This window comes from Halodurantibacterium daqingense (genome assembly GCF_042666235.1).
Classification (GTDB): domain Bacteria; phylum Pseudomonadota; class Alphaproteobacteria; order Rhodobacterales; family Rhodobacteraceae; genus Halodurantibacterium; species Halodurantibacterium daqingensis.
Window position 1 is genome coordinate 1 of the sequence record NZ_JBHTFQ010000013.1, and the last position, 55,642, is coordinate 55,642.

A 55,642-nucleotide genomic window follows, 5' to 3' on the forward strand; every position below is an offset into this window, starting at 1 on the left:
GCCATCGCACTCCTCCATCATGGAAAATGCGACCAAGGTGCCCGCCGGGTGCCGCCAGAGGAAGCCCAAACCCAATGGGGGAAAAACCCCGCTTACAATTCACGAGGGTTTCGGGGCGTCGCTGCTGGACGCTGGACTCCGGTGGCTTCCCAAAAATCCGGCCCTGTCGCTGGCGAAATGCCGAGCTTCGCCCGCCAGCATACGAATATCACCAGGAAGGAACCAAGAATTCGATGGCTTAGCCCATTGGACCCCGGATGAACCCTTCGCTGGACCCCGGAAGCCAGCGGCGCGGCGTCTACCTGCGCGCTCCTCTCCCGAGTATATCGCAATTGATAACGATCAGATGGCGATCCGTCTCGCCGTTCGGTGTCTCACAGGAAATTGTCTCAAGGATAACTATTCCGTTGACATCGCGACTTCTGCAAAACAGCCGCTGAAGACGGCACAGCTGCAACGTTGATGTCATGAAAGAACGATCAAGCTGTAGATGCTGCCCGCATCCTACGCCAAAGTTCCGCCTGACGATCCAGCGCAGATCGCTGCGCCACGCCCCATCCGAGATCGTCAAGCAACTGATCGACCAAATCTTCTGGTTCAGATGCAGGGATCCGTTTTTGATTGACCCAATCATTCATCGGATCAGGGGCTATCGCCTGCACAGCACGTTCCAATGCAAGCCGATCACTTTTCTGGATCAGTTCCGGGATTGGTAGCACCCGCACTGCACAAAAGCGTCGAGCAAGTATGGCTCGGAGTTGTTTTGCCGTCTTACCATCGTTCTCATTGGTGTAGTCGTGATTGCGAACATGCCAGAGCCGCCCTGCGTTATATCTGCAAACCCATTTGTGGCTGTTTGGATCGCCCACGCAATGATTGCTCCAAATGCGGTGCTGAAGATCACCTGATTCACCGATGTATCGCGGAACTCCTTCATGATCGTATAGCAAGTATAGACCCGGCTCCCGCGGCAAGTTGGGAGCGGGCTGCTGAAGCGGTGCATTGCAAAGCTGATCTAAGACGTCTTTTGGTATCATTTCTGCGGATGGCCAAATTAACTTCTATGATCCAGATTCAAAGCTAAACAATGAGTCTCGTGCTTAGCCATTCAACCGCATCTTGACTGATCTAGCGGAGGGCCATGAAAGGCGCAACGCTAACGGCGTCGGGCGTCACGCAGGTCGCTTCCTTTTCGCGCTCGGCTTACCACGAATTCGATCGACCGCTTCTGCGGCACCCGTCTCCCGTTTAGCTGCCACACGATCACCGCGACGCCATACTGCCAGCGTCGGTTCGCCGTTGCCCGGCTGATCCCGAGTTCCCAGCAGATCGGCTTCCAAGGCGTACCATTCGCTCGAAGCCAGACAAGCCTTGCGTCGTCCTTCTCGAGCCAGCGCAACCAGAGCATGGCCTCCTCGGCCTGCGTGATCTGACGCGGGCTGGGCCTCGGGCGCCGCATCTGCGGTTCCTGACCGACCTTGTCGGCGAAGCTGTGGAAGTATTCGGGCCAAGCGTTGAAGAAGCCCTGCGGCATCACACCCGGCATCTGCCGCATCACGCCCGCCGCAAGCTCCAGCCGATCCTGCACCTGCGCTGTGGTCCACTCACCCATGACGCGCCTCCCGTTCCCGCTTGCCGTAGAGCCGCTCGCCGAGCTGGCGCACCAGCTCCCGCTCGGGCCAGGTCAGGCGGTCGTCGTCGATGGCGACGGCCAGCAGCCCCTGTTCCTTCCAGCCGTCGCGTTTGACCTCGTCGGGATTGCGGCGGTGACCGCCGTAGCCCTTGGGCGTGAACCGCATGCCGCTCATTGCACACCTCCCCGGGTCTCCAGCGCCCAGAGCAGGATCGCGATGGCGTCGGCCTCGTTTTCGTCGGCGGGCGAGAAGCCGCGCGCCCGGGCGGCCGCCATCATGGCGTCCTTGTTCGCGTTCCCCTTACCGGTGGCGTAGCGTTTGATGGTGCCGACCGGTACGCCCTGATAGGCGACGCCCGCAGTCTCGGCCCACGACGTCAGCGTGGCCAGCAGCCCGCCATAGACATGCGCTGCGTCGGTGCCGACGTGCCTGCGAACCTCCTCGAAGTGGATGGCGGTGATGGTGCCGGCGTCGTTTGCCAGCTGCTCGAGCCAGCCCCGGAACCGCAGGTAGCGCATGCCGCCGCCGTCATAGCGGCTGGGCCGGAAGGACACGGTGCCACTGGTGATCAAACCGTCCGCCGCCTGCAGGGCCCAGCCGGTCGTGGTGCCGAGATCGAGGGCGAGGACGACCGGCACGCCGGGGAACGGGGCGCTCGTGGGTGTCGGGTTCAGAGATACATGGGCCATGATCGGCTCCTTTCCGGGTTGCTGCTCGATAGGGTGACGGGCGGGACATGCAGCCTTTGAGATTGCCCAGGGGTAGGTGGTGACCCTCCCGCGCGTGGCGGGAGGTCACCTACCCCTTTAGGGGGGCGATTTCCGAATTCTGAAATCTGCTCCAAGGCATTGATCCAAAACAGAACTTCCAGAATCCGGAGCAGAATTCGGAAGGGCCCTTCCGGATTCTGGACAGCACCGCACAAGCCGCTGGAATGAAATCGGAAAAGCCAGAATCCAGATTTCGCGCGGGAAGCAGAATCTGCGGATTCTGGCCAGAATCCGGGGCTGCGGAGCCAGAATTCGCGGCGGGGAACGGCGTGAATTCTCATGCCTCGTCCTCCTCCTGATAGACCCAGACGGAGGGGTTCTCGACGGGCAGGACGGCCCCGGTCTGCGGGCATTTGTAGTGGCTGGGCAGCGCCGGGATCAGCTCCGGCGTGACCTCGCCCGTGTCGGGATCGACGGTCTCGCCGCCCGTGCCGAACAGCATTCCCTCGACGCAGAGATAGCCGTACTTGCTCCGCTCCGCGGCCAGGCCGATGCGCGTGGCGGCGGCGCCGCGGATGAACTTGACCTTGCCCTTGGTCGCGAGAACGCTGAGCCGGTCGTGAACGATGGTCCGCCCGCCGAGCCCCCCGGTATTCTCGAAGGCTTCGGAGAACTGCGCCAATGTGTAGAGCTTGCCGCGTCGCGCCTCCTCGTAGAGCAGGCCGAGAATGACGTCGTGCTTGCGCATGCGCTCGGCGTCATGCTTGGCGCCCACCTCGGCGCGCACGAGGCGCTCGTTCATCGGGTTGATCTCGACCCATTGGCCGCGCACCTTTTCGATCAGCTTCGAGGGCAGCGCGGGGCCGTTGCGCAGCTCGATCTCCAGCTTGCGCTCTGACGCGTCCTCGTCGGGGCGGTGCAGGATGAGGCCGGAGGTGTAGAAGCCCCGCAGCGCGCTGGCGCCCGAAAGCGCGAGGAACGGATCTTCCTTCACCTGGTGCTTGCTGAGCTTCTTGGTGTGGTGGATCAGGACGATCCCGCAATCGGGGTTCACGTGGTCGCGCAGCACTTCGACCCGGTCCTTGAGGAAGAACATCATCGCGGCGTTGTCGTTCTCGCCACCGCCGTCAGGTCCGCCGTCGAACAGGTTGCGGATCGGGTCGATGCACAGGATGTCGACGGGCTCGGCCGGGAACGCCTGCTGGATCGCCTGCGCGACCAGCGCGCTGCCACCCGCATCGAGCAGCAGTTTCAGCTTCGGCGTGACGACAAGGTTTTCGCGGGCGGCGGCCATCACCTCGGGCGGCAGGCCGATCTGCTGCATCCGTTCGCGCAGATAATGGTACTGGATCTCTGCCTGCAGATAGAACACGCGCAGCGGCCGTGGCGGCGTGAAGCCAAGGAACGGCACACCGGCAGCCATGTGCACCAGCCAGCTGATGACGAGATCGCTCTTGCCAACCTTGGGCGCGCCGCCGAGCACCAGCATGCCGCCCGGGGTCAGGACGCGCGGGCCGATGATGTCGTCGGGCATCGGCGTGCCATCGTCCAGCAGCGCGCCCAAGGTGAAGGTGGCGATCTCTCTTGCCGCAGGAGCGCCGTCGTTCCGAATGAGCGGCGGGCCGTTCCTCGCGATGTGCAGCGACCAGAGCCGCTCGTATTCGACCCAGAGACGGTCTTCCGGCCAGTTCGGCCGGATCATCGCCGCGTTGTATTCGCCGATCGCGCGCCAGGCTTCCTCCCGGCTCATCCGCCCCTCATGCGCCATGCGGACATAGTGGCCGATGGCCATGCTGACGCCTTCGAACCGCGTCCAGGCATCTTGGCCGCCCTCGCGAACCGGCGTGATCAGGGCTGCGTCCACGCCGGGTTTCTCGCGCGGCTCGGCCGTCGCCATGCCGACGCCGGGCATGGGCGGCATCTCGCCCGCGCGCTCGAGCATGTCTGCCAGATCGAACTCGAGATCGCTGGCTTCACGGATCAGGACGAGCCGTTCCTGTCCGCCCTTGTGATAGACCGTGCCGGGCACGCGGATCGGCTGATGCGCCGAGCGGAAATGCATGTCGCCGCCGACCTTGAGCGCGATATCGCCCCGCAACTGGCAAAGCCGCGCGAGATCGGCGCCTTCGGCGGGCTCGGTCAGCTTCCACCAGACATGGAGCTTGGTCGCGCCATCGGCTGTGCGCCCGCCGCTCTCGACGATCAGCGTCGGTCGCCCGATATGGTGGACGAGGTGATCGAGCTTGGCGGGGATGTCGCCCGCGTCCAGATCGACGACGACGCTCTGCATCTGCAGGACATCGGCGGCACGCGCCTGTCCGGTTTCCGCCACCGTGCCTGGAATGACATAGACCGCCGCGCCCTCGCGCGCGCCCCAGGCGGCGAAGGTGGCGAGCTTGTCGGGCGCCGCGCCGGTCGCGTCGATCCAGATGTTGTGGGGCCGGCCGTCCTTGCCCTGACCCTTGTCCACGAAGCTACGGACAGGGATCAGTCCCTCGGAATAGCCGAAGACCACGTCGACGAAGCGCGCGATCTGCGCGGGATCCGGTTCCACGGCGAAGGGATCGGGCAGCGGTGCCGCGTCGTTGAAATCGCGCCATGGATTGAAGTGGATGATCTTGTCGTCGCTCATGCCGCCAACCCCCAGCACCGCTCGGCATGAGCGCAGAACCGGCATTCGAAGAAGTCGCGGTTGGCGGCGATGCGGGGCAGCAGCTCGCCGACGTCGGTGGCTTGGAGTATCCGCACCGCGCGGTCGGACATGCGCTGCGCCAGATCGGCATCGAAGGCGACCTGCTCGTGATGCAGTTCGGCCGTGTCCTTGTTGATCGCGGTGAACAGCGCGGGGGTTGAGGAAATGCCCGGCACCGAGGGCTCCATGTAGGCCTGGTAGATCGCGATCTGGGCGGCGTAGACGGGCTTTGAGACGGCGACCCCGTCCTTGACGCAGGCCCGCCAGTTCTTCGCGTTCATCGTCTTGCATTCCCAGAGCGCCGGGGTGCGGAGACCGAGCGCGGCCGGGGCTGCGGCCACGATCCCGTCGACATGGCCACGGATGCGACCGCCCGCGACGGAGAAGCCGAACTGCTCTCCATCAGGCCGGTTTCCCTTGCGGGTGTAGAGGTCGAGCCCCGCCGCCCGCAGCCAGCGGATCGCGAGATCCTCAAGCTGATGACCGATCTCGAAGATCCTCAACGTCTGGCCACCGAAATCCGCGCCCTCATCCTTGGGCGCGCCTGCGAACTCGAACTGCAGCGCGCGTTCGCAGGCATGCCCCAGACGGGATGCGCCGAGATAGGTCCGGGGCGGCGTGGCCTCCCGCTCGGCGATCAGCGCGGCGTCGACCAGCGCGTTGATCCGCTCGGCCATGGAGGGGCGCGGGTTGAAATCCAGCATTAGAATGGGATCTCCGCCTCGGCGGCGATCTCTGCCATCTCGGCGCGGAACGCCTCGACGGTCAGGACGATCAGCCGGTGCATGTCGTTCTGGGTCAGCTGGCCCAGCGGGCGGTCCCAGCCGATGCGCTCCATTTCGGGCGCAAGCGCGCGCATCACGGCGGGCAGCGCCTGAGTTTCCTCTTCGGTGAAATCGACCATGCTCAATCCTTTCCGGGCTTTGAGGGTGAAGGCCGCCTGGCAGCCCATGGAGCAGAACCAGCGGCGGGTGCGGGTTGGGCGCGTTCGGTGCGGATCGAACCAGCCGAAGCCGCGTGCGCGGGATGTGCAGACGGCGCAGAGCACCTGCCGCGGATGCCAGAGGCGGTCACGGCCCGGTCGATCCGCAGCCGCTGCGGACGGGGGTGCGATTTGCGCGACATGGCTCACGCGGCCCTCCCGATGTCCGGGCTGGCGCGGCCCACAAGTTGGCGAATCTCGCGCTTGTTGAAGCCGAAGGTCATCAGAGCGGAGGCGCGGTACCGCGTCAGGCCGAAGTCATGGCGGCATTCGGGTGGCAGGTACTGCAGCTGCTTTTCGGTGGCGGCCTGTGTCAGCCATCTCTTCGACTTGAATGCGCTCTCATCGGTCTCGTGGGTGTTCAGCCAGTCATCCGCCTGCGCCAGGCAGACCGGGCGTTCGCCCACCCCCAGCAAACGCGGCGTCTGGCCATTGCCGCCGCCAACAGCGTGCCAGCGACCATCGAGGAAAAAGATGCCACCCCAGGCACTGAACCCGTTGGCCATCAGCGCCGCATCGTCGCCGAAGAGATCGACCCACGCGAAGCTGGACCGCTTCAGCAGGTCGATCTCGGTCATCATGAAGCCCGAGAGCGGCGCGGCGGCCCCGCCTTCGCCCGCATCCAGATCCTCGCGGGGGAACGCCTCACCGCAGAGCGGGCATTCCGTGGCGGCCAGCGGAATGTCGGCGCCGCAGCCGGGGCAGGATTTCGTCGGGGCTTCACCAGCCTCGGTCTTGCCGTCGAGATCGACGTCCTGCTCCAGCGTGCCGTGGATCAGGCTCGAGGTGCCGAAATCCAGCACGACGCAGTCGGTCTTCACGATGCCAGGATGTTCCTCGCGATCGACGGTGCGCAGGCCGCGCCCGACCATCTGGATCATGGTGGATTTGTAGGAGCTGGGGCGCAGCAGCACGACGCAGGAAGTGGGCGGATGGTCCCAGCCCTCGGTCAGCACCGCCACGTTGACGACGACACGGATATCGCCCGCCGCGTAGTCGGCGAGGATCGCCTTGCGCGTTTCTGCCGCCAGATCGCCGTGGATCAGCGCGGCGGAAACGCCCGCCGCCCTGAAGGCGTCGGTGACATGCTCGGCATGGGCGACGGTGGAGCAGAACACCACGGTCTGCCGATCACCCGCCTTCTCCTTCCAGTGGCGGATCACCTCGTCGGTGACGGGGGCGCGGTCCATGATGCCCGCCACCTCCGCCATGTCGAAATCCGACATGGTCTTGCGGACCGAGCGCAACTCGTCCTGCACGCCCACGTCGATGACGAAGGTGCGCGGCGGCACGAGATGGCCCGAGGAAATCAGTTCGCCTAGCCGGACCTGATCGGCGACATTGTCGAAGACCTCGCGTAGGCCCTTCCTGTCGCCACGGTTCGGCGTCGCCGTGACCCCGAAGATCCGGGCGTCGGGATTGGCCTCGCGGACGCGGTCGATGATGCGGCGGTAGCTGTCGGCGACGGCATGGTGCGCCTCGTCGACAACCAGCAGGTCGAGACGCGGCATGTCGGTGAGGTTCGAGGCGCGCGCCAGCGTCGGCACCATGGCGAAGGCGACCTGGCCACCCCAGGATTTCTCGGTGGCGTCGATGACCGAGGTGGCGATGCCCGGCACCACGCGCTGGAACTTGGCGCGGTTCTGCGCCGTCAACTCGTCGCGATGGGCGAGGACGCAGGCCTTCGCGCCGTCGCCGATCATCTCGCCGGTCACCGCCGAGAGCATGATGGTCTTGCCAGCACCGGTGGGCGCTACGCCCAGCGTGTTGCCGCGGGAAGCGAGCGCAGCCACGCTGCGCTCGACGAAGGTTTTCTGGCGGGGGCGCAGGCGCACGGCCGGTCTCCCCCTTTACTGCGCCCAGCTCGGCCGACCGGGGGCACCGGGGTGGGCTGCTGGCTGGTTCGACGAAGGCGCTGTGGGGTTGGACTGCTGCGGAGCATGCCCGGGGCCGCCATTTCCGCCGAACTGCAGCGCCGCCGTTCCCATGACCTGCGCGTAGTCGCGATGGTCCGGGGTGACCGCGCTGCGGATCTCGTTCTTGTCGTCTCCGCTGGCGTCGGTGCCGATGTCGATGCGGGCGATGAACTCGATACCGTCGAGATCGGCAAAGCCGCTGATGCGCCGCGCCGCCTGCGCCTCGGCCGACATGTCCTTGTCGGAAATCCCGCGGGCCGAATTCAGCATGCCGCGCACCAGGCTGCGGCCCATGTTCGCCCAGTCCGGTCCCTTGGGGCTGTAGAGCCCGATCAGCGTGAAGATCTTGCGCCGGGCGTACTGGCCCTCGGTCACCGTGAACTCGCCGTTGAGGTACACCGCACCGGTCGAGCCACGGGTGGCATAGCCGCCGGTCCAGCCTTGCGAGGCGTCGTCGAAACCGCCCGGTCGGATGGTCAGGCGCACCTTGGCCAGCGTGCCCTTCGGGATCAGATTGGTGTTGCTCTGCGCGTCGTTGAAATCGTTCCAGGAACCCATGGGGAACCTCCTTTTCTGATCAGGATTGCGGTTGGGATTGGGCGTCAGCCGCCGGATCGGCGGGTGGCGGGGTGTAGGTCAGGCGCTTGGGCGCTGGCGCGACGGGGGCGCGGATCTTCGTCATCAGGCGGCCGAGATGAGGCTCCTCGACCTGATCCAGCCGACCGGAGCGGTCCTTGGCCGGAAAGCCCCAGGGGTTGATCGTCTGGCAGACGAAGGCGCGATACGGACCACCATCGGCCTTCAGCTCCGCCATGGTGATCACCTCGTCGACGATCCCCGGCAGCTCCAACCCGGTCTTCGAGCCGTCGATCTGCGGCTGGAACACCTTGCGATTGAAGTCGTCGAGCTTCTCGTCGAGGATCCCGACGAACCAGACGTTCTTCGTTCGCGTGTGCTGGAGATGGGTGAGCCAGGCGATCATCTCGCGGCCGTGCAGCCCGTAGGCCCCGCGCACATCCGGCTTGCCGGTCTTCTCCGACAGCGCCTCGGGCTGTCCCTTGCACCAGCCGAAGCACAGCCGCCCCGCTACGGTGATCGAGTCCACGAAGATCGTGTCGTAGCGGTCGAGCGCGGCCGGATCGCCGAAGCGGTCGCAGACCGCCCTGTAGTGCGCCGGACTGTAGGGCTGCTCGTCGCGCAGCGCCGGGTTGGGCCCGCCGATGAACACCGCGAAATCCCGGCATTCCGTCCAGGTCCGCGGCCGGATGCAGTCGCCCGCCCAGCCCTCGATGGCGAGATCGCCCGCCTCGAGATCCATGAACAGCGTGCGTTCGGGATCGAGCGTCCAGAGGAGCGACGTTTTGCCAATTCCGCTGACCCCGAAGATACAGCCCTTGATACCTCGGGGCTCTGCAAGTCGTTGATCAGCCGATATGATTGGAAGTCCGGACATCCACATACCTCCATGTTTTTCTGTTGAGAGCCGAGCAAATCGTCGGACGGCTGACGCCGAGTTCATGCGCAATGCGGTAGGTGGAGGCGCCGTTCTCCCGGTGTCGGAAGGCGCGTCTGACCAAGTGTTCGTTCAGCTTGGCACTCGGATTGCCGGTGCCCAACAAGACTGGCGGCGTGGATCCCCGCTGCTTGCCGATCATGTCCGCCAGGTTGTCCTGCTGGGTGCCAACGAAGAGATGATCGGGATTGACGCAGGCCGGGTTGTCACAGCGGTGGCAGATCACCTGTTCAGGGTTCAGCTGCACTGCGTTGAAAATTTCGAACGACAGCCTGTGTGCCTTGATGTTCCCTTCGCCGCGCCGGCCCCGGCCGATCACGCCATAGCCGTGCTCATTTCTGGCGCCCGTCCATTCCCAGCAGCCACAATCACAGAAATGGACATGACGGATGAAACGCAGGCCGATTGGTGTCTTGCCTGCGTCATTCATTGATCGCCCCCTTGCGGGACGATCTCGATCTTCAGCGTGCCGGGCCGGACGGTGCGCGCGGGCTCGAAACCGGCGCGGATGGCATCGGGCCAGGCGGCGTATTTGCGCTCGGGCACCTTGAACGCGATGTCGACATACTGCGCAGGATCGTCCCCGGCGGCGCGGATGCGCTCGACCATGGCGGCGAGGCGATCCTGATCCCAGTCGACCCGTTTCGGTAGATCGGCGACCACGGTGAAATCGCCATCAATGAGTCGGATCGTGCCGGTATCCTTGCCCGCAGCCTGCCGTTCCTCGGCGGCGCGGGTGGCGTAGCGGACCGTCAGCGCGCCATCGAGGCGGGCCTTCGCGGCCTTGTCGCGCTTGATGCGTTCATCGACGTCGCGCTGCAGGATGGCCAGCAACTCGACGGGCAGCTGGGCGATATCCTGCAGGCCGAGGCTTGGCAGATCATCGACGGTGGGGGTGTTCGCGGGGAACGGCATGTAAGGGTCTCCATGATCGGCAAAAAGGGATTGGAAGGCGGTCATCACGCGGCAGCCCGCCCACTCGGACCGGTGGCGTGGTTGGGCTGCCCCTGCTCGGCGAGCAGAAGCGCAGACAGCGAAACTTCTGCGGTCTTCGGTTTAGGGCGGGCGACGGCGATGTAGGCGAACTGGTCGGGGCCCATGCGCTCCTGCACCAGGTGCACGAGGCCCCGTTCGGCGGCCCAGAGAGCGCGCGACCCGAGCCGGGCCAGTTCCGCACGCTGCTGATCCGGCAGCCGGGTGAACATCGGGAAGATGTCGAGAACCAGAAAGCCGCGATGGTATTCGAGCCGGTCGCCCGGCACGGCCTGCGCCACCCAGGCGCAGAACTCGATCTCGGTGAGCGGTCGGCGGGCGCGGACCGTGATGAAGGGGGTGGTGCCCATGAACATGATCTCCTCCTTTCGCCTCTACTCAGGCCGCCGCGAGATCGTCCCAGGCGGGACCGAGACCGTGGGCGGTGAGCACGTGGCGGAGATCGGCGAGACGGCGGTAGAGTGCGGACCGGCTGCCGAAACCCTCGGCCGCCAGCGCGGTGACCGGGCGATGCGCCAGCGCCGCGCAGAACCGGCGATCCTCGGCCGGCAGGCGCGCGAGCGCAGCCTGCAGGGCGTTGTGAAGCTCGATGACAGCGGCGGCGCAGCAGGTCTGGCCGTGCCAAGCAGCAAGCCCGTCGTCCTCGGTCAGCGTGTCGCCGACCGGGTCTCGTGTTCCGGCCAGCGGAACCTCGAGCGAGAGCAGCGACCCACCCTGCGCACGGCGCCGGCGGTGATGGCGCATCGCGATCCGCGAGGACTGGTTGCGCAGCACGATGTTGGCAAATGCGCCGATGCTGCCGCGCGAGGGATCGTAGGCGGGCAAGCGGCGCAGCAGATCGACCAGGAGATCCTGGCCCAGATCCTCGCGCTCGCAAAGCGGCAGGCTTAGCTTGCGCCGAAGCCGTTGCGCCGCCGCATCGGATTCGCGGATGATGGTTTCAATGTCGTCGGGTGAGAGTTCGATCTGCATCGCTGTGCGCCTTGGTCATCGTTTCTGATGAACCCAAGGTGCCGAATACGGTCGGTGTGCAGGTGGGAACGGGGTGGGAATAAGGTGGGGGGTTGGTGGGTCGCGCTACTTCCGGTAGCCGGGTGAGAATAGAAGGGCCGACGCGGACCGCTTTGCGGTGACCAAGAGCCAGAACGCGCATGGACAACGCGCTCATTACATTTTGCGTCGATGGTGGATCACCGCGGTGAATACTGTTCTTCGACCGCGTGAAGCTGATTGCGCGACTTGAGAGTGCAGGGATAAGTTCCATGAACATCTATAGCGACGGAGGCGTGCTCGACGATGGCCGACCTAATTTTTGACCGGAAGCACGCCATGGAAGCGATTCGCTTGGCAAAAACCAACGGGCAGGAATGGCTATATGAAAGCTATCCCAAGCCAAACGGGCAGAAGCGCCGGTCGAGCACGGGTTTTCTGATGCACGAAGGCGCGGCCTATCCGGTGAAACCGCTAGGGCGTCTAGCAAACGAGATTGCCGGCAACCCTATGACCGACAATCCCATCACGAATGTTTTCAGGAAATACTTCGAGAAATTGGGGTTTCAGTTGATCGACAGCCCGGAGGACGAGGCGGAAAGCGCGACTGAGCGCCAACGCCGCCTCGCCGAAGTTTGGGAGCGCCCGGGCCAAGCCCGGTTTCGCCGCGCCGTCTTTGAGATGTTCGGCGCGCGCTGTCTCGTGACCGGATGCGAGACACTGATGGCCTTGGAAGCCGCACACGTTCTGCCTGTGTTCAGCGGCGGCGGTGATGAAGGATGGAACGGTATCCCTCTTCGCGCCGACTTACACAGGCTCTTCGACGCTGGCGCCATCATGATCGAGCCTACCTCGTGGAAACTCTTGGTGGCTGATGCCGTGCGTGAGGAATACGGCCAGTATCACGGTCTGGACCTCAAGCCGGTCATCGCCGAGATCGACGGAGCAGCAGACCTGGCGGCGGCATTGCGGAAACGAATGGCCATGATTGGCTAAATGCGAGCGGGACCGATCCGGCTCCAGCTGACGAAAGCGGACGCAAGGAAGGAAGCGCGAGACACTGCTGGTTACCTCTTCAGCCGTCGACCAAGATCTCGGATGCGTTGACGCCCAGCCTGTAACCCCGGTTGCGCACGGTCGCGATCAAGGCCTTGCTCTCTGCATCGGTGAACCCGGCAGCCTTGAACGCGTCGCGCAACTCGCGGATCAAATCCTTGGCCTCGCGCGCTGTCGTGCCTTCGACATGGGATCCGGAGGCGACCTGATCGCGCGACAGCGCCTTCTCGAGCAGGCGTTCGAACACGGGGAAAATCTGACGCGAAAGAATGACGGAGCGACCGTTCCATTGAACCTCGGCCGTCGCCTTCCGAACACGAAGCGCGGGCGCCAGCGGGACCGGCGCCAGAGCCGCGATGTCGATCGCGGCGCCGAGGCCGTTTGTGGCAGGCGTCAGCACCTTGAGGATTTCGATGAGATGAAAGCCCGCATCCTGGTGTCGCCGGGCAATCTCCGCTGGCAACTGCGGCGCGAGGATCGTGACGTCCGAGCCCTGCGCCGCCTGGCGCAACGATGCGATGATGCCGTCGCCGGTCAAGGCTGCAGGCTCCAGCGCAAGAAACGCCGCCCGACCGGATGGCGTATCGCCCAGCCGCCAGACATTCTCCGCGGCGCGTTTCGGGGCTGCAGCGAACCCTGCCGCGGCGCCAATCACGGATGCCAGCGCCTCACCACCAATGCGGAACACGCGCAAATCGTCCTCAGTGAGATCGATGTCCTGTCGGCGGTCGAGCGGGCACTCGGCCCGAAATGCATCGCCGGCTTTCCGGATCGGCCGACCGGGGAGTCCGCACTCGCAGGCATCGCAGACGTCCCAATCGGCAAGCGGCGCTTGTTCGACGAGGACACGTTTCGCCAGCAGCCGGTCGAAGACCGGACCGAAGAACGGCGCGGCAGCCTCGCCGGGCAGGATTGCGTCGCCGCCAGCCTCACCCAGCCGCGTCAACAAGCTCAAAATCGTCTCGGTCATTCATCAGCCCGTTCCGTTCGATCAGCTTCATCACCCGCGCCTCGTGCTGGGTGCGGCGGAACTGCACGACGCCCGGGGGCCGCAGCTTGACCGTGACCTGCGGCTGGCGCTTGCCGTCGCCCTTGAACAGGATCCGGAACACGAGCTCGCCCAGCCGCCAGGCACCGCCGAACGAGACCGGTGTGCTGCCGAAATGCTGGAGCGCGTCACCGCCGAGATCCCGCGACCTCAGCGTGCGCACCACGCGGGGATACCCCTTCTTGCCGGGCGCCATCAGGTCGGCCGCCGCCTCGATGATCAGCACCTTGTCGATCAGCGGGTCGTAGGCGGCATCGAAGACGAAGCCCGGTCCGGCCAGTTCGACCGGGCGCAGGGTATAGAGGTCCTGCGCATCATCGCCGTCGAAGAAACCGGGCCTGTCCAGAATGATCGAGGCGAAGAGTTCCGCGATCTCGGGCTGATGCGCCCTCCGGATGCGGGCCAGCCGCAGCATGCCGGTGTTCTCGGAGTAGCGCAGCACGGCGTGGGAAATCTGGCGCACGCTGATGACCCGTTCGACCTGGCCCTCGACGACCGGCATGGTCGAGACCAAGGAGCCGTGGCTGACCACGAGGTTGATCTCGTCATCGTCGTCGTAGTCGCCTACCCGGCAGTAATCCCCGAGAAATGCGTCACGGAAGAGCGCGGCGACGGCCGCCCGAAACGCCTCGACCTTCTCCTCTGTCAGATCGATCGCAACGCCCCGTTCCCGTCCCGCGTATTCATGCAGACGATCAGCGGTGAGCATCGCCATGTGGTCAGCGGCCGCGTCGAACAGGTCCGGATGCTCCAGAAACACCCGGACGGCGATGTGCTTGGGATCATGCGCCTTGTTCGGCGTATCCTCGTCGCCGGTCTTCATGTCGGGGAACAGATCGATGCCCTGACGGACGGCCTGCGCCTGGATGATCTCGAGGCCGCGGGCATCGCCCAGTTCCGCGATGCGGTGCAGATCGCCGCGCAGCCCTTCGGGATAGCTTTCCTCGGCACCAGTCAGCAGCTTCTCCAGCGCCTCGCGGGCGGCATCCTCCTCCTGGTCCAGCAGATCGACGGAGAAGCCCTTGTATTTGCCCTCGTGCCGCGCCAGCAGCGGCTTCATCAGGGCGAGGTCGATGGTCTTGATGAAGCGGGGGTTCACGAACTTTTTCAAATTGCCGGCCACGACGAATCCCCTTTCCTGCAAAACCAGTGTTCTTGATACGTTCCTTCGCGTGATTCATCAACCTGCGCGGGATCGGCTGGGACGGTTTCCGATAGTGACGAGTAGAGGCCGGAGGAGACGACCGCTCCGAGGCCCGCATGAAACGCCCTAACCCGCTCCCCCCCGACCAGATGACGCCCGCCGAGCGCCGCGCCGAGTTGTGCGGCCTGCTGGCGCTCGGGCTGGTTCGGTTGAAGCTGCGCGAGCGTGGCGAAGCTTCTGACGACACTGGAGAAATTCGCCTACACTCTCCGGCTGACCGATGCCGTCATGCAACTCCAACTCACCGGAGAACCGCATGACGACCCACGATCCCATCCCCGCGCGCCTGGCCGCGCTGAAGTCCGCGACGACGCCCGAGCTGAAGGCGCAGTGGCGCGACCTGTTCGACAGCGAGCCGCCGCCGTTCAACCGCCGCTACCTCGAGAGCCGGCTGGCCTACCGCATCCAGGAACTGGCCTACGGTGGGCTGAAGCCCGAGACGATCCGGCGGCTGGAGCGGCTGGGCGAAGAGCTCGACGGCGGCGACCGGAAGAAAAGCCGGATGCGCGCCGACACAATGCCCATCGCCGGCACGCGGCTGATCCGCGAATGGCAGGGCGTCGAGTACATCGTCACCGTCACCGCCGACGGCTTCGAATGGCAGGGACGGCCCTACAAGTCGCTGTCTGCCATCGCGCGCGCCATCACCGGCACGCGCTGGAACGGCTGGGTGTTCTTCGGCCTGAAGAACCGGAGGGCGCGGACATGACAAAGGCCCCTGCGAAATCAGGAATGATCCGGAAGCAGCGCTGCGCGATCTACACGCGCAAGTCCTCCGAAGAAGGACTCGAGCAGGAATTCAACAGCCTCCACGCCCAGCGCGAGGCCTGCGAGGCGTTCATCGCCAGTCAGCGCTCCGAGGGCTGGGTGCTGGTGCGTGATCAGTATGACGATGGCGGCATCTCGGGCGGAACGCTGGAACGCCCCGGCCTGAAGCGGCTGCTGGCCGACATCGAGGATGGGCTGGTCGACGTTGTGGTCGTCTACAAGATTGATCGCCTGTCGCGCTCGCTCGCCGATTTCGCCAAGCTGGTCGAGGTGTTCGACCGCAACGGCGTGACCTTCGTCTCGGTGACGCAGAGCTTCAACACGACCACGTCCATGGGGCGGCTGACGCTGAACATCCTCCTGTCCTTCGCCCAGTTCGAACGCGAGGTCACGGCCGAGCGCATCCGCGACAAGGTCGCCGCGAGCCGCAAGAAGGGGATGTGGATGGGTGGCGTGCCGCCCTACGGCTATCGGGTCGAAAACAGGAAGCTCGTCGTCGACGAGGAACACGCCGAGCATGTGCGCTGGATGTTCGCCCGCTTCCTCGAGATCGGCTCGGGCACGGAACTGGCCCGCGAGGTGGCGAAGCGCGGCATCCGCACGCCCCGCGGCAACCTGATCGACAAGAAGTACCTCTACCGGATGCTGAACAACCGCGCCTATATCGGCGAAGCGGTGCACAAGAGCGAGAGCTACCCCGGCGAGCACGACGCCATCATCGATCGCGAGACGTGGGAGCGCGTCCATGCGATCTTGCAGGAGAGTCCCCGGAAGCGCGCCGCCCGCACCCGCGCCGAGACGCCCGCGCTGCTGAAGGGCCTGTTGTTCGGACCCGACGGCGCGGCGTTCTCGCCGACCCATACGCGTAAGGGCGGCCGGCTGTACCGCTACTACGTCAGCCAGACGGTGCTGAAGCACGGCGCCGGATCATGCCCGGTCGGCCGCGTGCCCGCGGGCGAGATCGAGGCCGCGGTCATCGACCAGCTTCGCGCCGTGTTCCGCCAGCCGGAGATCGTCGCAGGAACTTGGAAGGCGGCGCGCGCCCATGCCGACGACATCACCGAGGCCGACGCCCGTGCGGCCCTGCAACAACTCGACCCGCTATGGGACGAACTTTTCCCCGCCGAACATGCCCGCATCGTCGCGCTGCTGGTCGAGCGTGTGGACATCGGCACGAACGGGTTCAACGTGCGCCTCCGCGTCGACGGCCTCGGCGGCCTCGCACGCGAGATGCTGGCCGGCGGTATCGGAGAAGCTGCGTGACTCGCGCGACGCCGACTCCCGAGACCGTGACGCTCCATGTACCGTTCCGGGTCGTGAAGCGCGGCGGGCGGAAGGAGATGCAGATCCCCGAGGGCGCGACGCAACCGCGGCGGGCAGACAGCACCCTCGTCAAGGCGCTGGCCCGCGCGTTCCGGTGGAAACGGATGCTCGAGTCGGGCGAGTTCGTCACAATCGCCGAACTGGCGGGGCGCGAGGGGATCGCGCCCTCCTACATGACCCGCGTCCTGCGCCTGACACTGCTCGCCCCCGACATCGTCGACGCGATCTTGGACGGGAAGCAAGGGCCGGAGGTGACGCTCGCACAGGTGCTGGAGCCGTTCCCGCTCACATGGCAGCATCAGACACTGCATTTTTCTCTGTAGAGTAAAAACTGCAGATCGAAGGATTGACTCGAGAGCTGAGCTCGCCTAGATCTCTGTAAATCGTCTTACAGAGGATTCTTTCATGCGGCTCGCGGATCTCTCTGACATTCACTCCGGCTACACGGCGCGCGGCAGGCTCGATCCGCTGTCGGAGGGTGGCTTGCCGGCGCTTCAGCTGCGTGACGTCGGAACGAACGGCGAAGCGCCAGGGCCAGACTTCCAGAGGTACGACTTGGGCAAGCTGTCCGACCGATACTTCGTCCGCGGCGGCGAGGTCGTCTTTCGCTCGCGTGGCGAACCGAACGCTGCAGCGGCCATTCGCGATCCGCTGCCGGAGCCCGTCGTGGTCATTGTCCCGTTGGTGATCGTTCGCCCCGACAGGGACCGCGTTCTCCCCGAATACGTGGCATGGGCCATTAACCAGCCCGACGCGCAGCGCAGGCTCGGCGCGGAAGCGCAGGGCACGAGCCTCAGGATGATCCCGATGGCGGTCCTCGAGAACCTCGAGATCGCCGTGCCTGACCTGCCCACGCAGAAACGTATCGTCGAACTCGATGCCCTCGCCCGGCAGGAGGGGCAGCTGCTCCGTGAACTCGCCGCTCGCCGCGAAGAACTCGTAAGCGCCATTCTCGGCGAGGCCGCAAAGGCCGCCGACCAGAAGGAAATTGCCTGATGACCGATCTGATTACCCAACAGCAGATCAACCAGACCGCCTGGGCGGCCTGCGACACCTTCCGGGGCGCCGTCGATGCCGGCCAGTACAAGGACTACATCCTCGTGATGTTGTTCCTGAAGTACATTTCGGATCTCTGGAACGACCACCTCGAAACCTACCGCAAGCAGTACGGCGACGATGAGGCCCGCATTCGCCGGCGCCTCGAACGCGAGCGGTTTATCCTGCCGGACGGCGCCAGCTTCTACGACCTCTACGCCCAGCGGAACGAGGCGAACATCGGCGAGCTGATCAATATCGCGCTGGAGAAGATCGAGGACGCGAACCGGGCCAAGCTCGAGGGCGTGTTCCGCAACATCGACTTCAACTCCGAGGCCAACCTCGGCCGCCCGAAGGATCGCAACCGCCGTCTCAAGAACCTCCTCGAGGACTTCGCCAAGCCTGCGCTCGACCTGCGCCCGTCGCGGGTGACAGAGGACATCATTGGCGAGTGCTACATCTACCTGATCTCGCGCTTCGCCTCGGACGCCGGAAAGAAGGCGGGCGAGTTCTACACGCCCACCGCCGTCTCGCGCCTGCTCGCCAAACTGGCGGCGCCCCAGCCCGGCAACACGATCTGCGACCCCGCCTGCGGGTCCGGCTCGCTGCTGATCCAGGCATCGCAAGAGGTTGGCTCCGAGAATTTCGCGCTCTACGGGCAGGAGGTGAACGGGGCGACCTGGGCGCTGGCCCGCATGAACATGTTCCTGCACGCCAAGGACGCCGCCCGCATCGAGTGGTGCGACACGCTCAACAGCCCGGCGCTGGTCGAGGGCGACCACCTGATGCGCTTCGACGTGGTGCTCGCCAATCCGCCGTTCTCGCTCGACAAGTGGGGCGCGGAGGACGCCGACAGCGACCAGTACAAGCGCTTCTGGCGCGGCGTGCCGCCTAAATCGAAGGGCGACTACGCCTTCATCACCCACATGATCGAGATCGCCAAGCGGCAGTCGGGTCGCGTGGCGGTGATCGTGCCCCACGGCGTCCTGTTCCGGGGCGGGGCCGAGGGGCGCATCCGCCAGCAGTTGATCGAGGAGAACCTGCTCGACGCCGTGGTCGGCCTGCCTGCCAACCTGTTCACCACCACGGGGATCCCGGTCGCCATCCTGATCTTCGACCGCTCGCGCGAGGAAGGCGGCGCGAACGCGGACCGGCGCGACGTGCTGTTCATCGACGCCAGCAACGAGTTCACGCCGGGCAAGACCCAGAACGTGATGGACGAGGCGCATGTCGCCAAGGTGCTGGAGACCTACGCCACCCGCGCCGAGGTCGCGCGGTATTCGCACCGGGCGAGCCCCGAGGAGATCGCCGAGAACGGCTACAACCTCAACATCCCCCGCTACGTCGACACCTTCGAGCCGGAGGAAGAGATCGACGTGGCCGCCGTGCAGAAGGACATCCTGCGGATCGAGGCCGAGCTGGCCGATGTCCGGGCGAAGATAGCCGGGTATCTGAAGGAGCTCGGCGTTGATGCGTGAGCCTTACGCCAAGCTACCACTCTCAAAGGTTGCGAGGATCGAGCGGGGCAGGTTTTCCGCGCGCCCCCGAAACGACCCGAAGTATTACGGCGGCGAAATCCCTTTCTTGCAAACCGGCGATATCGCGAGAGCGGGTCGCATCATTCAGGGTTGGACACAGACGCTGAATGAACTCGGCCTTGGCGTGAGTAAGATGTTCCCGCGCGGCACGATCTTCATGTCGATTGCCGCGAACATTGGTGATGTGGCCATTTCAGGCTTCGATGCCGCCTGCCCAGACAGCGTGGTGGCTGTGAAGCCGCGCAACGGCGCTGATTCCGAGTGGCTTTTCCAGTCGCTGAAGTTTTCGAAGAACGACTTGGCGGCGCTCTCCACCCAAAACGCACAAGCGAACCTAAGCCTTGAAAAGATTGAGCCTTTCAGGATCCCCGTTCCCCCGCTTCCCGAACAGCGCAAGATCGCCGAGATCCTGCGGACCTGGGACGAGGCGCTCGAAAAGCTCACCGCCCTCCGCGCGCTGAACATCCGCCGCCGCGTCTGGTTCCGGACCCATCTGTTCACCGGCAAGATCAGGTTGCCCGGCTTCACGGGCGACTGGCGCGAAGTTCCGCTGAGCGAGGTTCTGGACGAGCACGGATCGAAATCGACCGGGGCGGAGGAGGTCTATTCGGTCTCGGTCCACAAAGGGCTGGTGAACCAGGTCGAGCATCTCGGCCGGTCGTTCTCGGCCGCGAACACCGACCACTACAACCGCGTCCTGCCGGGCGACATCGTCTACACCAAAAGCCCCACGGGCGATTTCCCGCTCGGCATCATCAAGCAGAGCAAGATCGACCGCGAAGTCATCGTCTCGCCGCTCTACGGGGTCTTCACCCCGCAGACCTACGCGCTTGGCGTGATCCTCGACGCGCTCTTCGAGTCGCCGCTGGCCGCCCGCAACTACCTCCATCCCCTCGTCCAGAAGGGCGCCAAGAACACGATCGCGGTCACCAACAGCCAGTTCCTCGAAGGCAAGCTCCGCCTCCCGATGGACCCTGCTGAACAGGCCGCCATCGCCGATATCGTGAACGCCTCTCACGCCGAGTGCGCAAGTATCGAAGCCGAGATCGAAGCCCTGACCCGCCAGAAACGCGGCCTCATGCAGAAGCTGCTGACGGGCGAGTGGCGCGTGAAGCTGGAGGCGCCGGTTGCCTGACTTCTCGGACTTCATCGTCTATGCCGACGAGAGCGGCGATCACGGGATGGTCAGCATCGACCCGCAATATCCCATGTTCGCGCTGACCTTCTGCGTCATGCGCAAGGACGAGTATGTCGGCGCCGTCGTGCCCGCCATGCAGCGGTTCAAGTTCGGCATATGGGGGCACGACTCGGTCGTCCTGCACGAACATGAAATCCGCAAGAGCCTCGGCCCCTTCGGCGTGTTGCGCACCGACCGTGCCTTGCGGACACGCTTCTTCGACGAACTGAACGCGCTGATGGACGCGGCCCCGATGAAGATCTTTGCCTCGGTCATCGACAAGGAGAAGCACCGCGCGAAATACGCGAACCCTTGGAACCCCTACGAGATCGCCCTGCATTTCTGCATGGAGCGGCTGCAGGCCATGATGAACCGCTTCGAGCAGCACGGGAAGACCGTTCACGTCGTGTTCGAGAGCCGGGGCGCGAAGGAAGATGCCGAGCTTGAGCTGGAGTTCCGCCGCATCGCCAGCAACCAGAGCCATTGGGGCTACCGCCGGCACGACTTCAGCCGCTTCGACTTCCAGCCGGTTTTCATCCCGAAGGCCGCGAATGCCTCGGGCTTGCAGCTGGCCGACCTGACGGCCCGGCCCATCGCGCTGTCGCGGCTGCGCCCGGGCCAGCCGAACCGCGCGTTCGAGATCATCGAGCCCAAGCTGGGAGGGCTCAAATGCTTCCCCTAAGCGCTTGTCAGACAGGAAAAAACAAAGGGGCCCCGGAAACTCCAGGACCCCTTTGTCGACCGGGAAATGCCCAATCCTTTGGTCCGTATATAGCCACAGAGCCCCTTGACCGCAAGTTAATCCGGGCCCGGGAGCGCGCCCCATGACCTTCAACGCCGCCGAGAAACACCAGTCCCAGGTGCCAGCACTGCAGCTGCTGGTGGCGCTGGGGTTTAAGCCGCTCTCGCAGGAGGAAGCGCTGCGCCTCCGCGGCGGGCGGCTGCGGAACGTGGTGCTGGACGACGTACTCGCTGAGCAGCTGATGCGCATCAACCGCTTCACGCACCGGGGCCGTGAGTACGCCTTCGACCTCGAGGACGCGCACGAGGCGATGCGACGGCTGAAGCCCACGCCGGATCGGCTGAAGGGTCTGCGCGGCACCAATCAAGACATCTACGACACGCTCGTCCTCGGCACGACCATCACGAAGTCCATCGACGGCGACTCGAAGAGCTACTCGTTCCGCTACATCGATTGGGAGCGGCCGGAGAACAACGTCTTCCATGTCACTGCCGAGTTCTCGGTCGAGAGGACAGCGTCGAGCCAGACCAAGCGTTGCGACATCGTCGCGTTCGTGAACGGCATCCCGATCCTCGTGATCGAGAACAAGCGGCCGACCGAAAGCCTGAAGAAGGCGGACAGCCAGCTGATCGGCTACCAGAACGAGGACAACATCCCGCAGCTCTTCCACTTCGCGCAGCTGCTGATCGGCATGAACCGGAACGAGGCGCGTTATGCGACCGTCGGCACGCCGCGAAAGTTCTGGCAAACTTGGCGGGACGAGGAAGACACCGACGAGGCCATCGCGCCCTTCTCAAACCGCGTGCTCACCGTGGCGGAGAAGGACGCCATCTTCTCCGGCGACTTCGCGGATGCACGTGCCTATTTCGACGCGATGGCCGCCGAGGGCGAACGCGCGGTCACGGCCCAGGACCGGACGGTTTATGCACTCTGCCGCCCCGAGCGGCTGCTCGATCTTATCCGCCGCTTCACCGTGTTCGATGGCGGCGTCCGCAAGGTTGCGCGCCATCAGCAGTTCTTCGGGATCCGCCGCGCCGTCGAGACGGTCAAGCAGCACGATGTCAGCGGCGCCCGAAAGGGCGGCGTGATCTGGCACACGCAGGGTTCAGGGAAGTCACTGACCATGGTGATGCTGGGGCGCTCGCTCGCTCTCGAGCGCAGCATCGAGAACCCGCGGATCATCATCGTCACGGACCGCGACGATCTCGACAAGCAGATCAAGGACACCTTCAAGTCCTGCGACCTCGAGCCGGTCCGCGCGACGAGCGGGGCCCACCTTCTGGAGCTCGTCCAGAACAAGGCTCCGCTGGTCACCACGATCATCAACAAGTTCGACACGGCGCTGAAGAACAGCAAGCTGGCGGACGACGATCCGAATATCTTCGTGCTGGTCGACGAGAGCCACAGGACGCAGACGGGTCGCTACGGCGGCCACAGCCAGTTCGCCGCCAAGATGCGCCGCCTCCTGCCCAAGGCCTGCTACCTCGGCTTCACCGGCACGCCCCTGCTCAAGAAGGAGAAGAACACACTGTCGACCTTCGGGCGGCTAATCCACCGCTACGCCATCGACGAGGCGGTCGCCGACGGCGCCGTCGTGCCGCTGCTCTACGAGGGACGGCTCGTTGAGCAGCAGGTCTCGGGCGCCGTTATCGACCGTTGGTTCGACAAGATCAGCGAGGGGCTGACCGAGAACCAGAAGCGTGATCTGAAGCGGAAATTCTCCCGGATGGACGCCTTGGCCAAGACCGATCAGGCAATTCGAGCCAAGGCTTTCGACATCTCCGAGCACTTCCGCCAGCACTGGCAGGGCACAGGCTTCAAGGCACAGCTCGTTGCCCCGTCGAAAGCGGCGGCCGTCCGCTTCAAGGAGGTCCTCGACGAGATCGGCCACGTCTCGAGCGCGATCGTCATTTCGCCGCCGGATGAGAACGAGGGCAACGAGGAGGTCGACCAGGAATCCAAGGACCTCGTGCGCCGCTTCTGGTCGCAGATGATGGCGCGGTACAAGACCGAGGAGGAGTACAACCGCCAGATCATCGATTCCTTCAAGGGCTCTGGCGATCCAGAGATCCTGATCGTCGTCTCCAAACTCCTCACCGGCTTCGACGCACCCCGGAATACGGTGCTCTACGTCTGCAAGTCCCTGAAGGAACATAACCTTCTCCAGGCGATTGCGCGCGTGAACCGTCTCTACGAGGACGGCGGCACGGAAAAGCAGTTCGGTTTCATCGTCGATTACGAGGGGCTGCTGGGCGAGTTGGACAGCGCCCTGACGACCTATAGCGCCTTCGAAGGTTACGAGGCCGCGGACCTCGCAGGGACGGTGCACGATGTCCGGGAGGAGATCCGCAAGCTGCCCCAGCTGCACGATCAGCTTTGGGACCTCTTCAAGCCGGTTCGGAACAAAAAGGACATGGAGCAGTTCGAGCAGCACCTCGCTGACGAGGCGCAGCGCCATGAGTTCTACGCGCGGCTTAAGGCGTTCAGCCGGTGCCTGCACATCTCGCTCTCGTCCGACAAGCTTTTCGATGTTTTCGACGAGGCAAAGGTCGATGCCCTCAAACGGGACTGGAAGCAGTTCTCCGAACTCAAGCGCTCGGTCCAGCTTCGCTACCAGGAGACGGTCGATGTCCGCGAGTTCGAACCGAAGATCCAGAAGTTGCTCGATGACCATGTCGTGGCGATGCCGGCGGAGACCATCATCGAGGTGGTCAACATCAACGACCCCGACGCGCTGAAGGCTGTCATCGAGGAGACGGGGGTCTCCGAGGCCTCGAGGGCGGATCGCATCGCCAGCGCGACCCGCCGGGCAATCACCGAGAAGATGGATGAGGACCCGACGTTCTACAAACAGTTCTCCGAGCTGCTCGAAGAGACCATTCGCGCCTATCGCGAGAAGCGGCTCTCCGAGCGCGAGTACCTGAACAGCGTCGTGGACCTCGCGAGCAAGGTGGCACGCAAGGATCGGGGCCGGGATGTTCCCGAAAGCATCCGGGGCGATGAGGATGCACAGGCGTTCTTCGGCGTCCTGGAAGGTCAGCTCAAGATCGAGGACGATGAGCCGGTGGCCGGCGACGAAGCAGCATCCATCGCCCTGGAGATCATCGACATCATCAAGTCCCACCTGATCGTCGACATTTGGTCGAACGAAGTGGCCCAGAACAAACTGCGCAATGCCATTGATGACTACTTCTTCGACGTTCTGCGTGACGAGAGGGGCGTCGACCTGCCCGTGGAGGTGCTCGACGATCTCGAACTCAAGATTATGGATCTTGCTCGGGCCCGGTTCGCGGCATGACGCGGGAACTGCACTGCCTGCAGTACGGCGAGCAGGAGATCCGGTACGAGATCGTCCGCCGTCCGAGGAAGACGCTAGAGATCGCCGTCGAGCCGGATGCTTCGGTGGTGATCGCGGCCCCGGAGGACGCGACGCTCGACGCAATAGAAGCCAAGCTGCGGAAGCGCGCGGCATGGGTGACGCGGCAGCAGCGGTACTTCGCCCAGTTCCTTCCAAGAACACCGGAGCGCAGGTTTGTCGCCGGTGAGACCCATCTCTACCTCGGGCGCCAGTATCGGCTGAAGGTCGTCCCGCATGTCCAGGAATGCGTGAAGCCGATCCGCGGCTTCATCGTTGTGCAGACACACCGGCCGACCAGGCCGGAGGTGACGCGCGAACTGGTCGAGGCATGGTACCGGGACCGGGCACACATCAAGTTTCCGGAGCGGATCGAGCTCTGTCTCGGCCACTTCCCGAATCCGGAGGCATTCAGGCCGAAAGGTCTCATCGTACGCCAGACCCGGCAGCGATGGGGGTCCATGTCGCCGGCCGGACGCCTGCTTCTGAACCGCCGCCTCGTGCAGGCGCCGGTCGACGCCATCGACTACGTGATCACCCACGAGCTCTGCCATGTGGCGGAGCCTCATCACGGTGCTGCCTTCTTCGAGCTGCTCGACAAGGTGATGCCCGATTGGGAGCGTCGGAAGCAGAGGTTGGAAAGGGCCATGGCGTGAGAACTTCCGAACCCGGTCGTGGCAGACGCAAACGCGACTCCAATCCAAGCAATTTCAACGGCTTTAATTTCGTCAATATCTACATGGGCTTATGAGAAATTCACCAAATCGGCGCAGTCATGAGGTCCAGAGAATATCGGCCCTGAGAGACCGCTTCCGGGCCTCTTGGCGCGGGGGCCAGTGCTCAGCCCCTCCCGCATAACCCTCGAAAACAACGAGAAATCCCGGCCGCAGCCGGATCGGGAGAACGCCTTCGTGGGGGCAAGTGGCGGAGGGGATGGGTCTGACGTCCAACCTTCTCCACCTTAAGGGATTGATTTCATTATACAAGATCCCAACAGCTCTCGCTTCAGATCACGAACACCGGCGCGAACCCACCCCCTAGCGTCCTGAAATTTGTGGTCTGGCCTTGATAAAGGCGCGCGGCCACCAGAAGCACCTGCCCATCATAGGTATACAGTCGCACGTCCATTTTGCGCCTCTGGGGTGTCTCGTCGATCTTGATCATGCGCTCGCTGGGGCGGACCAGCGTCTGGGCTACGTATCCGCCCTCCGCGATCTCCGCCCAAGCTCCTTTCGTCAGCTTGTCGCCACGATATACCGCCTTGCCACCATGTCCTCCTGTCGGCTTGAAGAACAGGTCCTTGCGGGATTTCCAAAGTGCATCAGCGTTGTCGGGATTGACCAAAACGGTGCGTGGAACGGCAGCAAGCCCGGCCCGAATCCCCGGGTCGACTCCCCATGCCTCAAGTGTCGCGGAATTCGAAAGAAGCGAAAGGTTGCGCTTGTCGGCAAGGAGCGCGTGGTTGTGCGGATTCGGCGTTACGACAACCGCGCCATCACGGTAGGATTCCTGCAATGCCTTGTGCTCGGGCTGATCAAAGGCGAAATCGGTGACCCGATTGTAAACGAGATCGATCGTCTTTCCGTCGACGCTGAGCCGACCATCGTCGTAGCTAAGGTGACCGGCGTCGGCGATGACCGCGTCTACCCCTCGTGCCGCCAAAACTTCCCGCGCGAGCACGAACTCGGGATAAAGGTACTGTTCCGGCGGATTGTCATCGATGATGGCGATGCGTTGTGGCGTGCCCGTTCCCCGCTGCCGAATCCATTCGTTCTGGAACATGCGGAACGCCGCGTCCTCGAACGATGGCAGCGTCGGGGGGATGTCCATTTCGGCACAACACGCGCGCTGCGCCCTTGCAAGAAAGGCATTGAGAAATGCCCCGCCGGCGTTGGTATTGATCTCGATCAGCCGGGGGCCGTCTTCGCCAAGATGAAAGTCGTAGCCCATCAATGCCCCGATCGGACCGTGATCCGCCCGCGCGATTTCCGGCGCCCAGGAAAGGACCGCGGCTTTGTATGCCGCGAGTTGGGCGGTGGTCTCCACAGCCGCTGCGATGGCGCGCATCTCATCCACGGTGGTGGCCGAAAGGAACACCGGCACGTGCGAGAACAGGTGGGTCTTGGGGCCGATGAACGTCTCGAAGAACGCCGGCTCACCTGCCTCCTGCTCCAGCGCCTCGCGCAGCGATGGAAGGTCCAGTGTAACGCAGAAGCAGTTCTTGTTGAGCCGCTCCGTGCGGTCTTGAACCCGCTTCGATGAACTGGAGCCGGGATTGTTCATTGAGGGAAAACCCGACGCTGCGCCATGATCGGGCGCGCTTCAAAGGCCAAGTAATCCATGAATAATCCCACGAACATCGCTCCCAAAGGTGTCGCCATCGGGTTGATCCAAATATGCCGCTTCTGTCCGGCAGCCACAACTGTCACCGGGTGGGCCTCGGAAAACTGAGCAGCCGGTCGCACGGGCAGCTCCGGCCTGCAGCGAAGCTCCATCCCGAAGGTGCCATCAGCGCTCAGCGTGCTTGCGACACATTCTCCTGGTAGGTCCGCTCGCGCTCCGGCCAGGTGCTCTTGATATAGGCGAGCGCAGCCTGGATCTCTGCGTCGCTGAGAAGATCGGCAAACCCCGGCATGTCGCTCTCATAGCCGCCCCCGACGATGGCGGCCGTGCCTTCCCTGACGATGCGGAACAGGATGTCATCGGGATGGTGCCACGTGTGGCCGCCGGCATCGTGCGGTGGCGCCGGGAGACGCCCGGACGGAAGGGGTGTCTTCCAGTCCGGCTGCCCCTCCAGGTCCGCACCGTGGCAGGAGGCGCATTGGTCCGCATAGACCTGCCGCCCCTGCTCGACTTCTGCAGATGCCGCGGCGGTGGAGGTTGTCCGGGCCTGATGCCATCCAGCGAGGATCGCCAGGATCAGGCCGCCGAGGAGCAATCCGAGCCACAAGATGTTACGGAGTTCTTTACTCATGAGTTGCATGATTGGTGGCGAGGAATTTCTATTGGCTATATGCCGAGGATGAAGTTCTGCCAGAGGCGCGACGCTTGGGGCAATGGACATTCCCGTGACCAGCGCCTATCTTTCCGGGATGTTCTCGCGCCTCGTCACCATGCTGGCCGTGCTCGTGATCGCCTTCATGACGACGGCGACGTCTGCGCATGCGGCGCGCCTGAGCGCAGGGCCGGATCACGCGGCGCATGTCAGCGAGATGACGCAGGTTGCGACCGGCAGCGACCGTTCCTGTGACGGCGAACAGCACTGCGGATCGATGGATGCTGGAAGCTGTGAGTTGCTTTGTTCAGGTCTTTCGGTCTTTCTGACATTTCCGAGGGAAGACTCGCCCAGCGTTTACGCGCCTGCCAGCCATGCCCTGCCAACTGCTGAAACCGTCGCCAGTCGGGCACCTGGACTGAACGAACGACCTCCCAAGCTCCGTCTCCTCTGATCGCGTCCGGGCCACGAGGCCCGCGGCGTCCTGTCGGTTTTGATGAACGGGACAGGCTGTCCCGAGGAGACGACCATGAATACCCTTTCACGACGCGGCTTCCTTGCCGCTGGCGCCGCCATGCTGGTCTATGCGCACCTACCGCGCATCGCGGCGGCGCAGGGCGCCGCCCCGCTGTCGCTGCGTGCCGCCACCCGGACGCTCGACATCGACGGTCGCGCCGCCACCGTCTGGGGTCTTGCCGGGCCGGCCGGACAGGGGCTGACACTCGATCCCGGCGCGCGGTTCCGGGTGGATCTGCGCAACGATCTCGATACTGACACGCTGATCCACTGGCACGGCCAGATCCCGCCCAACGCACAGGATGGCGTGCCCGACATGCCTTTGCCGATGCTCGCCCCCGGCGAGACTCGCGCCTATGACTTCGCGCCGCTGCCCGGCACCTACTGGATGCACGCGCATGTGCCGCTGCACGAGATGCGCCTTCTGGCCGCGCCGCTGATCGTGCGCAGCGCCGAGGATGTCGCCGCCGACCGGCAGGAGGTGGTGCTGTTCCTGCATGATTTCTCGTTCAAGGCACCCGAGGAGGTGATGGCCGAGATCCTTGGCGGCCACGGGACCGCCGGCGGTCATGGAGGCGGCCACGGCGCGGTCATGGGCGGCATGGCGGCCATGGACCACGGCGCGATGGGGAACATGCCGATGGGTGGCATGGATCACGGCGCCATGGGTGGCATGACGGGAATGGGCGCCATGGACGGCATGGCGATGGACCTCAACGACTACGACTGGGACGCCTATCTTGCCAACGACCGCACGCTTTCGGATCCCGAGGTGGTGCAGGTCGAGCGCGGCGGGCGCATCCGCCTGCGGGTGATCAACGCCGCCGCGGCAACGGTGTTCTGGATCGAGACTGGCGAAGCGCAGGCCCGGCTCGTCGCGGTCGATGGCCATGCCGTTCAGCCCGTCCCCGGCACGCGGTTCGGCTTGGCCATGGGCCAACGGCTCGACCTCGAGATCGACCTGCCGCAGGAGGGCGGCGCCTGGCCGATCCTCGCGCTGCGGGAAGGCGCGCGAGAGCGGACCGGGCTGATCCTTGCCACGCAGGGCGCCGAAATACGGCGCATCGACACCATGGCGGAGGCCGAAGCGCCTGCCTTCGACAGCGACCTTGCGCAGGAGACGCGTCTGATCGCCGCGGGCGCTTTGCCGGATCGGCCGGTGGACCGCAGCCACATGGTGATGCTGGGCGGCTCGATGCAGCCCTATGTGTGGACGATCAACGGCGCCGTCTGGGGCCAGCATCGCCCGGTGACCGCGCAGAGCGGTGAGCGGATCGTGCTGTCATTCCACAACATGTCGATGATGGGCCACCCGATGCATCTGCACGGACATGTGTTCCAGGTCGTCGGGTTGAACGGACGCGCGGTCCGGGGCGCGCTGCGCGACACGGTGTACGTGCCGCCGATGTCGATGGTCGATATCGCGCTCGACGCCGGCGAGGCCGCGCGCTGGATGCTGCATTGCCACCACATGCCGCATCTTGAGACCGGCATGATGACCGAATTCGCGGTCAGCGCATAGGCCAGGCAGAGGACGTCGGATGCCGGCGTTCTCCCTCAGCAAGAAGGAGGCGGACTCATGTCGATGTCTCACGGCGGCCATGCCGGTCACATGCCCGCGGGCGGCGATCGCAAGGCGCTTGTCATCTCGGGCTGGCTCACCGGCCTTTACTTTGTAGTCGAGCTGGGAATCGGCATCTGGACGGGCTCCGTCGCTGTCATCTCCGATGCCTTCCACACCTTCTCTGCCGTGGGCGGCGTGCTCATCGCACTGGTCGCGCTTCGCTTGACTGAACGGAAATCCAGCCCGGCACGTACCTTCGGTTATGTCCGGGCCGAGATCCTCGGCGCCCTTTTCAACGGCCTGTTTCTCGTCGCGATGGCTCTTTTCGTGCTGTGGATGGGCGCGATGCGTCTCATGGAGCCGATCGAACTGGCCACGACACCGATGCTGTTTGCCGCTGCCGGCGGGATCGCCACCGAGCTTGTCGCGCTCTGGCTGCTGTACGAACGCCAGAAGGGCAACCTGAACATGCGCGGCGCCTACTGGCACATCCTCCAGACCTTCGTCGGAAGCTTCCTCATCATCATCTCGGCGCTGGTGATCCGATTTACGGGCTTCCTCGCCATTGATCCCCTGCTTGGCATGGCCTTCGGGCTCGTCCTGCTCTGGGCTTCCTGGGGCATTCTGCGTGAGGCATTGCACATCCTGCTTCAGGGCACGCCGGAAGACCTGGATCTGGAGGCCGCAATCACGGCCATCCGGCAATTGGAGGGGGTGACGGATGTGCATCACGTCCATGCCTGGAGCCTGACATCCGGGCGCAATGTCTTCTCGAGCCACATCTGCGTTCGGAACTGGAAAGACGGCGAGCGGGTGCTGCGGCAGGCGAACCATCTCCTGCGCGAGCGATTCAACATCTACTTCTCGACGTTGCAGGTGGAGGAATACTGCCTCGATGGCGAGGAGACTGCAGCCGACATTGACATCATGCGGTCACATGCCGCGCCAGAACAGACCAACGTTCGAAATTTCCATGGGAATCACTAAACGGCGATACTTTTCCAGCTTCCAGTCACCTCTTGACCGTCTAGCGATTGGAAAGCGCAGAACGGCGAACGCAAGGCCGAGGACGAGACGCCGAGGAGGCGTAAAAATGACCAACAATACTGAACACGATCATCAGCACCACGATCATCAGCACCACGATCATGCGGCCCACGGCCATGAGCAGGGGCACGCGGCTGTCGCAGCGGACAGTGCCCACAAGGTCAAGGACCCGGTCTGCGGGATGACGGTCGCGGTCAAGACGGACGGGCGTCACGCCGCGTTCCAGGGCGAGACCTTTCATTTCTGCTCGGAGAAGTGCCAGACCAAGTTCAAGGCGGATCCGTGGTTCTATGCCTCGGGCCGGGCCGCCGGGCAGAAGAAGGCTGCTCCGGCCAACGTCCAGTACACCTGCCCGATGCATCCCGAAATCGTTCGCGATGCGCCGGGGTCCTGCCCGATCTGCGGCATGGCGCTGGAGCCGATGGTTCCCTCGGACGAGCCGAGCGAGGAGTTGACCGACTTCACCCGCCGGATGTGGATTTCCGCCGCGGCGGCGGTGCCGCTCATTATCCTGACGATGGGTGAACTGGTCGCGCTGCCGGTGCGCGACTGGATCGGGCATCAGACCGCCAGCTATCTCGAATTCGTACTGGCCACGCCGATCATCCTCTGGGCCGCCTTGCCATTCTTCCGGCGCGGCTGGGACTCCCTCGTGAACCGCAGCCCCAATATGTGGACGCTGATCAGCATCGGCGTGGCGGCGGCCTATCTTTACTCGATCGTCGCCACTTTCCTGCCAGGGATCTTTCCGGAACAGTACCGGATGGGCCATGGCGTCGGCACCTACTTCGAGGCGGCGGTCGTGATCGTGGCGCTGGTCTTCGTCGGCCAGGTTCTCGAATTGCGGGCGCGCGAACGCACCGGAGACGCGATCCGCGCGCTCCTCGACCTCGCTCCAAAGACGGCGCGGCGCATCCTGCCGGACGGCACCGAATACGACGCGCCGCTGGAGAACATCATGGAGGGCGACCGGCTGCGCGTGCGGCCCGGCGATGCGGTCCCGGTCGATGGCACGGTGATCGAAGGTCGATCGTCTCTGGACGAAAGCATGCTGACCGGCGAGTCCATGCCGGTCGAAAAGGGCCCGGGCGATGCGGTGACCGGGGCAACGATCAACAAGAACGGCTCCCTCGTGATCGAGGCGGGCAAGGTCGGGTCCGACACCGTGCTGGCGCAGATCGTCGCGATGGTGTCGAACGCGCGCCGGTCCCGCGCGCCGATCCAGGGGCTGGCTGACCGGGTGTCGGCGGTGTTCGTGCCGACCGTGGTCGCCATCGCCATCATAGCCTTCGTCGTCTGGATGATCTTCGGCCCGGAACCCGCGTTGGTCTTCGCCATGGCATCCGCCGTTTCGGTCCTCATCATCGCCTGCCCCTGCGCGCTGGGGCTGGCGACGCCGATCTCCATCACCACGGCCGCGGGGCGCGGTGCGCAGGCGGGTGTGCTGATCAAGGACGCCGAGGCGCTGGAGCGTATGGCGGGTGTCGATACGCTCATCGTCGACAAGACCGGCACGCTGACCATGGGCAAGCCGAAGCTGACGGACGTTGTGGCGCTTGGTGACATCACCGAGACCGACCTGCTGTCGCTGGCCGCAGCTCTGGAGCGCGGCTCGGAACACCCGCTGGCTGAGGCGATCGTCGAGGGAGCCGAGGCGAAGGGTGCGCCGCGTCAGGAGGCCACGGACTTCGACGCCGTCACCGGCAAGGGCGTGCAGGGGATAGTGGGCGAACGCGCGGTGGCGCTCGGCAACGCCGCGATGATGCGGGAGATGGGGCTCGACACCGCGCAGGCCGAGGCAAAGGCCGACACCCTGCGCGCCGAGGGCAAGACGGCGATGTTCGTCGCTCTTGACGGCGCGCTCGTCGGCATCGTGGCGGTCGCCGACCCGATCAAGGACAGCACCGCTCAGGCGATCCGGGAACTCCATGCCCAGGGGCTGCGGGTCATCATGGCCACGGGCGACAACGAGCGCACGGCACAGGCGGTGGCGGGCAAGCTTGACATCGACGAGGTCCGCGCGGGCATCCTGCCCGAGGCCAAGAAGGACCTGATCGACCAGTTGCGCCGCGATGGCCACAAGATCGCCATGGCGGGGGACGGGGTGAACGACGCGCCCGCGCTGGCCGCCGCCGATGTCGGCATCGCCATGGGCACTGGAGCCGATGTTGCGATGGAAAGCGCAGGCATCACCCTGTTGGGCGGCGACTTGATGGGCATCGTGCGGGCCCGCAAGCTCGCCCGCGCCACATTGCGCAACATCAAGCAGAACCTGTTCTTCGCATTCGCCTACAACGCTCTCGGCGTCCCTATCGCAGCAGGACTGCTCTATCCCGTGACCGGCCTGCTGCTCTCGCCGATGATTGCGGCGGCGGCGATGAGCCTGTCCTCGGTCTCGGTGATCACCAACGCCTTACGGCTCAGGCGGGTCGATCTCTGACCTGCAAGTCCACACATTCAACCTCGAAAGGAAAATCAGATGACCCAAGACACTTTTTCCCGCCGCACGCTCCTGATCGGCGGAGCTGCACTGGTGGCTGCATCGCCCCTGAGGGCTCTTGCGCAAGGCGCCGGACCGGCGATCCACGTGATGAAGGACCCCAACTGCGGCTGCTGCTCGGCCTGGATCGAGATCCTCGAGAACGACGGCTTCTCCGTCACGACCGAGGCGAGCGCCGGGACGCTTCTGATGCGTTACAAGCTGGACAACGGAATCCCGCAGGAGATGGCCTCCTGCCATACAGGCCGCATCGAAGGCTACATGATCGAGGGCCACGTCCCCGCTGCCGATATCTGGCGCCTTCTGGAAGAGCGTCCGGACGCAGTCGGCCTCGCAGTGCCCGGCATGCCCTACGGCTCGCCCGGAATGGGACCGGAAAGCGAGCGAGAGGCCTTTGACGTGTTTCTGATCCGGCGCGATGGAGCGACCGAAGTCTTCGCAAACTACGTAGGAAACTGACCCATGGATCGAGCAACCGCACCGATCAGTGCAATCCTGCTGCTTCCTGTCATACTGTTACTCGGCGCCTGCGCCATGCCTGTCGCCGACACCGCAGGCTCCGACACGGCCATTTCGGCAGAGGTGATGACCCAGCTAAGCGCGATGGCTGCGCCCTATCAGGATCTGCAGTCGGTTCAGTTGCGGCCAGAGGACGGCTGCTACTGGTACCGCCATGTCGGACCCGTCGAGACGACGATGCTTCCGCTCCGAACAGTGGACGGCCGACCGATCTGCACGCAGCGCTTGGCACAGGTCGGGACATGATGGATCCACTGGATCGCCCATGCTGCTGTCGTAACTTACGTATCTTATGTGAGCTGAAACCGCTCAGCTGTGCGCAGTGACCGGACCGTCGCCCGCAGCCGGGTAGAGGTGAGCGGTCACTCCGGTCTCGACCTGCTCGTAGAGATCGTTGATGTGAGCCATGACCATGCGCACGCAGCCCGAACTGGCCCGACTTCCGATCGAGCGGGGAAAAGGCGTGCCGTGGATCCGCAGATAGGTGTCCCGGTCGCCGACGAAGAGATAGAACGCGCGCGATCCGAGCGCGTTCTGGGGTCCAGGCTCCATCCCATCCGCGAATTGCGCGTAGACTTCGGGTTCCCGCGAGATCATCGCCTGCGTCGGCGTCCAGTGCGGCCACTCCACCTTGCGACGGATCGTGTAGGTGCCAGGCTCGTAGAGGCCACCCCGACCGATGGCAACGCCATAGCGCATGGCGGTTCCACCCTCCTCGATGTGATAGAGGTAGCGCGCGGTCGCATCGACGTGGATGTCCCCTGGCACGAGTCCGGGCCGGGCCTCGACCCGCTGCGGCAGAAGGCGCGGATGCAGACCCCAGGGGTTCGTCGTGGCCGGATCGTAGCCCGGCGGCGTGACCTGCGCGTCCCAGGCGGCCTTCTGATTTTCCGTCGGCCAAGATCTAGCAAGTGCTGACCCAGAGATCGCGGGCGAGAACAGAGCGGCGGTCGCGCCAATGAAATGACGTCTGGTCAGCATGAATTTTCAATCCTTATTTCAATCAACATCTTTTCAAAATCGGGACGCAAAAGAAAGAGCAGGTACGGCGCCGTCGAGCACGAGCGTGTGAGGTCTTGTGGTAAGTTCCAGCACCATTTGGCCGAAGCAGCATCCTTAGTTGCATGCCCGCGCCTGCTCGCGCATCACAGCATAGTCGCTCAGCATCTCTGCGATCGTCGATCCCTCCGGCAGCAAGGGCAGTTCCTCGGCCGCCCGCGCCTGAAACTCCCGGCTATACTCGACAACGGGTGCACACGTCCCGAACCCGCTTGTCTCAGAACTTCCCGTCGCGCAGCCGCTCAGCAAGCTCGTCGCGATCACGAGGGCGACGCGCCGCAGCCTCGAGCATCCGTCGTTGGGCTTCATGGGATTTCTCCGCGATTTCGAGACGTTCGGCGAGGCGTCCCGTTCGCTCGCCGGACCGCCGGAGTGCGAGCAGAAACAGGAGCACAGCGAGGACGATGGCGACGTAGCGTAGCGCCGACCGCACCCACGGGCTGGCGGCGATCCCGGTGAGCAAACTGGCAATCACCGCCGCCCCCGCTTCCAGTCGTCAAGGCGAGCGTAGATCGTGACCGCGATCCCGCCGAGCGCCACCACGATGAATACCCAACGCAACGTGTCGAGATACGGCACCAGCGGCAGGATGGCGGTCTGGGTCTCGGCCAGGACGTTTTGCGCTACCTCCACCCCTGCTGCGCCCAGCGTCGCCACACCAGCCGCCCCTCCACCCTTCATGGTGCGGCTATCGGCCAAAACCTCGCGCGCTGGTGGCGATTCTTCGGCGAAGGCAGTCGCCCGGACCGGGAACCGCTCGCCCCACTGACGCGCGGGCCCGAGGTCGATGTGAATGAACCCCGATCGCGGGTAGAAGCCGAAGCCGAGGAACCCGACCTCTCGCGCCGCCGCCTCGAAGGCCACGGGGTCGTGGTTCGCCATGGCGATGTCGAAGGCGGCGCCGTCCTTGTGCTTCGACCGGGTCGCGCCGCCGACCGCACGGTTGTGCTCGGGGCTGCGATAGGCGGAGCGGACGATCAGCGGCTTGCCCAGCCGGTCGCGCAGCGCCTGCAGCTTGTCGAGCGCCGGTTCATTGATCAGCAGCTTGCCAGTACCCCGGCAGGCAATCTCGGCTGGGCTGAAGTTCGGCCAGCGCCAGGCACTCTCGGGCACATCGCGCCAGTGGTCGTAAAAGGTCGTGGTCATGGGGTCCTCCGAAAACGAAAAACCCGCCTCGAGGGCGGGTTATTGCGGGCTGATGAATGGGGATGGGGCGCGACTACGGGCTGCCGCCGAAGATCTTCAGCTTGATGGCGATGCCGGCGAGCAGCGCCAGCATGACGCCGGTGGTGATCATGCGGACGGCGGTCTGCATGGCGGTGCGGCGTACCAGCCGGATGCAATCAACGAGGGAGCGCAGATCGCGGATGTCGAGCGCGGCCTCGTCGCCGTCGAGGCCGACATCGGCGAGTGCGCGTTTCGCGCCTTCCTCGGCCGCCCGGGTCAGGATCGCCTCGAACTCGGCGTCGGGCATGCGCACGAAGCCCTCGGATCGGGGTGGGTTCATCAGATCCTCCTTGCGCCGCTCAGCCAATCTTGCAGCCCCAGAAGGACGTGTGATCGGCGGCGAAGTAGCCGTCCGCGACCCGGAAATACCCCTGCAGCTCGACGGTATCGCCGGCCGTCAGCGGCACCATGGTCTGGAGCCAGATCGCGGTGGCGAGCGAGACGTGGGTGGCGGAGATTTCGCCGAGGGAGCCGCGGATTTCGGCGGTGCCGTTCAGCACGAGCCGCCCGCGCATGCGGGCCGTGGCGCTGGCGTTGATCTTGTAGAGGAGCGTCGCACCGAAAAGGTAGGTGCCGTCGACCGGGGCGACGAAGTGGTTGTTCGCGGCGTCGAAGGTCCCTTGATCGTTGTAGTCGGTATTGTTGAGGCCGATCTTGGTCCAGGTGCCGACGCCGACATAGTTGTCGTAGTTGGTGTAGGCCTTGAAGCGCGGGAGCCGGGGCTGGTCGACGATGCCGGTGGTGTTGTCCACGCTGAGCCCGTCGAAGAAGGTGCTGCCGTCGGCGGAGACCGCGAGGCGGAAGCGGTCCGAACCGAACAGCCCCACCAGCGCCTTGGTGACGAAGCCGGTCTGCAGCGTCAGCCCGAGATCGTCGCCCTCGGCCTCCTTGTTCATGGTGTAGAACAGATCGCCGGTCCCGCCCTCGGCCACGGTCTTCGCCGTCCAGAGCGCCGCGTTCAGCTTGGCCGAGAACGGGTTCGACGCATCCGCTGTGGTGCCGAGCCCGAGCAGCGCCATGTTCTGCAGCGCTAATGGTGTAGCCCCGATCCAGCCCGCGCCATCGTAGACGAGCAGCAGCCCCTCGTCCTCGACCCACGCGCGCCAGCCAGTGCGCGGCGGAAGTCGCAGCCAGGCGCCGTCGGTCCAGAGCGCGACGTTCAGGTCCCAGCCCGCCCAGTCGCCCGTCGCGCCCGAGGCTACAATGTAGCGGTCGCCATCGGCGGGAGAACCGGGCGGTGCCGTCAGATCCCGGTCGAGGACCGAGAGCTGGATGAGCCCGTCGAGGATCCGCAGCGCTTCGTTGTGCGTGACGTGCTTCTGGGCCTGCGCCGCCAGGATGTAGGGCAGCAGCAGATGGGTCGTGGCATCGGACATGGACGGTCTCCAGAACGAAGAACGCCGCCTGCATGGCAGGCGGCGAACAGTGGCGCAGCGGTGGTGCTGACGAGCTACCCGTGCTCGGGCGTCTTCCCCGGAATCGCGGACAGAACTGGGTCGGGTTTCGCCGCGTCCCACTTCGCGGTCATCGCGGCCCAGCGATCAATTTCGGCACGGAAGGCCGGGTCATCGATCCGCAGATGGAAGGTGTAGAGCCGATCCACGATCTCGCGCATCAACGCGCGCATCTCGTCGTCATTGATCCGCGAGACCTCGGACCAGGGTATGCGTCGGCCCACGGCGTCCTCCACGATGACGTCGCTGCCATCACCCGTGTGCGAAACGGGCGTGAGGCCGGCATGCAGGGTCTCGAGCTGCGTGTTTCGCACGCAGGCAACGGCCATCACTCTGGCAAGCTTGGCGGCAATCCGGTCTTCGTCCTCGGGGCGCATGGCCCGAGCCTACGACGCCGATCGCGCATAGTGCCAGAACTGATTGCGCTACCTCAGAAGCTCAGCGTTACAGCCTTGGGCGCACCCCGCCCGACAAGGGCGGAGAGCTGATGGATGCGGATGTCGAGCGTGTCGCCGGGGGCGAGTAGTTCGCCCCAGTCTGCGGTCTGCTGGGCGGCGGTGTAGACCGAGCTGGTGGTGGCCGTGCTCAGCACCCGCTTCACAGTGGCGCCGTCGAGGATCTCCACCTCGTAGGCTTCCAGTTCCTCGGCCTGCGGCACCTCGAGCCCACCCCAGCTGTCGGCGGAAAGTGCGCGCGACCGGCGCGTCCAGCGGATCGTCAGATCGCCGGGCGCACGCGGCTTCCGCCATGGCTGCTCGACGTGGGCGACCGAGAACGGCCGCAGCCCCACGCCCTGAGGCGTGAAGGATTGCGCGACATAGGTCTCGTCGCTGACCGAACGGCTCGCTGGGCCGATGCGCCAGTTCCACGGGATCCCAAGGTCGGCCTCGGCGATTGGTAGGGACGCCAGCGCCGTGTCCAGGACCACGACCCGCGCGCCCGCAGGCGCCGGGTTGCCCATGGCGCCTTCCGTGCCGCGCTGGCCGCGCAGGAGACGTGTCAGCCGATACCTGCCCGGCGCCAGCAATTTGGCCGCACCCGCCTGCACAATCTCCCAGACGCCGGGCGCGCTCTCGATGGCGAGCGCGTTGGCGCCGCCGAACAGCGTCAAGTCGGTCACGCTCTCCAGCGTTCCGGTCAGCAGATCGACCACCAGCGCATTGCCGAGGTCGAAGCGCGACGTCGGCCCCGTGTAGAAGTCCGAGACCAGTGCCCCGATCCGGGCGCGGCTGCCGAACGTGGTCAGCAGCTCGAAGCCATCGGTCGCGGGGCTGCGGAACACTGCAATCTCGCCCGGCCACGGCACGGCGTGTGCCGCGACCAGCGGCCGATGCGCGAGCTGGTCCTCGGTCAGCTGCGGCAGGTCCATCAGCACCGCATCCGGCGCGCCGAACACCACGGCGCGCGTCAGCGAGGCCGCGCGGAGATCGCCGGGCGGCAGATCATAGGTCGCGCGGTCCTGGCGAACCGCCTCGATGCCGCGCGCCTCGGCATCGGCGATGGAGACAAGCCTCAGATCGACCAGCCGCCCGTCATGCGCGAAGCGGATCGCGTCGGCCGGATCGAGCGCGAGGCGCGAGGGCGGCAGACGGAACGCCGCCGTCTCGCGCCCCACCCACGCCTCCATCAGCGCGCGGCGGCAGCGGCGTTCGGCCTCCTCGGGTGGCACCGCCATCGGGAAGGACTCCGAGACGATCCGGGTCGTGTCGACGGTGATCCGCCGCGCCTCGACGAGGGCGGCGTCGTAATCCTCGTCGGCACGGGCGATCTGCCACTTGAGCGCCTGCGGCAATTCGGTCTCCTGGCCGCGGGTCAGCTCCAGCACATCGCCCTCGCGGGCGGCGACCAGATCGTCGGGCGCAAGCGTGGCGACGGAGGCCCGCCCGCGCATGACGAAGCGGATCACGCCCTCGGTCTCCACCGCGTCGAAGCCGAAATGCCGCGACAGCGTCGTGATCGAGGCGCGCGGGCTTTCCAGCGCCGTGATGGCGTAGCCCTCGACCGCGCCCCAAAGCCCGGTGACGTCGATCCTCGCCTCGGGCAGCCCGGCGCGCAGGCAGAGGTGCCGCACGAGCGCCGCCAGCGACACCGCGCCAAGCCGTCCGGTTAGCCAGTGCCCCAGCCGCCAGTTCGCTCCGTCCGTCCAGACGTCGGTCAGCGCCGGGAAGAACGGGTACGGCCGTGCGTCCCAGGTCCAGGCGGCGCATTCGGGGACATGCACCATCCGGCCGCCGTAGACCGAGGACACCGGGTTGTTCGCGGCCTCGCCCCACCAGAGGTACGTCGCCTCGAGATATGCGCGCTGGATCGCGTCATCGCGCCAGCCCCGCGAGAAATGCGGCGTGAAGCTCTCCGACGATTTCGGGTCGAAGAAGACGTTCGGCTGGTTCGTGCCCCGGTCGATTGCCGGGCAGCCGAGCTCGGTGAACCAGATCGGCTTGGATTGCGGCGCCCACGCCGTCGGCGTGCCGCTCTCCACCCCGCCCGGGCGGTCGTAGTGCGGGCTTGACCACCAGGCGCGCAGATCCTTGTAGCGGAAGACCCACGGCTTGCCGTTCGGCGGGTCACTCGAACCCGTGGCGTTCCCCGCCTCACCCCCATCCGTGATCGGGGTGCGGATCTGCGCTGAGCGGTCGGCCGCGCTGGCATAGAACCAGTCGAATCCCTCGCCGCCGGCGATATTCCCCTGCAGGTAGGCGCGGTCGTAGATCGCGGGCCAGCCCTCGGCCGCGTCCGCATGTTCGAAGCCGTCCCGCCAGTCCGACAGCGGCATGTAGTTGTCGATCCCGACGAAATCGATGTCCGGATCGGCCCAGAGCGGGTCAAGATGGAAGAACACATCGCCGCTGCCATCGCCCGGCTGGTGCCCGAAATACTCCGACCAGTCCGCCGCGTATCCGATCTTGGTGCCGGACCCGAGGATCGACCGCACATCCGCAAGGAGGTCCCGATACGCCTGCACGGCCGGATAGCTGCTGGCGCCCGAGCGGATCGTGGTCAGCCCCGGCATCTCGGTGCCGATCAGGAAGGCATCGACGCCGCCAGCCGCCGCGCAGAGAAGGGCGTAGTGCAGCACCATGCGGCGCAGACCCCAGTCGCCCGGCGCACCTGTCCACGAAACCGACTGACCCGAGACGCTGAAGCTCGCGGGCGTGGCCGCGCCAAACAGCGCCGCGACCTGCGCGGCCGCCGTGGCGGTCTTGTCCACGGTCCCCGCAAAACCTGCCGCAGGTGAACAGGTGATCCGCCCCCGCCAGGGAAAAGCGGGCTGGCCCACCTCGGCGGCGTTGTCGGAATAGGGGTTCGGCAGCGTATTGCCGGGCGGTACGTCCATCAGAATGAAGGGATAGAAGGCGACGCGCAGACCGCGCGCCTTCATCTCCTGGATCGCCTGCACCACCGCGAAGTCGGACGGCGTCCCGCCATAGACCGGGCGGTCCTGGTCGTCGCGGCTGACGAGGAAGGCGTTCGCGCGGCTGACGCCATTGACCGACCAGCTGGCCGGCGTCGTCGACTTGGCCGACACCTCGACGCCCGGCCGCACCTTGCAGGAGCCCGCGCGCAGATCGTCGCCGAACCAGGCCACGACGAGACTGACGCTTGTCACAGCCGGGGCCATGGCCTGCAGCCGGTCGAGCGCCTCCACCATGTCCGTGGCGTCAGGCAGCGCGTTCAGGTTCTCCGCCTGCACAGCACCACCATCGGTCTTGCGGATGGCCTGCGCCGCGTAGGTGAACTCACCCGAGGCCGGGATCATGGTGACAGCGCGGGTCAGGCCCTCGGCGGTGTCGGGATCGGCCAGCGGCCGGAACACCTCGAAGGAGAGCTGCGGCAGGCGGTTGCCATAGGTCGAGAGGGCCAGCTCCTCGAAGACCACATAGGCCGTGCCGCGATAGGCGGGAGTGCTGGCCGAGCGCATCTTCGCGGCGATGAACGGATCGGCGGTCTGCGCCTCGTCGCCGGGATACCAGCGCCAGGTGACGCCGGAGATGTCCATGGGCTTGCCGTCGGCCCAGATACGGCCGATCCCGGTGATCGGGCCCTCGCACAAGGCGACGGCGAAGCTGGCGTAGTAGAGATACTCGGTGGTCTTGACCTTGCCGCCCCCGCCGCCCTTGCCGCCGCCCTGCGTCGTGGTCTTCGTCTCCTCGCGGAAATCCGTCGCCCAGATGATGTTGCCGCCCAGCCGCATGCGGCCGTAGAGCCGCGGGATGACCGCGCCCTCCGAGGCCGAGGTGATGCGCAGCGTGTCGAGCCGCGCGCCCTCGATGCGCTGCGTGGGCGCCAGCGACGAGATGATCCAGCTGTCGACGACCGAGCCGATGCTGGAGCCGATGAAGCCGCCGATGGTGGCGGCGCTGACGCCGAGGATCGCGCCGCCGATGCTGCCGCCAATGGCGGCGCCAGCGGCACCGAGAACAAGCGTGGCCATGTCGGGGTCTCAGCGTTACGGGAACAGGAAAGCGAAGGCGATGCGCCGCCGCCAGCTTTGAGTTAGCGGCTCCTCGATCACGCCGAGCCGCTCGTAGGCGTGGAGGAAGCTGTCGGGGCCGGTCAGGATCCCGACATGCTTGGCGATGGCGCGGGGCTTCATGCGGAAGAGGACCAGCGCGCCGGGCCCGGCCGCGGCGGGCGACACCTCGATCATCATTCGCCGCGCGCCCTCGGCCAGCACTTCGCGCGGGCCTGTCTCGCCCCAGTCGCGGCTGTAGGGCGGGATCGGGAATGGCTCGGGGCCGACGACCTCGCGCCAGACGCCGCGTGCGAGGCCGAGGCAGTCGCAGCCCACGCCGCGCAGGCTCGCCTGGTCGTGGTATGGCGTGCCGAGCCAGGAGCGCGCAATGGCGATGACTCGCTCTGGATCGGCGGAGGTCACAGCACGGACCCTTCGTGGCCACCGTCCTTCGTGGCGTAGCGCAGCACGGCGTCTTGGCCGGGGATGTGCGGGAAACCGCGGAAGTTTGCCGTGTTGGCGAACTTCGCCCCGCAGGTTTCCATTCGCTTGTCGCAGCCCGCACGAATGGTGAAGCCGTCGCCCTCGGCGATCGCACGCACCGGCGCTTCGAGCAGGGTCAGCACAGCGATGCCGTCCGTCACGTCATGGCCCAAAACCTCGGTACGCCGTCCTGCGTTCGCGCCGCTCGTCCAGTCCAGCGTGCCGAAGGTGAACCAGCCGGAGGCGAAGCCGCCGAGGCCCGAGGCGGTGAAGGCCCGGTCGCGCAAAAGGTCGATCACCGCGCCCGTGCCTTTGAAGGCCGGGTCCTCCAGATCGACGCCGCAGCGCGCATCGCCGAGTGCGGCATCGCAGGTCGCCTGAAACGTCCGCCCCACCGTCTGGCCGAGGACATGCGCGAGCGAGCGGACCTCGGCGACGAAGGCCAGCCTCCCGCGCCGGATCTGGCCGATGGCCCCGCGCCGCATCAGCACGCGCTGGCTCGTGTCAGCCCAGTTCACCCGCCAGACCTCGACTTGCGCCGCGTCCCAGTGGCCGTCGAGGATGTCGGTCTCGGTGATCCGGTCCGAGGTCAGCACGCCCTCGGCATCCTGCGCATCGACCGAAAGGTCGGAGCCCGAGCGCACCTCGGAGGCCGTGAGCCCGCTCTCGGGCTCGAAGTCGGTCCCGTCGAAGCTGAGCGTCCGGTCGTGGTCGGTGAAGCCGAAACTCACGCCGTCGGCACGCGCGATCCGCCAGCACCAGGCGAGCGTCGTCGTGCCGTCGTCGAGATGGGCCTGCAGATCGGGATCGAGGGTCTTCATCGGCGCAGTTCCAGCAGCGGGATGGAGGTGATCGAGCCGAGCCGCTCGAGGTCGAGTGTCACGTCGAGCGCATCGGTGTCGAAGCGGACCGGCACGTCGAACTCGAACCCCGCGGTGATCGCGACGCCAGCGCCCGGCGCGGCGCTGAAGGTGACGAGGCCGGTGGCGGTGTCGACCGACCAACCGGTGGCCTCCTCAACGCCCGCCAATGCGATGCGCACGGTGCCCGCCACCGGCTTGGCGATGGCGCGCGTCCATGATTGCGCACCGGAGGCGTAGCGCTTCACCAGCTGGAAAGCGGTGGTCGTGCCATCCCCGGTGCCGATGGCCTGATCGGTCGGCGACGGCGTGCCCGAAGGCAGGCAGGACTTGTGGTCGCCCCAGTCCTTGAAGCGGAAGCCGTGCAGCCGCCCATTGCGTGCCTCGAAGAAAGCCACGACAGCCGCCAGATCGTCCGCGCGGCGGATACCGTAGGCCACATCGTAGCGGCGGCGCGAATTGGCCCAGCTGGCGTTCCTCTCCTCGTCTCCCGAGGCGACCTCGACGATCTGGGTACGCCGTTCCGGCCCGCCGCGCGCGCCCCGGCTGATGTTGTCGGGAAACCGCACCTCGTGAAACGCCATCAAGTTTCTCCTTGGTTCGTGCTCTGGCCCCCGCAACCGGTTCCCACTTGCGCGGTCGCACTCACATGCCCCTCCGCCCGAGCGACACGGCGCGGGCGATGTCGGCGGCCACCTGTGTCCTTGATTGGCGGAAGCTTTCGGCGTCGCGGGCCATGATGGTGACGTTGACGCCACCGCCTGCGCCGTAGCTCTGGGCCTCGCGACGCGAGAGCACGCGCTCCCCGCGTTGCAGGATCGCGGGCACCTCGTCGTGGCGGAGGCCCGCCATGCCGCCGCCATGCATCCGGGGCGCGGCGGCGAAGGCCATGGCCGGGACCATGCGAGAGGGCCCGGCCGATCCGACCATCCCGCCCGCGTGCAGGACGTTGGCGAAGATGCCGCCCGCGCCGGCAAACACGCCGGATAGCGCGTTGGCGATCGGCCCGAGGATGAACCGCCGCGCCGCGAGCTGGGCGAGATCGGCGAGCAGCGAGGTAACGAGGTCGCGGAAGTTCAGCTTGCCGGTCTTCACGAACTGGCCCACCGCGTTCTCGGCCGACTGGAAGGCGCCAACGAGGCTCTGGCCGATATCGCCGCCGATCTCGCGCGCCTTGCTGGCGTAATCGGACAGCGCCGCCGTGACCGCCTGCCACCCGGTGACGGCGGCCTCGGTCGCGGGCTCTGCCGCAGCGGCGGCAGCCCCGGCCGCCGCACCGGCATCTGTTGCAGCGCGCCCGGCATCGCCGAGCGCCGTCTCCAGCCGCTCGGCAGCACCGGTAGCCTCAGTCAGCGCATCCGCACTGCCTTCATCGGTGCCGCGCACCGCGTCGCGCAGCGCCTGCCAGCTTTCGAGGGGCGCACGTGCCCCTTCCGCCAGATCGCGCGCGGCGCCGCGGTAGACATTCGCAGACTCGAGCGCGCGGTTCGCCGCCTCGGTCAGACCGAGATCGGGCGCGGTGAGCGGGTTGTCCTCGAAGGCCCGGTCGAACGCCGCCTGTGCCGCTGTCGTGGCAGCACTGGCTGCGCCCTCGAAGCGGTTCTCGATCTCGCCGAGGTCGAGGTCGGGCACCAGCGAGATGCGGCGCTCCGAGCCGAGCGCTTCGAGCCCCTGGTTGATCCCGCCGATGAAGCCATTGATGCGCGAGACCACGCCGTTCAGCATCGCCTCGACGCCGTCGACGAGGCTGTTGGCCGCCTGGAACGCCAGATCGCCGATGGCGGCGGGCAGCAGACCCCAGATCGCCTTGATCGCCTCGTAGGCCCCCTCGAACGTGTTCACGGCGGTGTTGCCGAAACCGACGACGCTCTCGATGGCGCTCTGCATGCCCGAAGCGGCGTCGGCCTTCAGGTCGAAGAACATCGCCGTGGCCGCAGCGCCCGCCGCAGCCGCGCCCATCCTGATCCGCTCCCAGACCTCGACGGCAAGGTCCTTCAGGAGCGACATCGCTTCGCCAAACCCGCCCGCACCGGAGACGAGGCGTGTGAACTGGTAGACGAGCTCGCCCGCGCCGACGATCAGCGCCCCGATGCCGGTGCGGATCAGCGCGCTGCGCAGCACGACGAGCGCCGTGGCGAGGCCGCGCACGGAGAGCGCCGCAGCGGCCATGCCAGCCACCCATCGGCCCGCGAGGAAGGCCGCGAAGGTGGCGGCATAGGTGGTCAGGCGACCGATGTTGTCGAAAAGCCCGCGGATCGCGATGCCGAGCGGCCCGGTGCGGCTGGCGACCGCCGCCATCGCATTGGCGACGGCTTCCAGCGCGGGGGCCGCGGCGACGGCCAGCTGGTTCGACAGCCCACGCCAGATCAGCCCAAGCCGAGAGATGGCGTCGTTCGTCCGCTCGATCTGTTCGGCATCCTGTTCGGAGACGACGACACCGAAGGCGAGGACGTCCTCGGTCGCCTGGCGGAGCGTCGCGGTGTCGATCCGCGCCATGGCGATAGAGCCTTCCTCGCCGAAGAGCTGACCCGCGACGGCCGCGCGTTCGGCGGCAGGCACGAAGTTCTCGATGGCCGCGTTGATGGCGCCGACCCGCTGGTCCAGCGGCAGGGCGATCAGCTCATTGGCCGAGAGCCCGAGGCGATCCAGCGCATCGGCGGCAGGGCCGGTCCCGGCGGCCGCCTGGCTGAGGCGACGCGTCAGATCCTTCGTGGCCTGCTCGATGCCGGACATCGACACGCCCGCCAGTTCGCCCGCGCGCTCCAGCGTCTGGATCGAGGCGACGGTGGTGCCCAGCGACTGCGCCAGCTTGGCCTGCGCATCCACCGTCTGGAGGCCGGAGCGGATCATCGCCACGCCCGCGGCGGCAGCGGCGGCCACGGCGGCGGCCGCCGCGACCCGGACCCGCCGCGAGAAGGCCGCGAGCCGAGCGTTGGCCGCCTCCATCTCCCGGCTGAGCCGCCCGAAGCCGCGCGATCCGGCCTCGCCGACGCCTTCCAGCTCGGCGCGCACCTGCCGTCCGCCCACGGCCGCGAGGCGGACGCTAACCCGTTTTTCCGCCATGGGAATGATCCATCTGTTCGTTGAGCTTGGCGACCATCACCGCTTCGATGACGGGCAGCAGTTCGGCCATGACGACGGGCGGCACGCTTAGGGCTTCACCGAGCGCCAGCGCCGCCGACATATCCCAGCCGATCACGGCGCCGGGAAGCACGCGCAGCTGGCCACCGAGACGGCCGACCAGGTCCCAGACCTGCCAACCCTCCGGCGTTTCCGGACGGTTCAGTCGCGCCGGGCAGTCCGGGCAGGCGTGCGCGCAGGCTTCGCAGTAGCGCTCGCCCCCGCCGAAGGACCATTCGGCGAGAGCGCGGAGCCGTTTTTTTCCTGTTCCAGCAGCAGGCCCTTGGAGACGTAGGTCAGCTGGAAGGCCTCGAAGATCGGCCAGATATCGAGCAGTGCGTCGATGGCCTCCGAGCTCGGATCGATGGGATTGTCCTCCGCATCGCCGATGCCCTCCCAGGCGAGCACCGCCCGCCGCGCCAGCGCCTTGGCGAAGGCGACGGCGCGTTCCTCTTCCGAGGCCTCCTCGGGCACCGCTTCGACGGCCGGATCGCTGCGTGTCGCCACCATCAGTGCGGTGGTCAGCGGGCGCAGCTGCACCCGGACGCCGGGCGCGAGGTCATGCCAGCGGGGCGCGTTCGTCAGGTCGAGCGTCAGCATCAATACGTCTCCACGTCGTTCACGAGGGTTGCAGTGCACATCCGGCCGACGACGCCGTCGCGGGCGGCCTGCCAGTCGAAGGTCGCCTGCACGCCCTGCGGTCCGGAAATCTCGATGCGCGGGCGCGGCAGGTAGACGGCGTGCACGGTGAAGGTGAAGCTCTCGCTCGAGGGCAGGACGTAGGAGAATTCCATCTCGCAGGCCTCGCCGTTGATGGCCTGCGTCACCAGCGTCTGGTCGGCAAAGCGGACCTCGATCCGGCCGGTCAGCGCCGCGATGGACGGGTCCGCGCCGTCGATACGGCCGTCCGAGCGGATGGTCTCGATCCGGTCGAGGTTGTTGGCATAGGTGATCTCGGCCGAGACCACGTTGCCGAGGGCCGAGCCGTTGCGGGTGATCGCCCCGTTGAAATGGCCGAAGCGCTTGAGCTCCAGCGCGGCGGGCGTCCCGGCGCTGGTCGTCGTGCCCACCGTCTCGCCCTGTGCCACCAGCCGCGCCGTGGCGGTCAGGAGCCCCGAGCGCTGCATCTGCCATGTGATCTGGTCGAGCACGCAACCGGAATACATCGCGTATCGCGGCACCTCCGGCATGCCGGTCTCGATCGACATCGAGGGCAGCGTCCAGGACCCTGACTGGAACTCGTGGGTGTACGGGGCATCCACACCCGTGGTCGTGGGCGCGCCGAAGGCTGCTTTCAGCCAGAATCCGAAGGCCTCGGCGTCGAGCGGCACCACGACATCGCCATCGGCCGTCACCGCGTCCTTGATCGGCGCCAGCGGATCGCGGCCGTAGCCCAGCAGCTCGGAGTTCAGCAGCGGTTGCTCCGCACCCAGTGAGGTGCTGGCGAAAGGCATGCGGGTGAAGCCGCTGGCGGGCGGCGTTCCGTAGGTCGTCTCGAACGCAAGCGCCATCAGCGCCCGCGCCCCCTGGGCTCGTGCCATGTTCGTCTCCTGTGGTCGGTTGGGGTCAGGCCAACTGGTCGGCCGTGGAATAGTGCAGCACCACCGGGATCACGGCGGCCTTCAGGCTGGCCGCGCCCTCGACCGGCAGGTCTACGGGGCGCGGGGCTTCCGCCTCGACCCAGTCGCAGAGCCCGCCAAGCGTGCGGTCGGCGGCGAGCGCCGCGCCAATGCTGGCGGTCAGCCTGTCGAAGTCGGCGTCCCGATCGGCGCCTTGGACCACCGCCTCGATCTCGGCGCGGTGCTGGTAGTGGTAGCGCAGAGGCGAGAGCGTCACCTCCGGCTCGCCCGGTTCGCCGTCCCGCAGGATCAGGAGCCCGGCGGCGGGCACGCGCTCGGACAGAACCTCGCCGCGCAGGGTTGTGGCAGGCACCGTCAAAAGACGTGCGTGCAGCGCCGCCAGCGTGGCCTCGCGTGTACTGGGCATGATGTCACCGAAGAAAATCCGAATGGCACAGCACCGGGCGTCGTCGCCCGGTCTTGATCGTAGGCCAACGACGGCGGACGTCCGCCGTCGATCAGACCGTGCCCGTTCCTTTGAAATTCTCGCACGAGTCAACGCCCCGAGCGGTCCCGGCCAGGAGGTCGTCGGCCAGCCTCATCAGATCGTCCAAGCGCGGATCGCTCAACCGATACCGGACGAACCGACCGTCCGGTTCTCCGACAACCAGCCCGCATTCGCTCAGGCACCGCAGGTGGTTTGAGGCGTTCGACTGCGACAGGCCGGTGGCGCCAACGATCTCCCCAACCGAAAGCGGGCCGTCACGCAGAGCGGCCAAAATCGACATGCGCGAGAAGTCAGCCAAGCCGCGGAAAAGCTTCGCCCGCAACTCGACGACTTGAGCATCAGCCTGCTGAAGGATTCCGGTCTCGCTCGACATATCAGTCTGCAATGATATATAGCCTCGTCTGTCCACGGAAGATCGTAATGAGCGAAACGGCCACAATGAGCAACGCTGAGCACGCGCGCTACAGAGTCACCGGCATGGACTGCCCGTCATGCGCCGCGAAGATCGAGAAGGCGGTGCGGTCGGCCGGGGTCGAGGACGTGAAGGTCTCGACTGCCACGCAGATCATGACGGTGCATGTATCCGACCTGAGTTTGCAGCTGCCCGAAGTGGAGCGTGCGGTGTCGGGCATCGGCTACCGACTGGATCGGCTGGGCGGACCCGAAGCTGATCACGAGGGAGACATCGACGATCTTCCGAAGGACTTGAGCCATATCACCCCGGCCTACCGGCGTGCGCTGTGGATCGTGATCGTGCTGAACGTGGGCTACGGCCTCATCGAGATGGTTGGCGGCTTCATTTCCGGATCGCAGGCCCTGAAAGCCGATGCGCTCGATTTCCTCGGCGATGGCCTGATCACCTTCCTTGGGGTTCTGGCGATCGGCTGGAGCCTGGTCTGGCGAGCCCGTTCCGCTCTGATCCAAGGCTTGTTTCTCGGGGCGCTCGGTCTCGGGGTCCTCGCCAACACGGCCTACCGCGTACTGGTTCAGCAGCAGCCTGAAGCTGAACTGATGGGCCTGTTCGCCGTGATCGCGCTCGTGGTCAACGTGGTTGCCGTTCTGCCGTTGCTGCCCCACCGGGCCGGAGATGCCAACGTTCGGGCCGTCTGGCTGTTCTCGCGCAACGACGCCATCGGCAATGCAGCGGTCGTCGTGGCAGCGGGTCTGGTCGCCTGGACTAACACGGCATGGCCCGACCTCGTTGTAGCGGCAGTGATCGCCGGGCTGTTTCTGCAATCCTCGTGGTCGATCATCCGCGACGCGCGGGCCGATTTGCGGGTGGCCACGTGAGGCCACGCCGGTCACCGGGCTTCGGGCGCCGGATCGTGCAGGCGGCATCAGGACCAGAATACGATCTCTCGGCCGCCGAGATAGACGGGGCCTGTCAGGGCTCCAGATCCTTTTTCCGGCGCGTCCGACTATAGTTTCGCCTCCACCCAATTCGCCACGATCAGTCCCGGCACCGCGTCGTGCGCCCGCTCGGCATCCCTCGCCAGATCAAGCCGCTTCGGCAACTTGACCTGCGGTACCAGCAGGAAGATCGGCGCGGTGACCTTTCCGCGCCCGGTCTTCGAGCGCGACACCACCGCTTGGCCCTTCGTGTTCAACCGGCCCTCCGCCACCAGCAGGCTCGGTCCGGTGCGACGATAGACGAAGCGCAGGCGCAGGCCACGGCGGCGCTCCCATTCGCCGGGCGTGATCCGGCCGCCGCGTAGGGACTTGCCTGCGGCAGGCAGCGGGATCGCCAGCCAGAACCCGTTCTTCGAGCGGATCAGCGGACCGGTGTCATGGGCACCGACGATCACCGGCGCCTTGGACCAGACCAGCGCCGCGGCGTCGAGGCTCTCGCCCGACCTCGGGAAGGTCTGGCTCCGGATCGAGTTGGCGAGCCGGGTGCCAAGGCCCGCGCCGGTGATCTGCAACCGCCACGCGGTCTTCAGCCCGGTCCCGGCCTTGCGCATGGCGGCCGTGACAGCGCGCTCCCCGGCCGTGATCTCCGCCTGCATCATCGCGACGATGTCGGGATCGATGTCGAGATTCAGCTTCATGCAGGTATCAGATACACAGTCCAGGCTAGCCGCTCGCGGTCGCGGACGGGCTCGCCCTGGACCAGGAAGGCGTCGCCGTCGATCTCGAGCCTGTCGCCCGGGCGCGGGTTCGCCACCTCTGCGACCAGCAGATCGATGCGGGTCGTCTCGGACCAGAGCCGGGCATCGCCGAACTCGGTGACGGCGTCAGCACGCCGGGCGACGACGCGCACCAGTACGGGCGCGCCGCCGTCAGCGATGTAGACGGCATCCCTTCCGATGTTCGGATCGGCGAAGAGGGCACTGAGGGCGACCGCGAAGGCGGACATCAGGTCCGCCGCGCGCTGCGCAGCACCTGCGGGCGGGTGCAGATCGGCAGCGGATTGCTCTCGATCTCCAGCCGCACCCACTCGTCGCGATCACGATCGGGGATGGTACGTGCGTAGAGCGGCTGGCCGAGGGTGTTGACCGTCTCGAAGGTGTCGGCGGGCGCGTAATAGATCTCGAACAGCCCCTCGATGCCTTCCGGATAGAAGTACGCCTTGTCGGTCGGCACGCCGAAGCCGACGCCGCCCCTGTAGCGGCGGAAGGTGATGCCGCCGAAGCTGACCTCGTCGGCGACCCGGCCCCGCAGGTCGGCCGCCGCGGCGGTGTTGAGATAGGTCTCGCGCACCTCCTTGTGGGCCACGAGATCGGCGAAGAAGGCCGAGCCGCATTCGGCCCGGACCTGCACCGCACCGGCGGAGAGCCCGCCCATCGACTCTTCCACGCTCTCGATCAGCGCCTGGCAGCGCTTGCGCAGCGCCCCCGAGGCCGGGCTTGCGTTATCGAGGTCAAAGTCGATCTCGGCCGCCGGAGAGATGCCGAACTCGGTGAAGTAGTTCACCACCGTGGCGTGGTCCTTCGGGTCCTTCACCAGCCCCTGGATGCCGTTCAGGAGGTGATACTCGAAGGTCGTCTCCGCGTCCTGGCGGAGCTTGCGCAGCCTGTACGCCACCTCGGTCTGGACCTGCTGGGTGGCGCTCTCCGAGCCGAAGTCGCGGACGGACTGGATCTCGGAGGCCCAGAGCACGTCCTGCTTCTTGAACTGGCGGCAGACGAAGGCGCGCATCTCGCGCCGGTCCGGGACCTGCTGCTCGTAGGCCGACCCGCGCTCCGAGAACGGGATCAGCGACAATGTGCCGTCTCGGCTCTCGATGACGACGGTGCGGGAGCGCACGCCGCGCGGGCTGAAGAGGTTCGATCCTGAGAGCAGCGCGGGCTTGTAGGGGATGTTCTCGAGCGCGCGGGTGAGCTCGACGATGGTGAAGGCATCGCCTTCGAAGATGTCCATGGTGGCCATTTGGATGCCTCCTGTCGGGATTGGGTCAGCGGACGAGGATGCCCGCGGCGAGGAGCGCCGCGTGTGCGGCCGCGATCTCCCCCTCGCTGGGCGTGCCCGCGAAGACGAGGTCGTGGCGGTTGACGATGGCGGGACCGCGGACGACGGCGACGGCCAGCGCATCGCCACCGGACGCATCCGCCTTGCCCCAGAGCACGGCGACGGCGGTCTCGGTGCCGTCGACGGCCGCGGGGTCGTGGGCGGCATACTTGCCCGAGGCGGTGATCTTGCCGAGCACCGTGCCGGGTTGATGCGTGCCCGCCGCGACGGTGATCGTCTCGCGGGTGTAGTCGCGGAAGGCTTCCCAGACGAGGAAGCCGCCGGGGTGGGTGCCTTCGACCAGCGTGGTCATGGTGTCATCCTTTCAGCTTGAAGGTGCGGGCGACGATCTCGCCCCAGGGGCGCGCGGCCGAGGAGCGGCCGGGCTGCGGGTGATGGGGTGCGATCTCGGGCTCGGCCTCGGCCCTGGCGGCGAGGAGCACGGTGCGCACCTCATCGAGGCTCGCGTCCTCTTCGAGGAAACGGCCGGCCATCTGCGCCTGGCCGGCAAGGCGGCAGAGATCGATGACGGCCCGGGCGTGGCCAATGGCCTCGGCCCGGATCACGGCAGGATCCGGCGGCGCGCCGCTGGGCGGTGGCGTCTCGGCCGGAGGCTGAGCGGTGTCGGCGGCGGCGGCCTGCTCGTTTTCGACATCAGAAAGCTGATCGCCTTCGGCGGCCTCGTCGGTGTCCTCGTCCGCTTCGATCTCGACGCAGTCGCTTTCGTCATCGAGCTCCAGCTCGGTTTCGATAGCGTCGACCAGGATAGGCGGCGCATTGCGGAAGCGCCCAATGTCGAAGTTCGCGGCGATGCGGACGGGCTCGATCAGCCGGTCGGCGAAGCCCTGCGCCACGGCGTCCGACGCGTCGAACCATGTCTCGGCGGCCATGAGCGCGGAGACCTCTTCCGGCGTCCGGCCGGATTTCGCGGCATAGCCGGAGACGAGGCTGCCCTTCACCTTGTCGAGCGCCTCGGCCATGGCGCGCATGTCCTCGGCCGTGCCCATGACGAGGCCGGCGGGGTCGTGGATCATCAGGAAGGCGTTCTCCGGCATGACGATCTCGTCGCCCGCCATCGCGATGTAGGAGGCAGCCGAGGCGGCGATGCCGTCGATCCAGACCGTGACCGGGCCCGCGTGCCGTTTCAGCGCGTTGTGGATAGCGACTGCGTCGAAGACCGACCCGCCGGGGCTGTTGAGCCGCAGATCGACGGGCGTGCCCTCAGGCAACGCGCCCAGTTCGGCCAGAAAACCCTTCGCCGAGACCCCGTAGGCGCCGATCTCGTCATAGATCGCCACTTCCGCACCGGTCCCCCGGGCGCGGATCGCATACCAGTTTGCCATGTCGTCACTCCTGTTCGGTGGCCGGATCGGTCGCGTCGGCGCCGCCATCCGTGTTGTTGCCGGCGCCGTCGCCGGGCTCGGCCCGGGTCGCCGGCGTCGCGCGGGCGCCCTGCGTCCCGCCGGGGCTGGTGCGGTAGCGCAGGCCGAGACCCGTCGCGCGCGCGGCGTCGGCGGCGTTCTCGCGGTCGACTTCCTCGACGTCGTAGCCGGTGGCCTCGACCACCTTGCGCCGCGAGGTGATGCCGGCCTCCATCGCCAGCACCTGCGCCTGGATGTCCTTCAACGGATCGACCCAGTCCCAGCGCGGCGGAATCCACTGCACCGGTCGCACCTCTGCCGGATCGGCGTCGAGCGCGCCCGAGAGCACCGCCGTCTCCAACCAGCGTTGCCAGACTGCACGGCAGAGCTGGTGCACGATGACGCCGTGCTGCAGCTGGCCGATGCGGCGGCGGAACTCGACGAGTTCGGCGCGCAGGGACGAGTAGTTCGCCTGCCGCACATCCCCGGTGACGAGGTGATACGGCAGCCCCAGCGAGGCTGAGACCGCCAGCAGCGTGCGGTACTGGAACGCCTCGTAGCCGCCGCCGACATCCGCCGGCGACGAGAACTTCACATCCTCGCCCGGCAGCAGCACCTGCATCGTGCCGGGCTCGAGGCTCGCAATGGCGGCGCCGTCGAGATCCGCCTCGGCCTCGCCCATCATGGGCTCTTCGGGCGCGGTCTTGGTGATGAAGCCCGCGAACATCGCCGCGGTCTTCTTCCGGTCGAGTTCGGCGTCGTCGTACTGATCGAGCAGGAACAGCCGCACCATCGCGGGTGCGATATGCGGCAGTCCCCGGATCTGGCCCGCGTCGATGGGCCGGTAGATGTGCAGCACGTCGGCCGCCGGCACGCGCACCGTCTCCGGAATGTCCGCCCCCTGGTCGGTGCTGTCGCCCGGATGGCGGCGGCGGAAGTGGTAGGCCACGCGCCGGCCGATCCCGTCGAACTCGATCCCGCATCGGATGCGGTTGCCGTTTCCCGCCGTCTCCGTCTTCTCGAAGGGCAGCATCTCCGACTGTAGAAGCTGCAGCTGCACCGGGACCAGCAGCCCATCCTCTGCGCGACGGGGACGCAGCCGGACGAAGCATTCGCCCGCGACGAACATCTCGCGCGCGACCATGGCCTGCAGGCCGTAGAAGTCGGTCAACGCGTCCGCATCGGCCTCGTCGGTCCAGGCGAGCCAGAGCCGCTGCACCCTGTCGCGGAGATCCGCGTCCCCGATCAACGAGGACGGCTTGATCCCGTCGCCGACGAGGTTCGCGGCGAAGGCCTCGCAGGCGTTGGTGGCATAGCCGTTCGTGACCACCAACTCGCGAGACCGAGCCAGCAGCCGCGGGCCGCCCGAGGCGACCAGCGCGTTGATGTTCTCGAGCGGCGGGTTCCAGCCGCGCAGCCGCCGCTTCGCCATGGCGCCTTCGAGACGGGCGCGCAGTCCAGAGGGACCGTGGCTCCGGGGGAGCCGCGTAAGCCCGGAGGACGCGGGACCGCCGGGGGCGCGGCGGCGGAAACGGTCGAAGAGGCCCATGGCTCAGAGCCCCTTTGCTGTCGTCACGCGCAGCTGCCGGACAATCCGACGCCCCTCGGCCGCGGCGATCTCGCGATCCAGCGCCTCGATGGCCCGGTCGATCTCGGCCACGCTCCGATAGTCCACGGTCTTGCCGTCATAGCTCACCCGAGCCACCCCCGAGGACCGCTGCGCGGTCAGCGCGTCGCGGCGGGCGCGGAGCTCTGCGGCCGTGGCCATGGATCACCTCATGTAGCTCGAGCGCACCGTGCGCCGGCGCGGCGTCTTTCGTGTCGGGCCGGACGGCACCGTTGCCGCACCGTCCGTTGGCCCGTCCTGCTTCGCCACACCGAGCTGGGCCTCCAGATCGGCCCACCGCGCCTCCGGCCAGCGATCCGCCCCGAGGATCCACGCGGCCGCGCGGGCATAGACCCGGGTGTCCAGCGCCTCGTTGCGCTCGCGGAGCTTCTGCCATTCGAGCCGCGTGAAGCCACGCTTGCCCTTCACCGTCACCAGCTGCTCGGCGGTCAGCTGCTTGACCCATTCGCCGTCCGCCCAGTCCGGCAGGTGGATCGTGCCGGGCGGGCACAGAGCGCCCACCGCCTGTTCCTCCCTCGTCGGCCGGTCCTGCCGCAGGAAGCGATAGGTCTCGGCCTTGAAGGTCGAGGTGGCCACGGTCCAGAGCCGGGCCCCGCGCCGGAGCCGCTTGCCGGCGACGGTGGCATCGACATAGGTCGGCCCGGTCACCGGGCTCGTCCGGGTGAAC

The 55,642-nt window shown here is 66.3% G+C and carries 59 protein-coding genes (1 of these 59 cut by a window edge); 17 read left to right on the forward strand and 42 right to left on the reverse strand.

The window, feature by feature from the left end:
• Nucleotides 1-479: 479 nt before the first annotated feature.
• From ACFQXB_RS17800 to ACFQXB_RS17865, 14 genes are all read right to left on the reverse strand, one after another.
• The gene (locus tag ACFQXB_RS17800) at nt 480-950 is read right to left on the reverse strand and encodes a hypothetical protein (RefSeq protein ID WP_377406541.1); all 471 of its coding nucleotides are present in this window, start codon (nt 948-950) and stop codon (nt 480-482) included.
• 206 nt (nt 951-1,156) lie between these two features.
• Nucleotides 1,157-1,612, reverse strand: coding sequence for a DUF6362 family protein (locus ACFQXB_RS17805; RefSeq protein WP_377406543.1), 456 nt, complete (start codon nt 1,610-1,612; stop codon nt 1,157-1,159).
• Nucleotides 1,605-1,808, reverse strand: coding sequence for a hypothetical protein (locus ACFQXB_RS17810; protein WP_081969308.1), 204 nt, complete (start codon nt 1,806-1,808; stop codon nt 1,605-1,607). Before ACFQXB_RS17810 ends, ACFQXB_RS17805 begins: the two co-directional genes overlap by 8 nt.
• Nucleotides 1,805-2,323, reverse strand: coding sequence for a hypothetical protein (locus ACFQXB_RS17815; RefSeq protein ID WP_377406545.1), 519 nt, complete (start codon nt 2,321-2,323; stop codon nt 1,805-1,807). The genes ACFQXB_RS17810 and ACFQXB_RS17815 overlap by 4 nt, the downstream gene beginning before the upstream one ends.
• Nucleotides 2,324-2,681: 358 nt before the next feature.
• A complete protein-coding gene (locus ACFQXB_RS17820; RefSeq protein WP_377406547.1) occupies nt 2,682-4,976 on the reverse strand; it encodes an AAA family ATPase in 2,295 nt (764 codons plus the stop codon).
• Nucleotides 4,973-5,713: a hypothetical protein gene (locus ACFQXB_RS17825; protein ID WP_449301251.1), complete on the reverse strand. Its 741-nt coding sequence runs from the start codon at nt 5,711-5,713 to the stop codon at nt 4,973-4,975. Before ACFQXB_RS17825 ends, ACFQXB_RS17820 begins: the two co-directional genes overlap by 4 nt.
• Before the next feature lie 26 nt (nt 5,714-5,739).
• Nucleotides 5,740-5,940 carry a DUF6511 domain-containing protein gene (locus ACFQXB_RS17830; protein WP_123194482.1) on the reverse strand — a complete coding sequence of 67 codons (201 nt, stop codon included), beginning with the start codon at nt 5,938-5,940 and terminating at the stop codon, nt 5,740-5,742.
• Nucleotides 5,941-6,164: 224 nt separating this feature from the next.
• Entirely contained in the window at nt 6,165-7,853 is a 1,689-nt protein-coding gene (locus tag ACFQXB_RS17835) for a DEAD/DEAH box helicase (RefSeq protein WP_377406551.1), read from the reverse strand.
• Between the two features lie 15 nt (nt 7,854-7,868).
• Nucleotides 7,869-8,492 carry a hypothetical protein gene (locus tag ACFQXB_RS17840; RefSeq protein ID WP_377406553.1) on the reverse strand — a complete coding sequence of 208 codons (624 nt, stop codon included), beginning with the start codon at nt 8,490-8,492 and terminating at the stop codon, nt 7,869-7,871.
• Between the two features lie 19 nt (nt 8,493-8,511).
• On the reverse strand, nt 8,512-9,393 hold the full coding sequence (locus tag ACFQXB_RS17845) for an ATP-binding protein (protein WP_449301252.1): 882 nt from the start codon (nt 9,391-9,393) through the stop codon (nt 8,512-8,514).
• Nucleotides 9,359-9,877, reverse strand: a complete 519-nt coding sequence (locus ACFQXB_RS17850) for an HNH endonuclease (RefSeq protein ID WP_377406555.1) — start codon at nt 9,875-9,877, stop codon at nt 9,359-9,361. Before ACFQXB_RS17850 ends, ACFQXB_RS17845 begins: the two co-directional genes overlap by 35 nt.
• The gene (locus ACFQXB_RS17855; protein WP_377406557.1) at nt 9,874-10,362 is read right to left on the reverse strand and encodes a hypothetical protein; all 489 of its coding nucleotides are present in this window, start codon (nt 10,360-10,362) and stop codon (nt 9,874-9,876) included. Before ACFQXB_RS17855 ends, ACFQXB_RS17850 begins: the two co-directional genes overlap by 4 nt.
• Nucleotides 10,363-10,406: 44 nt before the next feature.
• Entirely contained in the window at nt 10,407-10,796 is a 390-nt protein-coding gene (locus tag ACFQXB_RS17860) for a hypothetical protein (protein WP_377406559.1), read from the reverse strand.
• A gap of 22 nt (nt 10,797-10,818) precedes the next feature.
• Nucleotides 10,819-11,412, reverse strand: a complete 594-nt coding sequence (locus ACFQXB_RS17865; protein ID WP_377406561.1) for a sigma factor — start codon at nt 11,410-11,412, stop codon at nt 10,819-10,821.
• Between the two features lie 324 nt (nt 11,413-11,736).
• Between ACFQXB_RS17865 and ACFQXB_RS17870 the strand changes: the two genes are divergently transcribed.
• The gene (locus tag ACFQXB_RS17870; protein ID WP_377406563.1) at nt 11,737-12,426 is read left to right on the forward strand and encodes an HNH endonuclease; all 690 of its coding nucleotides are present in this window, start codon (nt 11,737-11,739) and stop codon (nt 12,424-12,426) included.
• Between the two features lie 79 nt (nt 12,427-12,505).
• Here ACFQXB_RS17870 and ACFQXB_RS17875 read toward each other — a convergent pair whose 3' ends face one another.
• Both ACFQXB_RS17875 and ACFQXB_RS17880 read right to left on the reverse strand, forming a co-directional pair.
• Nucleotides 12,506-13,456 (reverse strand): hypothetical protein, encoded by a 951-nt coding sequence (locus ACFQXB_RS17875; RefSeq protein ID WP_377406565.1) that lies wholly within the window; start codon nt 13,454-13,456, stop codon nt 12,506-12,508.
• Nucleotides 13,416-14,657: a hypothetical protein gene (locus ACFQXB_RS17880; protein WP_377406566.1), complete on the reverse strand. Its 1,242-nt coding sequence runs from the start codon at nt 14,655-14,657 to the stop codon at nt 13,416-13,418. The genes ACFQXB_RS17875 and ACFQXB_RS17880 overlap by 41 nt, the downstream gene beginning before the upstream one ends.
• Before the next feature lie 337 nt (nt 14,658-14,994).
• Here ACFQXB_RS17880 and ACFQXB_RS17885 point away from each other — a divergent pair, with 337 nt between their 5' ends.
• From ACFQXB_RS17885 to ACFQXB_RS17925, 9 genes are all read left to right on the forward strand, one after another.
• Complete coding sequence (locus ACFQXB_RS17885) at nt 14,995-15,447, forward strand: DUF2924 domain-containing protein (RefSeq protein WP_377406568.1); 453 nt, start codon at nt 14,995-14,997, stop codon at nt 15,445-15,447.
• Complete coding sequence (locus ACFQXB_RS17890) at nt 15,444-16,769, forward strand: recombinase family protein (RefSeq protein WP_377406569.1); 1,326 nt, start codon at nt 15,444-15,446, stop codon at nt 16,767-16,769. The genes ACFQXB_RS17885 and ACFQXB_RS17890 overlap by 4 nt, the downstream gene beginning before the upstream one ends.
• Complete coding sequence (locus tag ACFQXB_RS17895; protein ID WP_377406571.1) at nt 16,766-17,152, forward strand: hypothetical protein; 387 nt, start codon at nt 16,766-16,768, stop codon at nt 17,150-17,152. Before ACFQXB_RS17890 ends, ACFQXB_RS17895 begins: the two co-directional genes overlap by 4 nt.
• An 82-nt stretch (nt 17,153-17,234) precedes the next feature.
• Complete coding sequence (locus ACFQXB_RS17900; protein ID WP_377406572.1) at nt 17,235-17,825, forward strand: restriction endonuclease subunit S; 591 nt, start codon at nt 17,235-17,237, stop codon at nt 17,823-17,825.
• Complete coding sequence (locus ACFQXB_RS17905; RefSeq protein WP_377406574.1) at nt 17,825-19,342, forward strand: type I restriction-modification system subunit M; 1,518 nt, start codon at nt 17,825-17,827, stop codon at nt 19,340-19,342. Before ACFQXB_RS17900 ends, ACFQXB_RS17905 begins: the two co-directional genes overlap by 1 nt.
• Complete coding sequence (locus ACFQXB_RS17910) at nt 19,335-20,537, forward strand: restriction endonuclease subunit S (RefSeq protein ID WP_095641394.1); 1,203 nt, start codon at nt 19,335-19,337, stop codon at nt 20,535-20,537. Before ACFQXB_RS17905 ends, ACFQXB_RS17910 begins: the two co-directional genes overlap by 8 nt.
• Nucleotides 20,530-21,261, forward strand: coding sequence for a DUF3800 domain-containing protein (locus ACFQXB_RS17915; protein ID WP_095641393.1), 732 nt, complete (start codon nt 20,530-20,532; stop codon nt 21,259-21,261). The genes ACFQXB_RS17910 and ACFQXB_RS17915 overlap by 8 nt, the downstream gene beginning before the upstream one ends.
• A gap of 142 nt (nt 21,262-21,403) precedes the next feature.
• Nucleotides 21,404-24,619 (forward strand): type I restriction endonuclease subunit R, encoded by a 3,216-nt coding sequence (locus ACFQXB_RS17920; RefSeq protein WP_377406577.1) that lies wholly within the window; start codon nt 21,404-21,406, stop codon nt 24,617-24,619.
• Nucleotides 24,616-25,332, forward strand: coding sequence for a M48 family metallopeptidase (locus ACFQXB_RS17925; RefSeq protein WP_377406579.1), 717 nt, complete (start codon nt 24,616-24,618; stop codon nt 25,330-25,332). The genes ACFQXB_RS17920 and ACFQXB_RS17925 overlap by 4 nt, the downstream gene beginning before the upstream one ends.
• A 349-nt stretch (nt 25,333-25,681) precedes the next feature.
• Here ACFQXB_RS17925 and ACFQXB_RS17930 read toward each other — a convergent pair whose 3' ends face one another.
• A complete protein-coding gene (locus ACFQXB_RS17930; protein ID WP_377406581.1) occupies nt 25,682-26,959 on the reverse strand; it encodes a hypothetical protein in 1,278 nt (425 codons plus the stop codon).
• A gap of 232 nt (nt 26,960-27,191) precedes the next feature.
• Nucleotides 27,192-27,650 carry a c-type cytochrome gene (locus ACFQXB_RS17935; protein ID WP_377406583.1) on the reverse strand — a complete coding sequence of 153 codons (459 nt, stop codon included), beginning with the start codon at nt 27,648-27,650 and terminating at the stop codon, nt 27,192-27,194.
• Between the two features lie 94 nt (nt 27,651-27,744).
• Between ACFQXB_RS17935 and ACFQXB_RS17940 the strand changes: the two genes are divergently transcribed.
• From ACFQXB_RS17940 to ACFQXB_RS17965, 6 genes are all read left to right on the forward strand, one after another.
• Nucleotides 27,745-28,125: a hypothetical protein gene (locus ACFQXB_RS17940; RefSeq protein WP_241232892.1), complete on the forward strand. Its 381-nt coding sequence runs from the start codon at nt 27,745-27,747 to the stop codon at nt 28,123-28,125.
• Between the two features lie 75 nt (nt 28,126-28,200).
• Nucleotides 28,201-29,709, forward strand: coding sequence for a multicopper oxidase family protein (locus ACFQXB_RS17945; protein ID WP_377406586.1), 1,509 nt, complete (start codon nt 28,201-28,203; stop codon nt 29,707-29,709).
• A 57-nt stretch (nt 29,710-29,766) separates the two neighbouring features.
• Nucleotides 29,767-30,738, forward strand: coding sequence for a cation diffusion facilitator family transporter (locus ACFQXB_RS17950; RefSeq protein ID WP_024899900.1), 972 nt, complete (start codon nt 29,767-29,769; stop codon nt 30,736-30,738).
• A 106-nt stretch (nt 30,739-30,844) separates the two neighbouring features.
• On the forward strand, nt 30,845-33,238 hold the full coding sequence (locus ACFQXB_RS17955; RefSeq protein WP_377406669.1) for a heavy metal translocating P-type ATPase: 2,394 nt from the start codon (nt 30,845-30,847) through the stop codon (nt 33,236-33,238).
• A gap of 39 nt (nt 33,239-33,277) precedes the next feature.
• Nucleotides 33,278-33,757 (forward strand): DUF411 domain-containing protein, encoded by a 480-nt coding sequence (locus ACFQXB_RS17960; protein ID WP_377406588.1) that lies wholly within the window; start codon nt 33,278-33,280, stop codon nt 33,755-33,757.
• A 3-nt stretch (nt 33,758-33,760) separates the two neighbouring features.
• The gene (locus ACFQXB_RS17965; protein ID WP_377406590.1) at nt 33,761-34,063 is read left to right on the forward strand and encodes a hypothetical protein; all 303 of its coding nucleotides are present in this window, start codon (nt 33,761-33,763) and stop codon (nt 34,061-34,063) included.
• A gap of 63 nt (nt 34,064-34,126) precedes the next feature.
• Here the strand turns inward: ACFQXB_RS17965 and ACFQXB_RS17970 are convergent, their stop codons facing one another.
• From ACFQXB_RS17970 to ACFQXB_RS18045, 16 genes are all read right to left on the reverse strand, one after another.
• A complete protein-coding gene (locus ACFQXB_RS17970) occupies nt 34,127-34,798 on the reverse strand; it encodes a L,D-transpeptidase (RefSeq protein WP_377406592.1) in 672 nt (223 codons plus the stop codon).
• Nucleotides 34,799-35,093: 295 nt separating this feature from the next.
• Nucleotides 35,094-35,351, reverse strand: coding sequence for a hypothetical protein (locus ACFQXB_RS17975; RefSeq protein ID WP_377406594.1), 258 nt, complete (start codon nt 35,349-35,351; stop codon nt 35,094-35,096).
• On the reverse strand, nt 35,348-36,022 hold the full coding sequence (locus tag ACFQXB_RS17980) for a YcbK family protein (RefSeq protein WP_377406596.1): 675 nt from the start codon (nt 36,020-36,022) through the stop codon (nt 35,348-35,350). The genes ACFQXB_RS17975 and ACFQXB_RS17980 overlap by 4 nt, the downstream gene beginning before the upstream one ends.
• A 73-nt stretch (nt 36,023-36,095) precedes the next feature.
• Nucleotides 36,096-36,410, reverse strand: coding sequence for a DUF6127 family protein (locus ACFQXB_RS17985; protein WP_377406598.1), 315 nt, complete (start codon nt 36,408-36,410; stop codon nt 36,096-36,098).
• Complete coding sequence (locus ACFQXB_RS17990) at nt 36,403-37,479, reverse strand: DUF2793 domain-containing protein (RefSeq protein WP_377406600.1); 1,077 nt, start codon at nt 37,477-37,479, stop codon at nt 36,403-36,405. The genes ACFQXB_RS17985 and ACFQXB_RS17990 overlap by 8 nt, the downstream gene beginning before the upstream one ends.
• A gap of 74 nt (nt 37,480-37,553) precedes the next feature.
• Entirely contained in the window at nt 37,554-37,934 is a 381-nt protein-coding gene (locus ACFQXB_RS17995; RefSeq protein ID WP_377406602.1) for a hypothetical protein, read from the reverse strand.
• Nucleotides 37,935-37,987: 53 nt separating this feature from the next.
• Entirely contained in the window at nt 37,988-41,989 is a 4,002-nt protein-coding gene (locus ACFQXB_RS18000) for a baseplate multidomain protein megatron (RefSeq protein WP_377406605.1), read from the reverse strand.
• Between the two features lie 15 nt (nt 41,990-42,004).
• On the reverse strand, nt 42,005-42,433 hold the full coding sequence (locus tag ACFQXB_RS18005; protein ID WP_377406607.1) for an NlpC/P60 family protein: 429 nt from the start codon (nt 42,431-42,433) through the stop codon (nt 42,005-42,007).
• Entirely contained in the window at nt 42,430-43,314 is an 885-nt protein-coding gene (locus ACFQXB_RS18010) for a DUF2163 domain-containing protein (RefSeq protein WP_377406609.1), read from the reverse strand. Before ACFQXB_RS18010 ends, ACFQXB_RS18005 begins: the two co-directional genes overlap by 4 nt.
• The gene (locus tag ACFQXB_RS18015) at nt 43,311-43,937 is read right to left on the reverse strand and encodes a phage distal tail protein, Rcc01695 family (protein WP_377406611.1); all 627 of its coding nucleotides are present in this window, start codon (nt 43,935-43,937) and stop codon (nt 43,311-43,313) included. The genes ACFQXB_RS18010 and ACFQXB_RS18015 overlap by 4 nt, the downstream gene beginning before the upstream one ends.
• A gap of 61 nt (nt 43,938-43,998) precedes the next feature.
• Nucleotides 43,999-46,416, reverse strand: coding sequence for a phage tail tape measure C-terminal domain-containing protein (locus ACFQXB_RS18020; RefSeq protein WP_377406613.1), 2,418 nt, complete (start codon nt 46,414-46,416; stop codon nt 43,999-44,001).
• On the reverse strand, nt 46,397-46,567 hold the full coding sequence (locus tag ACFQXB_RS18025) for a DUF7697 family protein (RefSeq protein WP_290081469.1): 171 nt from the start codon (nt 46,565-46,567) through the stop codon (nt 46,397-46,399). Before ACFQXB_RS18025 ends, ACFQXB_RS18020 begins: the two co-directional genes overlap by 20 nt.
• Nucleotides 46,568-46,635: 68 nt before the next feature.
• Entirely contained in the window at nt 46,636-47,073 is a 438-nt protein-coding gene (locus ACFQXB_RS18030) for a hypothetical protein (RefSeq protein ID WP_377406615.1), read from the reverse strand.
• Nucleotides 47,073-48,014, reverse strand: coding sequence for a phage tail tube protein (locus tag ACFQXB_RS18035; protein WP_377406617.1), 942 nt, complete (start codon nt 48,012-48,014; stop codon nt 47,073-47,075). The genes ACFQXB_RS18030 and ACFQXB_RS18035 overlap by 1 nt, the downstream gene beginning before the upstream one ends.
• Before the next feature lie 25 nt (nt 48,015-48,039).
• On the reverse strand, nt 48,040-48,459 hold the full coding sequence (locus ACFQXB_RS18040; RefSeq protein ID WP_119000849.1) for an acyl-CoA transferase: 420 nt from the start codon (nt 48,457-48,459) through the stop codon (nt 48,040-48,042).
• Between the two features lie 91 nt (nt 48,460-48,550).
• Nucleotides 48,551-48,913 carry an ArsR/SmtB family transcription factor gene (locus ACFQXB_RS18045; RefSeq protein ID WP_119000848.1) on the reverse strand — a complete coding sequence of 121 codons (363 nt, stop codon included), beginning with the start codon at nt 48,911-48,913 and terminating at the stop codon, nt 48,551-48,553.
• A gap of 47 nt (nt 48,914-48,960) precedes the next feature.
• Between ACFQXB_RS18045 and ACFQXB_RS18050 the strand changes: the two genes are divergently transcribed.
• Entirely contained in the window at nt 48,961-49,830 is an 870-nt protein-coding gene (locus ACFQXB_RS18050; RefSeq protein ID WP_013654509.1) for a cation transporter, read from the forward strand.
• Nucleotides 49,831-49,958: 128 nt separating this feature from the next.
• On the opposite strand, the gene ACFQXB_RS18055 is transcribed toward ACFQXB_RS18050, so the two are convergent.
• The 8 genes from ACFQXB_RS18055 to ACFQXB_RS18090 all read right to left on the reverse strand — a co-directional run.
• Complete coding sequence (locus tag ACFQXB_RS18055) at nt 49,959-50,588, reverse strand: DUF6441 family protein (protein WP_377406620.1); 630 nt, start codon at nt 50,586-50,588, stop codon at nt 49,959-49,961.
• Entirely contained in the window at nt 50,585-50,896 is a 312-nt protein-coding gene (locus ACFQXB_RS18060) for a head-tail joining protein (RefSeq protein ID WP_036731877.1), read from the reverse strand. The genes ACFQXB_RS18055 and ACFQXB_RS18060 overlap by 4 nt, the downstream gene beginning before the upstream one ends.
• Nucleotides 50,896-51,909 (reverse strand): major capsid protein, encoded by a 1,014-nt coding sequence (locus ACFQXB_RS18065; RefSeq protein ID WP_119000846.1) that lies wholly within the window; start codon nt 51,907-51,909, stop codon nt 50,896-50,898. The genes ACFQXB_RS18060 and ACFQXB_RS18065 overlap by 1 nt, the downstream gene beginning before the upstream one ends.
• Nucleotides 51,910-51,934: 25 nt before the next feature.
• Entirely contained in the window at nt 51,935-52,300 is a 366-nt protein-coding gene (locus ACFQXB_RS18070) for a head decoration protein (protein WP_119000845.1), read from the reverse strand.
• Nucleotides 52,301-52,304: 4 nt separating this feature from the next.
• Nucleotides 52,305-53,330 carry a head maturation protease, ClpP-related gene (locus ACFQXB_RS18075; RefSeq protein WP_182442328.1) on the reverse strand — a complete coding sequence of 342 codons (1,026 nt, stop codon included), beginning with the start codon at nt 53,328-53,330 and terminating at the stop codon, nt 52,305-52,307.
• Nucleotides 53,331-53,334: 4 nt separating this feature from the next.
• Nucleotides 53,335-54,780: a phage portal protein gene (locus tag ACFQXB_RS18080; protein ID WP_119000877.1), complete on the reverse strand. Its 1,446-nt coding sequence runs from the start codon at nt 54,778-54,780 to the stop codon at nt 53,335-53,337.
• Between the two features lie 120 nt (nt 54,781-54,900).
• Nucleotides 54,901-55,116, reverse strand: coding sequence for a phage head-tail joining protein (locus tag ACFQXB_RS18085; RefSeq protein ID WP_036731884.1), 216 nt, complete (start codon nt 55,114-55,116; stop codon nt 54,901-54,903).
• 3 nt (nt 55,117-55,119) lie between these two features.
• On the reverse strand, nt 55,120-55,642 hold the 3' portion of the coding sequence (locus ACFQXB_RS18090; protein WP_377406623.1) for a phage terminase large subunit family protein. Its footprint extends 1,472 nt past the window's final position; 523 of the gene's 1,995 nt are visible here — the last part of the coding sequence; its start codon lies off the right edge, out of view; it ends in the stop codon at nt 55,120-55,122.

Bases quoted from the DNA above. Each gene is read 5' to 3' on its own strand.
- ACFQXB_RS18085 (WP_036731884.1), bottom strand. From the start codon at position 55,116: ATGGCCACGGCCGCAGAGCTCCGCGCCCGCCGCGACGCGCTGACCGCG.
- ACFQXB_RS18055 (WP_377406620.1), bottom strand. From the start codon at position 50,588: ATGAAGCTGAATCTCGACATCGATCCCGACATCGTCGCGATGATGCAG.
- ACFQXB_RS18070 (WP_119000845.1), bottom strand. From the start codon at position 52,300: ATGACCACGCTGGTCGAAGGCACCCACCCCGGCGGCTTCCTCGTCTGG.
- ACFQXB_RS17990 (WP_377406600.1), bottom strand. From the start codon at position 37,479: ATGTCCGATGCCACGACCCATCTGCTGCTGCCCTACATCCTGGCGGCG.
- ACFQXB_RS17825 (WP_449301251.1), bottom strand. From the start codon at position 5,713: ATGGCCGAGCGGATCAACGCGCTGGTCGACGCCGCGCTGATCGCCGAG.
- ACFQXB_RS17870 (WP_377406563.1), top strand. From the start codon at position 11,737: ATGGCCGACCTAATTTTTGACCGGAAGCACGCCATGGAAGCGATTCGC.
- ACFQXB_RS18000 (WP_377406605.1), bottom strand. From the start codon at position 41,989: ATGGCCACGCTTGTTCTCGGTGCCGCTGGCGCCGCCATTGGCGGCAGC.
- ACFQXB_RS17815 (WP_377406545.1), bottom strand. From the start codon at position 2,323: ATGGCCCATGTATCTCTGAACCCGACACCCACGAGCGCCCCGTTCCCC.
- ACFQXB_RS18065 (WP_119000846.1), bottom strand. From the start codon at position 51,909: ATGGCCACCATGGACATCTTCGAAGGCGATGCCTTCACCATCGTCGAG.
- ACFQXB_RS17890 (WP_377406569.1), top strand. From the start codon at position 15,444: ATGACAAAGGCCCCTGCGAAATCAGGAATGATCCGGAAGCAGCGCTGC.
- ACFQXB_RS17830 (WP_123194482.1), bottom strand. From the start codon at position 5,940: ATGGTCGATTTCACCGAAGAGGAAACTCAGGCGCTGCCCGCCGTGATG.
- ACFQXB_RS17955 (WP_377406669.1), top strand. From the start codon at position 30,845: ATGACCAACAATACTGAACACGATCATCAGCACCACGATCATCAGCAC.
- ACFQXB_RS18010 (WP_377406609.1), bottom strand. From the start codon at position 43,314: ATGAAGACCCTCGATCCCGATCTGCAGGCCCATCTCGACGACGGCACG.
- ACFQXB_RS17855 (WP_377406557.1), bottom strand. From the start codon at position 10,362: ATGCCGTTCCCCGCGAACACCCCCACCGTCGATGATCTGCCAAGCCTC.
- ACFQXB_RS17970 (WP_377406592.1), bottom strand. From the start codon at position 34,798: ATGCTGACCAGACGTCATTTCATTGGCGCGACCGCCGCTCTGTTCTCG.
- ACFQXB_RS18045 (WP_119000848.1), bottom strand. From the start codon at position 48,913: ATGTCGAGCGAGACCGGAATCCTTCAGCAGGCTGATGCTCAAGTCGTC.
- ACFQXB_RS17850 (WP_377406555.1), bottom strand. From the start codon at position 9,877: ATGAATGACGCAGGCAAGACACCAATCGGCCTGCGTTTCATCCGTCAT.
- ACFQXB_RS17980 (WP_377406596.1), bottom strand. From the start codon at position 36,022: ATGACCACGACCTTTTACGACCACTGGCGCGATGTGCCCGAGAGTGCC.
- ACFQXB_RS17930 (WP_377406581.1), bottom strand. From the start codon at position 26,959: ATGAACAATCCCGGCTCCAGTTCATCGAAGCGGGTTCAAGACCGCACG.
- ACFQXB_RS17810 (WP_081969308.1), bottom strand. From the start codon at position 1,808: ATGAGCGGCATGCGGTTCACGCCCAAGGGCTACGGCGGTCACCGCCGC.
- ACFQXB_RS17905 (WP_377406574.1), top strand. From the start codon at position 17,825: ATGACCGATCTGATTACCCAACAGCAGATCAACCAGACCGCCTGGGCG.
- ACFQXB_RS18075 (WP_182442328.1), bottom strand. From the start codon at position 53,330: ATGGCAAACTGGTATGCGATCCGCGCCCGGGGGACCGGTGCGGAAGTG.
- ACFQXB_RS17900 (WP_377406572.1), top strand. From the start codon at position 17,235: ATGCGGCTCGCGGATCTCTCTGACATTCACTCCGGCTACACGGCGCGC.
- ACFQXB_RS17885 (WP_377406568.1), top strand. From the start codon at position 14,995: ATGACGACCCACGATCCCATCCCCGCGCGCCTGGCCGCGCTGAAGTCC.
- ACFQXB_RS17960 (WP_377406588.1), top strand. From the start codon at position 33,278: ATGACCCAAGACACTTTTTCCCGCCGCACGCTCCTGATCGGCGGAGCT.
- ACFQXB_RS17950 (WP_024899900.1), top strand. From the start codon at position 29,767: ATGTCGATGTCTCACGGCGGCCATGCCGGTCACATGCCCGCGGGCGGC.
- ACFQXB_RS17925 (WP_377406579.1), top strand. From the start codon at position 24,616: ATGACGCGGGAACTGCACTGCCTGCAGTACGGCGAGCAGGAGATCCGG.
- ACFQXB_RS18080 (WP_119000877.1), bottom strand. From the start codon at position 54,780: ATGGCGAAGCGGCGGCTGCGCGGCTGGAACCCGCCGCTCGAGAACATC.
- ACFQXB_RS17865 (WP_377406561.1), bottom strand. From the start codon at position 11,412: ATGCAGATCGAACTCTCACCCGACGACATTGAAACCATCATCCGCGAA.
- ACFQXB_RS18060 (WP_036731877.1), bottom strand. From the start codon at position 50,896: ATGTCCGCCTTCGCGGTCGCCCTCAGTGCCCTCTTCGCCGATCCGAAC.
- ACFQXB_RS18035 (WP_377406617.1), bottom strand. From the start codon at position 48,014: ATGGCACGAGCCCAGGGGGCGCGGGCGCTGATGGCGCTTGCGTTCGAG.
- ACFQXB_RS17875 (WP_377406565.1), bottom strand. From the start codon at position 13,456: ATGACCGAGACGATTTTGAGCTTGTTGACGCGGCTGGGTGAGGCTGGC.
- ACFQXB_RS17995 (WP_377406602.1), bottom strand. From the start codon at position 37,934: ATGCGCCCCGAGGACGAAGACCGGATTGCCGCCAAGCTTGCCAGAGTG.
- ACFQXB_RS18015 (WP_377406611.1), bottom strand. From the start codon at position 43,937: ATGGCGTTTCACGAGGTGCGGTTTCCCGACAACATCAGCCGGGGCGCG.
- ACFQXB_RS17910 (WP_095641394.1), top strand. From the start codon at position 19,335: ATGCGTGAGCCTTACGCCAAGCTACCACTCTCAAAGGTTGCGAGGATC.
- ACFQXB_RS17860 (WP_377406559.1), bottom strand. From the start codon at position 10,796: ATGTTCATGGGCACCACCCCCTTCATCACGGTCCGCGCCCGCCGACCG.
- ACFQXB_RS17945 (WP_377406586.1), top strand. From the start codon at position 28,201: ATGAATACCCTTTCACGACGCGGCTTCCTTGCCGCTGGCGCCGCCATG.
- ACFQXB_RS17845 (WP_449301252.1), bottom strand. From the start codon at position 9,393: ATGTGGATGTCCGGACTTCCAATCATATCGGCTGATCAACGACTTGCA.
- ACFQXB_RS17935 (WP_377406583.1), bottom strand. From the start codon at position 27,650: ATGAGTAAAGAACTCCGTAACATCTTGTGGCTCGGATTGCTCCTCGGC.
- ACFQXB_RS18030 (WP_377406615.1), bottom strand. From the start codon at position 47,073: ATGCTGACGCTCGACCTGACGAACGCGCCCCGCTGGCATGACCTCGCG.
- ACFQXB_RS17965 (WP_377406590.1), top strand. From the start codon at position 33,761: ATGGATCGAGCAACCGCACCGATCAGTGCAATCCTGCTGCTTCCTGTC.
- ACFQXB_RS17820 (WP_377406547.1), bottom strand. From the start codon at position 4,976: ATGAGCGACGACAAGATCATCCACTTCAATCCATGGCGCGATTTCAAC.
- ACFQXB_RS18040 (WP_119000849.1), bottom strand. From the start codon at position 48,459: ATGCCCAGTACACGCGAGGCCACGCTGGCGGCGCTGCACGCACGTCTT.
- ACFQXB_RS18020 (WP_377406613.1), bottom strand. From the start codon at position 46,416: ATGGCGGAAAAACGGGTTAGCGTCCGCCTCGCGGCCGTGGGCGGACGG.
- ACFQXB_RS17920 (WP_377406577.1), top strand. From the start codon at position 21,404: ATGACCTTCAACGCCGCCGAGAAACACCAGTCCCAGGTGCCAGCACTG.
- ACFQXB_RS17840 (WP_377406553.1), bottom strand. From the start codon at position 8,492: ATGGGTTCCTGGAACGATTTCAACGACGCGCAGAGCAACACCAATCTG.
- ACFQXB_RS17805 (WP_377406543.1), bottom strand. From the start codon at position 1,612: ATGGGTGAGTGGACCACAGCGCAGGTGCAGGATCGGCTGGAGCTTGCG.
- ACFQXB_RS18050 (WP_013654509.1), top strand. From the start codon at position 48,961: ATGAGCGAAACGGCCACAATGAGCAACGCTGAGCACGCGCGCTACAGA.